Origin of the sequence: Providencia sp. 2024EL-00732, from assembly GCF_044006275.1 — a bacterium.
GTDB classification, from domain to species: Bacteria; Pseudomonadota; Gammaproteobacteria; order Enterobacterales; family Enterobacteriaceae; genus Providencia; species Providencia huashanensis.
Genome location: NZ_JBIPDG010000001.1, coordinates 865,071 through 922,741, shown reverse-complemented (window position 1 = coordinate 922,741; position 57,671 = coordinate 865,071). Strand labels below are relative to the sequence as shown.

Genomic DNA, 57,671 nt, shown 5'->3' with positions numbered 1-57,671 from the left:
GAGATAACGGCTGAGGAAGTTGAAGATATCAGTGGCGCACTTTTTACAGAGATGTCGATCCTGTGGGGCGCAACAAATAAACGTGTTTTAGTCGACTAGTTTTAATCTCGAAATATTCAACTTGAACCCGCGATTATCGCGGGTTTTTGCATATTAAATACGATTCCAGATAAAGTGCAATGTATTGTTATAAGTTTATAAAGTATAGGTCTATAAAGTGCTGTTTAGCTTAATTAGTATCGAAACCTTAACCTTGATATGTTAGCTTGAATAAGTCGTTATAAGTGATAAAGCAAATAGAAGAATTAGAAGGATATTATATTATGTATCAAGTTGATTTACATGCGCACACCATTGCCAGCACCCATGCATATAGTACGGTGAGTGAATATTTTACGGAAGCGGCAAGCCGTGGTGTAAAGCTATTTGCGATCACAGACCATGGACCTGAAATGCAAGATGCCCCTCATGAATGGCATTTTGGTAATATGCCTATCTTACCTCGGATTGTTGATGGTGTTGGTTTACTGTATGGTATTGAAGCTAATATAAAAAATAAGCTGGGTGAGACAGACTGTAATGAAAAAATAGCACGTCATCTGGATATTATATTAGCGGGTTTTCATGAGCCGGTATTAGAGCCCCAAAGTTTAGCTGATAATACAGAAGCCATGATTGCAACGATCCGCAGTGGTAAAGTGCAAATTATTACGCACCCTGGAAACCCTAAGTACCCCATCGATATTAAAGCGGTTGCTCAAGCGGCGAAAGAAAGTAATGTTGCTTTAGAAATGAATAACTCATCATTTCTCCATTCCCGAGCGGGTAGTCAAAAGAACTGTTTAGAAATTGCAAAAGCGGTTAAAGACAGTGGAGGTTGGGTTTCTCTGGGGTCTGACTCTCACTTTTCAGGTTACTTAGGTCGTTTTGACCGTGTCATTGAAATGCTGGACTCTATTGATTTCCCACAATCTCAGATCCTGAATGTAACACCACGTCGTGTGCTTGATTTTCTTGAATCTCATGGGCGTAAACCAATCCCTGAATTTGCTGATTTCTAAGTATATTACTTAGGATATTCTGCAATAAGAATGAAAGCCGCTTAGTCAGATATGAGTCCGGCTTTTATTTTTAGTTCTGCATTAGGTGAAGAATATAATATCAGTTTAATGATAATAAATTAAAAGCGGAGAAAAAAGAGAGCAAAGAAAAATCTGCGCAGGCGGGCAAGCCTGTAAAATAATTTAATGGAATGTCGTTAACGTCACGGTGTCATGGGAAATAATTCTATGGCGCTGCATGATGGCTGATATGGTATACTGCTCATTATTTTTAAATCAGTGATGTTTATGAACTATCAATGCCCCCTTTGTTTTAAACCCCTTCAAAAAGTACAAAATAGCTTTCGTTGTGAAGCTAACCACCAGTTTGATTGTGCAAAAGAAGGTTATGTTAATTTATTACCTGTGCAACATAAACGTTCAAAAGACCCCGGTGATAGCGCAGAGATGATGCAGGCTCGTAGGCAGTTTCTTGATGAGGGGCATTATCACCTGATGCGTGACAAAGTTTCAGAAAAAATAGCCCAATTTATTCCGTCATCAAATATGAGTTTGCTAGATATTGGTTGTGGGGAAGGGTATTACACTGATTATTTTGCACAAGAACTGAAAAAGCAAGACGAGCAAGCCACGGTCTTTGGGTTAGATGTGTCTAAAGCGGCAATCCGTTACGCGGCTAAGCGTTATAAATCAGTACATTTTTGTGTGGGGACTAGCCACCGATTACCTTTTGCGGATACAAGTTTCGGTAGTATTGTCCGAATTTATGCACCATGCAAAGGGGAAGAATTAAGCCGTATCTTAATATCTAAGGGGACTCTAATTACCGTCACTCCAGCAGCAGAACATCTGCAAGAATTAAAAGCATTGATTTATGATGAAGTGAAATTGCATCCTGTTAAAGAAGAAAATCTACCTAATTTTGTTCTATTAGACGAAACACGGTTAAATTATAAAATGTCACTGGCAGGCAGCGAAGCTTATGAATTGCTAGCAATGACGCCATTTGCTTGGCGTGCGTCTGAAGAAGTTAAGCAAGGTTTATTATTATCTGATGTGAAGAATTATACTGCTGATTTCTTGATCCGGGTTTACCAATATCAGGGTGAGTAGAACGCTTAAAATTGCCCCCTAAGATAATTAGGGGGCAACAAAATTATGAAGCGTACATAAATAATTCAAGGTGCTCGAATAAGATATTAAACCCGATACCAATTAATACTAACCCGCCCACAATTTCGGCTTTTTTCCCTAATAATGGGCCGACATAACGGCCGATCATCATCCCAACAGTCGCCATTATCATCGTCATTAAGCCAATAGTCATTGCAGTATGAACGATGTCTACTTGTAAAAAGGCTAAACCAAGACCGATTGCCATTGCATCAAGACTAGTGGCTATCGCTGAGAATATTAGGTTTGTTGAGCTATGACTTGACGGCTTTGAACAACATTCTTCATCTTTTGTTTTAATGCTCTGCCAAATCATACGAGCACCTAAAACAAATAATAAAGCAAATGCAATCCAATGATCCCAACGAATGACATATTGACTTGCAAGTATCCCAATACCCCAACCTATAATTGGGGTTATGGCTTCAATGAAGCCAAAAATAAATCCAGTGCGGAGAATTTCTCTGAAGCGAGGTTTATGCAAAACAGCACCTTTGCAAATGGCTACAGCAAAGGCATCCATGGATAGTGCAAGGGCTAAGATAAGGGTAGCGTAAAAGCTCATAACAAGAACCTCGGTTGGGTGTTTCCATATACACATAAATTACCCCCAACCAAAAGGCTTATTTATGTGTCTATGGTCTTGCCAACCGAATCTGGTGTCCGCACCACGTTTGAAACCAAACGAGTATGTTGATACGGACTTTCTGGTATATATATAATACCAGAACAGGCTACTCCCCAATGACGTTGAAAGAAAGATACCACATTTTATTTTAAAGGCAACAATTAATTAATTGTGGATATTAAACGTTAGTGAGAATTATTATCAACTAGGATATTAAGAAAAAAAAGGTTAATTATAAATTTAATTAACCTTAGTTTTATTATGAATATATATAATGATTATTTATGATTAATTAAAAACTCATAAATTCTTTGTAAATCATCAAGATGAGATGCTTTTATGTAAATTTTCTTTTGTTCTAACCCTATTATTAATATGCCATCTTCAGATAAATTCATTGTTTTTATTCTTTCGTATAAAATAAAAGTATTGGCAAAATAAAACCCAGTTTGTTTAAAAAATAGCTTAGGTGTTCTTATAAATGCCAAGTAAATAGACATGAATATAGTAACCAATAATAAGTAAGTGGTTAATAAATTACCATGGCGAACAATATTTGTGTAAATAACAATACATATTAATACAATAAAAATGATGGCATCAATACGATGTTTTCGTTTTAAGTTGATCTTTAATAACGTTTTGCCTTTCAGTAAATGCTGAATAAATTCGTCATAAATTGCATACACAAGCATGAGCAAAATGATAATAGCGAGAATGGCATCATTGAAAGTCATTGGAGCGCCCTTGGATAAGTAAACATGTGCAGAGCTTAAAATTAAAAAAGGGAGGCTGCAACCTCCCAATTCAAATAATTACAAGAGAATTATGGTGCTAAGAATTTCAGCCAAGCACCTAAGATACCAAGACCGAAGAAACCGATAATAATCCATAATGCATTAACTTTATGGCGTAAGAGCCACATACATCCGAAGGTTAATAACAATGGCACTAAACCAGGCATTAATTGGTCTAGGATCATCTGTACAGTCGTAATATCTTCTACACCTGTAGTTTGGTTTTTGATGCGCGAAACCTCAAGTGGAATATTGACGTGTGTCCACTTGTTTACTAAGGCCCCCATAACAAACAAACCAAGTATTGAAGCTCCCTCTGTTAATTTTTGTAGGAAGCCGCCTCCCATATCTTGAACAATATCGATCCCTTTCTTATAACCATATGAAATTCCATAGTATAAGGTGAGTAACCGTACTAGGTTGAATAAAAAGAAAAAGAGTAATGGGCCGAGTAAACTACCTGTCATCGCGATCCCAGCACCGAGTGCCGCAAAGACAGGGCGTACTGTTCCCCAGAAAATTGGGTCACCGACACCAGCAAGAGGCCCCATGAGACCGACCTTGATACCGTTGATTGCCCCGTCATCAATGTCTGCACCATTAGCGCGTTGTTCTTCCATTGCCATCGTCACGCCAAGGACCGGCGCTGCAACGTATGGGTGCGTATTGAAAAATTCTAAATGGCGTTTAATCGCTTGTTTACGGTCGTCATTATTTTCTGGATAAAGGCGGCGAATCACAGGGATCATTGAATAGCAGAAGCCGAGAGCTTGCATACGTTCAAAGTTCCAAGAGCCTTGGAATAAATTGGAACGCAAAAAAACACCGCGAATATCGCTCTGAGTCAGTTTTTTCTCTGTAGATTGAGTTGTGTCAACCATGATTGCGTTCCTCCTAGTCTAATTCATTATCAAGATTGTTGTTACTATTCCCTTGGCTCACAACAACTTGAGATTTGTTGTATTTAGGGCTGAGTTGGATGTAAAGTACGGCCATGACAACACCAATGACACCCAGAGCAACGAGGTTGAAATCTGTAAAGGCTGCAGTGACAAAGCCTAGGTAGAAGAACGGCATCAGATAGCCTGCACGCATCATATTAATGACCATTGCATAACCAACAACAACAATCATACCCCCAGCGATATTTAAGCCACTTGTGACAACTTCAGGGATTGAACTTAGCAGTTGCTGAACCTCGGATGTCCCTACAGAAACAGCAACAATAAGCGCAGGAATAGCAACGCGCATAGCTTGCAAGACCAGTGCTGAAACGTGAACTACGCTTAGATAAGTCAAGTTACCAGTCGTTGTAGCCCTATCAGCTGCGTGTTGGAACGCAACAGTAATGGTACGTACGATAATGGTTAATACTTGCCCAGCAGCTGCAAGAGGAATGGCTAATGCGATACCAGCACCAATGCTTTGCCCACCGGCGATGACCAAAATGGTTGAAATAATTGAGGCGAGTGCAGCATCAGGTGCGACCGCGGCACCGATATTCATCCACCCCAAAGCTATCATTTCCAAAGTACCACCGATGATGATACCTGTTTTCATGTCTCCCAAAACGATACCAATAAGCGTACAGGCAACGAGAGGGCGGTGAAACTGGAATTCATCGAGGATTGACCCCATCCCCGCGATACATGCAACGATGAAGACCAGTACTATTTGAACAACGGTAAGTTCCATTGTTTAATCTCCTGTAACCAACAAGTTTTAAAATCTGTTTGAGTAATGGATAAAGAACTAAAATAAAAAATTGTATTAAGCATTATTTTTTGAGCTTGCTAATTAAGTCCATCATGTAGACTTTGTTGTCAGATGAAACTTTTCTGACTTCAAGCTCAATATTTTTGTCATTCAAATAATTAAATGCATCGATGTCTTCTTGGTTGATTGAAACCGCATTGGTTACCATGGTTTTACCATCATGGTAAGCCATACCACCAATATTAACGGACTTGATTTCAACACCTTCTTCGACAATACGTTTAACGTCTGTTGGGTTAGTAAACAGCAACATAACACGCTCACCTGCATATTTCGGGTTGTTATAAACGCGAATGCATTTAGCGACATCAACAACATGAGCGGTTACCCCAGGTGGAGCGACTTGTTTGAGTAATGTTGAACGGACTTGGTCTTTTGCTACCTCATCACTGACAACAATAATTCGCTTAACTTGCGTTTCTTTGGTCCAGCGAGTTGCCACTTGGCCATGAATTAGACGGTCATCAATACGGGCAAGGGCTATTACCATGTGTTCACCCGGACCAGCTTTGATTGGCGCTGGAGCAGGAGTACTTGGTGCCGCTGCTGCGGGCGCTGTTTCAACTTCTTTGAACTTAAATGAACGAACGCCACCACGACCAGTTTCTAATGCTACAGTGATCAGTTCGCTCAAGGTGGGGTTATCATCACGACACATAAAGGTTTCAACTAGCATTGGAACATTTACGCCAGTGATGATGTCATAGTTTTCATGTTGATTAACGATACGACTTGCGGCATTAAATGGGCTACCTCCCCATGTATCAACTAAAAACAGTACGCCTTTTGAAGTATCTAAATCAGTTAGTTTTTGAGTGTATTTATCAAACAGGGTGTCTGCATTTTCCCCAGGGATAAAATCAATAAACGAAACATTGTCTTGTTCGCCTATTAACATCTCGGTTGTTCGAAGAAGCTGTTCTGCAGCGACTCCGTGTGTACCAATCATAATAGCTATACTCACTATTTTTCCCTCATAGATAGATAAAACGAAATATTATCTGTAGATAAAACGGATGCTAAAGTTAGACTCCTCTTTATCAATTTCCCCTGTATCATAATATTAGCTGAATAATTACAAATTACTCATGGTATCCATAAGCCAGCTACTTATCTTGTTAGTATCGAGTCCATATGTAGCATAACATTTTGTTTTAACCTAAAAACTTGTTTCGCGTCAGAAAAATAAGAATATACCTAAAATCACTTATTAATTTGCGATTATTATCTTTTTATTTGTTTTTTGTTGGGTTTTATTTTTATCAATTTTTAATTGAGTGGATTATTATTGTGTTACAGGTAACAAAAAATTAAGCAAAAATAGGCTGCCATTGATTTTTTGGTTAAAAAATGGGCGGGTTGGCGGGGGGGTTTGATTGTTGATAAATAATGTAAAGAAGCACTTTTAGCATAAAATAGCATAGCTTCCATTTTGATGCTGTTGATGAAATATATAATAAACAGTAAAAAACAAGGTTTTTTGTGGGGGAAATGATTAATTAAACTTGAAGGTTGTGGTGGGAAAAGACAGTGCTAACCAAATGAGCGCTTAATTGCAGATAAAAACGCCCTCAATGCTATCGACTTGATAATAGAATGAAGAGGGCGTTAACGTGTTTACCGTAGGTTAAAACTAATCACATTGCACCTTGATAGCTAAACCACCGCGGGAAGTTTCACGGTATTTGGCATTCATGTCCTTCCCTGTTTCGTACATAGTTTCAATCACTTTATCGAGAGAAACACGAGGTTCACTGGTTCTACGTAATGCCATTCTTGCTGCATTTATGGCTTTGACTGATGCGATTGCATTACGCTCAATGCAAGGCACTTGTACTTGCCCAGCAACAGGGTCACAGGTTAGTCCTAAGTTGTGTTCCATGCCAATTTCAGCGGCGATACAAACTTGCTCTGGGCTGCCTCCAAATAGCTCGGTAAGGCCTGCCGCAGCCATTGAACATGCGACACCGACCTCACCTTGACAGCCAACTTCAGCTCCTGAAATTGATGCGTTCATTTTATATAAAATGCCAATTGCGCCTGAAGCTAAGAAATAGCGCATATACAGCTCAGGGGTAACAGGCTCAATACAATGATTGTAATAAGCTAATACGGCGGGGACGATACCACATGCTCCATTGGTAGGGGCAGTGACAACGCGGCCTCCTGCGGCATTTTCCTCATTAACGGCTAAGGCATACATATTGATAAGGTCGATAACATTCATCGGGTCATTTGAAAGTTTACTTGATGATGTGACCAGTCGATTTAGTGCCGGTGCTCGACGAGGAACGCGTAGCGGGCCCGGTAAGACGCCTTCAGTATTTAAGCCACGCTCAATACAAGCTTGCATCGTGTGCCACACATCAGCGAAGTATTCTTCAATTTCTTGTTTAGTATGGAGATCTAGCTCATTTTTCATCATTAAACTAGAAATAGAAAGACCTGATTTTTTGCAATTCAATAATAATTCGTCAGCAGAATTGTATGGATACGACACAGGTTTGCTATCAAGGATGGATTGACCAAAATGTTCTTCATCGACGATAAAACCACCGCCGATAGAATAATAAGTTTTGGTATAAATTTCTTTATCACCATTAAATGCATGAATTATCATGCCATTCTCATGTAAAGGCAGGTTATCTTGACGAAAATTCATGCCGCCTTCATTTGGAAAGTCAACAACCTGAGTTCCATTAGCTAGCGGGAGTTTCTCTGACTCTTCCACATTTTTGATAAAAGTTGGAATAGATTCAATGTCAACGGTGGCAGGCATATTACCTGCTAGCCCCATAATAATGGCGATATCAGTATGGTGCCCTTTTCCAGTAAGCGATAATGACCCGTAAACATCCACAGAAATACGAGTAACGTTAGGCAATATGCCTTTGCTTACCAAATCATCGACAAATTCTTTCCCAGCTTTCATCGGACCGACGGTATGAGAGCTTGAAGGGCCAATGCCCACTTTAAACATGTCGAAAACGCTTATCACGCAGGACTCCTTAAAAAAAAGATGAAAATATAGTGCTTTATTTTAAAAGGCGCTACTTTACTGTTATTTAGTAGTGTTAACCAGTAAGTTTAAAGTATTTTTTGAAATAAGGTAGTTGAGGAGTGTGAATTGAAGGTAAATAGCACAAAATGTCTGTGAATTGTCTAAAAAATAGCCAGTATAAAGATGGATATTTTGTAAGATCTGACGCTATATAACGGCTATCTAAAAATATCACACTGTAATAAAGGCGCTATATGGTGAATAGTTATGAAAGGCTCAATCTAGTTGTAAAGCTAATTGGTGGATTATTGAGGCAGTCAAACCCCAAACTAACCGCCCGTTATACCAGTAAAAAAAGATGCGACTGTGCCGCCCTGAACGCTTTATATCCACGAATTTATGGCGTTGAAGTGAAAGTGCATCAAACAATGGAACTTCAAAGATAGAAGCCACTTCGCTGGGGTTCGCTTGATATCGAATATTATTAGGTAAAAGCCCAACTATAGGGGTGACCTCGTAGCCACCATAACTTTGGAGTGGGGCGAGTTGGCCAAGTACTTTAACTTTTTCCGGAGGGATCGCCACTTCTTCGTAAGCTTCACGTAAGGCGGTGTTGATGGGTGAGCCATCCTCGGGGTCACTTGCCCCCCCAGGAAAAGCCACTTCTCCTGCATGAGAACGTAAGAAAGGGGAGCGTTGCGTAAGAAGTAACGTTGGGTGCGGTTTATTGATTATTGGCAAAAGAACCGCAGCCGATTTACCCGCCTTGAATACAGGCTGGCGGGTTGTCGGCAAAGTAAACTGAAAACGATTGATAAAGTTATTCAGTTCAGTCATCTTTATTTAGTGCTCCTAATACAGGTAAAATCAGGCTTAATTTATCAAATGTCTCTTGATATTCTCTGTCAGCTTGGCTATCAGCAACAATACCACCACCAGCCCAACAGTAAATTTGTTTTTTATAGGTCAATAAAGTACGAATAGTAATATTGCTATCCATATTTCCACAAAAGCTAATATAGCCTATTGCACCACAATATCCATGTCGACGATGCGGTTCTAATTCTTCAATGATTTCCATTGCTCGTATTTTAGGTGCTCCGGTGATTGACCCTCCAGGGAAACACGCTCTTAATAAGTCAGCAGCACAATACTGTGCATCTAATTTTGCGCAGACCGTACTAACCAAATGGTGTACAGCAGGAAATGACTCCACTGCAAATAACTCAGGGACATTCACTGACCCTGGCTGGGCAACTCGGCCAATATCATTACGTAATAAATCGACAATCATGACGTTTTCTGCACGGTCTTTGGTTGAGTTTGCTAATTTTTCTACTTGAGCAAGGTCATCCTGTTCATTTTCTAGACGGGGAAGTGTTCCTTTAATTGGGCGTGTCTGAATATCGCCATCCTGTAAAAAAATAAACCGCTCAGGGGACATGCTAATGACTGCGTTTTCAGGTAAACGAATAAAGGAAGAGAAAGGGGCTTCATTACTTTCTAACAGAGCTAGAAATGCATTCCATTCGTCCCCTTTATACTTAGCTTTAAATCTTTGAGCTAAATTGATTTGATAGCAATCACCATTACGTAAATATTCATGAATATGCGCGATGTTTTGGTGATATGTCTCTTCTGACATGTTTGATTGCCAAGGGGACGTTAATTGGAATTTATTCTTACGTGGTTTTTTTTGTGCCTGTAACCAAGCTAACCTAGCTTCAATATCATCATAACTAATTAATGTAGTTGTTTTAGTGTGATGATCAATAATGAGTGCCCATAAATAGATCCCGATGGCCATATCAGGAAATTGTAATTCTGTTTTGGCGAGGTTAGGGAGTTTTTCAATGCGACGACCTAAATCGTAGCTCCAAAGGCCCAATGCACCACCATTAAAGGGTAAATCTATGCATTCATTATTGTTCGACCTGTATTTATTGAGCAATTGTTTTAGCAAATCAAAGGGGTCTGAACCCGAAGTCGTTGAAGGTTGACCTTGCTCTGTGATGGTTGTTTCGCTGTGGTAGGTAGTCAGTGTCGCAATAGGGTCAGCGACAATAATATCAAATCGATTATGTGAATGTTTTGCATTTCCTGAATGTAATAACATTGCCCATGGCAGATGTGCAATAGGCGCAAAATAGTCGATTGCCGCAGTTGGGCGATAAGGTAACTGTTTTTTATTGATAGTCATGTCGATAAATATAATATTCCGCAACAAGTGGATTTGAACAGGTTAACATATATTCTTATCTTAATAATCGAAGAGATGTTAAAATCTTAATTATTGATTTTAGTATTTTACTTATGAGGTTTAAACCATGCTTTCTGGAATACCAGCACTTAATCATGAAGAGCAACAAGAAGCGGTTGAAAGAATTCATCAGTTGATGGCGCAAGGGATGAGTAGTGGGGAGGCCATTGCAATAGTAGCTCAAGAAATTAGGGAAAGCCACCAAGGTAAAGAGCAAATTCACGTATTATTCGATGATGAAAATTAATAATTAGTAAACATACTATTAACATTTATGCACAGACCTGATAGATTAATATTAGTTAAGTCATTTTATTCATTGATACTAGTTAGAAAATGACCAGTAAGTAACTGGTAAATTTAACATATTCTAATAGGTTTAAATGGGCAGCTAAACTAATCAAAAATCTTTACCTTATATGGGTATCGGAGGGTGCTATGGAAGCAAATCATAAAATTGCTGTTGTTCTGGGGACATGTGCATTGGTTTTTAGTTCGTTTGCTTTAAGCGCAAACGATGAAGAAGGTAAAGCGGAACCCTTTGTCAGTTGTGGTACATTAACTGAACCACAGATTGCGGCTCAGGTTAAAAGTGATTTTATGCATAATCGGTTACCGCGTTGGGCAGAAGAGAAGGCCACGTTAGGTAAAAAGGCAGTTGCATGGGTCAATGATAGTGAAGTGACTAAAACTGAAACAGGCTATACTGTTCCATTGGTGGTGAGAGGGGCAAAATCTGACCTACGTTATTCTGTTTCGGTCGATTGCCAAAATAATACGGTTACCTATAACGCAACTAAATAGGCAGTTAATATTAGTTAACAAAGAAAAGACCCATTTTCTTTCGTATTAATGTAACTAAAGGGGAGCCGAAAAAGGCTCCCTTTTTTAGTGTATGGATAATAAATTTACTTCGTGACCAAATAAAAATATTGGGTAGTAAACCGAGTAATCAATTTAGCGATTTCTGGGTTCATAAGGCATACGCGCAAAATTTTGTGAAAGTTGGCGGTAATAAACCAACCTTTCTCTGAAATACTCCCTTAGGTGCTCGGGCTGTTCCCGTTCGACGGCTTCGGCGATGACGGCGACGTTATAGCGTTCTTTGAATGCAACACCGGAGGCTAAAAGGTCAACGTTGATCTTATCCATTTCATCTTTAGGTAATAAAGCAAGGTTGTAGTTCATTTTGGTTCTCAAAAGTTAATTCTCACTGATTTATTATAATGGGTTAATGAGAAAAAATCTCAATAGAATATTAAAAAATGATGTCGGAAAAATAAAGACGAATGATTGTTATCGTGATAATTAAAATATAAGCCAAGAAAAGATAATGAGATTGATTATTATTGTTTTTAACAAAAGTTATTAATAATCAGTAAATTGGATTTTTTTGTTTTAAGATTGTTTTAGGGTTTTAATTATTGTAATACTGTGCATAATATAAGAATGAACGATTAACTGATAAGGCATAAATATGTTAACTACAGACATGGTCAATAAACTAAATGAGCAATTAAATCTTGAATTTTATTCTGCTAATCTTTATTTGCAAATGAGTGCTTGGTGTAGCGATAAAGGCTACGAAGGTGCAGCTGCATTTCTAAAGTCGCACTCACAAGAAGAAATGGAGCACATGCAGCGTTTATTTGATTACCTTAGCGATACAGGTGCATTACCTTTATTAGGGCAAATTGCAGCGCCTCCTGTTGCTTTCAAATCGATTGCAGATGTTTTCACCCAAACATATGAGCACGAACAATTAATCACACGCGAAATTAACAAACTGGCTCATTTAGCCATGACAACCCAAGACTATTCAACATTTAACTTCTTACAATGGTATGTTGCTGAGCAACACGAAGAAGAAAAACTATTTAAATCAGTATTGGATAAACTTGATATGGTTGGTGAATCTGGCAAGGCGTTATTCTTGTTAGATAAAGACTTAAAAAGCTTATCTGCAGCAACACATATCTAATTTGAAGCACTATCGGTATTTATTAAGTTAATATATCTATTTGAAGTATAAAGACCTTATCAGGCTTGTGGCTATGAAAGTTTATTTCAATGACCACAAGCCTTTTTCTTTTCATTTTGTGTGAAAACTCACAGGATAGAGGGTCAAAACCTATTTTTAAGCGGTAAAACTGGTTTTTTTCCGTATAATGATTGGTAATAATTCTAAATTCACCTGCAAATTAAGGGGTTACTATGCCAATCCACCATATTAAATCTTCATGGCGTAAACTTAGCGCTATTGCCGTTTTGTTTTTAGGTATGTCCTTCCAACAAGCTTTTGCTCATGCTCATCTTAAAGACCAACTACCAGCTGAAGGTGCCGCGGTAGAGCAAGCACCTGAATCAATTACATTAAGCTTTTCTGAGGGGATTGAAGTTAATTTCACTAAAGTCAATATTGTTGGCCCTGAAAAAAATATTGTCAAAACAGGCAAGGCAGCATTAGACCCAAGTAATGACACTAAAGTTATTGTTCCTGTTGAGGATAAACTCGTTGCCGGTAAGTATGATGTTAATTGGAGTGTGGTCTCTGTGGATGGGCACAAAACAAAAGGGACTTATAGCTTTACAGTGAAATGATATGTCACTAGAAGCTTTTTATACGTTAATTCGTTTTATCCATTTTATCGCTGCAATATTGATGTGTGGTATGTCAATATTTGCAGTGCTTCTCAGTCGTGGGAAGTTTCGCTATTTATTAGTCCGTTACCTTAATAAAGGTATCTTCTTTTGCGCTATTATCACTTCATTAACAACCTTTGGTTGGTTGCTTGCTCAAGCTGGTTTGATGGGGGATGGTTGGGAAGATAGTATCGATTGGGCTATATGGCAGGGGGTGCTTGGCACGTCATTTGGTCAAATATGGCGCTGGCAACTGCTGTTTGCTGTTATCCTCTTGCTGGTTTTATGTATAAAATCCATAAAGCTACGTCTAAACCTAGTATTACTTCTTTCTATTGTCCTGCTTGGTCTCCATGCATTTATTGGGCATGCAGCCATGACCGATGGCGTTATTGGGGCTTTTCATCGTATTAATCAGTTCATTCATCTCATTAGTGCAGCCTATTGGTTTGGTGGTTTATGGCCATTCTTAATTTGTATTCAGTTTTTACGTCATAAACAAGAGCTGGCGCAGGGGATGGATAAACAAATAATCAGTACTATGCGGTTGTTTTCAAAAATTGGGCATGTTGCAGTTGTGCTTGTCATCTTAACCGGGGTTATTAGTGCAATAACGATTTTGCCAGAATGGCCTTTGGCATTTTCGGGCTCTGAGTACCAATCATTGCTTTGGTTTAAAATTATTTTAGTTCTAGGAATGGTAATGTTAGCTTTGATTAATCGCTACTATATCGTTCCAGGCCTAAAACACAGAGGGCGTTTGAACTATTTGATCATTAATAGTTGGGTTGAATTGTTATTGGGTACTATGGCAATTCTAGCCGTTGCTATTTTTGCTACTTATCAACCGATATAGCCAAATGTTCGTATTTATTTGATAATACAGTGAAGATATTTTTAATATTTAACAAGGTCATTTTAATGAAATATAAACTCATTATTTGCTCATTATTACTTGTTGGAACAATGAGTGCAGCATACTCCGCACCATTGGCAACAGTCAGTAAAAAACAATTTGGTCAGGACTGGCCGTTTATTCGTGAGGAGGTGATGCTTGAGTGCCGTAACAATGGTGCATTGGTCGTCATTAACCCTGCAACATTGATGCAATATCCATTAAATGAGATAGCGACGGAATTAATGGAGAAAAAAGAGATTAAGGCTCAGCCGATTGATGTTTTATTAGCACCTATTGAAACAACTAAAAGTGTTAAAGAAAGAATACAGCCATTAAAAGAGGCCGCTGAAAAATTATGCCCCAGTAAGTAAGGTTACTGGAAATAGGGTTGGTTACGCAGAGGGAATGGTGTTTTCTATTATTTATTTATATAAATCAGCGCGATACAATATTGAAAGGTTTTGTTGATTACTGATATAGGTATAACCTATTGAACAAATAGTTCAATATTAGAAAATCAAACAATAAATTGTGTTAATAATATGTGAAATAATTGATAATAAATGTGGTAAGAACGTGAGTTGAAAGCTAGTATTAGGGTGTACTTTGTTACGTCTCAATGGCAATTTTAGCGCACGGCTCTGCCAGAGCCATTTCCCAAGGCCCGGTAATCGGAATCTACCAGGCCTCTTTTTTTGCCTATCGGTTTGTTTGTTAACACACTAGTAATCACCTTTCTATTTGTTCTTACCCATTTATATACCCGAGCTAATAGGCTGTATAACATGATTAACCTACTATGCTAATTTCATGACCCAATGATGATTTTCTTTATCATAGTGATGACGATAGAGTAAAACAGGTTTTTCATCTAAGGTGGCAGGGATGCTGGTATGTTCGTCCCAACCATCTAATTGCATACAGAAATCGGTATCAGAATCACAAGGGATACTTACCGTATCACTTTTATGTGAAGCCATAACCGCATCATTAATTTCATAGGAAGATATTTTCAATTTCACAAAACACATAATAGCACCTCATTTATCGACGTTATCTATATATACTAAGCTCAACAGAATTAATCATAGTATAAATGGAATTGATTTCCAAAATAAATTTTCACCGATAAGCAAGAGAGGGTGCATTATGTTACTTATATGCACCCTTGTAGTGTTTATTTTTTAGGTATTGATGTGCCCCAGTTTAAGTAATCACTAGGGGCTTCTAATTTTAGAATGAAATGCTGTTCCGGCTTGGCTTTCGGCGCTAAAGGCACTGTTGGCGGGGTGGCGAGAGTGATACCACCTCGGACAAACTGCTTGAATGTACCGCTTTTCATAACTCCACCAGCCAAACCAAAGGAGAAATTAAAGCCGGATGATTGCCAAAATTCAGTGTTATCACGTACTAAGTATTGATACTCCTTGCCAATACGTGTGGCAACATAAACGCGGTCGGAAAGCTCTCCCAAATATAAGCCTGTCACCACACCAACTTCCAGCCCTCTAAATAAAATCGGCGTACCCACCTGAACAGAACCAACATCAGTGGCATCAAGGTAAATGGTTAAACCATCTAAATAACGAGAGTCAGTTATATTGGCAGCTTGTAGTTCAAATTGATAACGGTTTTTATTACTACGTCCAGGCTCTGCACTAATATAAGGTTGTAATATACTGTCAAGGTTATTTAAGCCCGCGGGTGATAACTCAGGGGTTACAACAGCAAAGCGGCTCCCTAGTTTTGTGAATGTGCTGACATACTCTGGATAGAGAATAGCTCTCGCTTGTACCTCTCTTTTATCAGAGGACAGTTTTAACGACTCTATCTGACCAATGTTTATGCCTAAATAACGGATAGGCATGCCTTCAGAAAGTTTGGAGGCATCAAATGTTGTTAAGGTAACTACACTACCAATAGCCTTAGCAGATGTTTCATTAGGGTAAAGCATGTGTTGGCGTGCAGTATTCGCTGTGCCATTACCTATGTTGTCAAAGCTTATTGCTCCACTGATCGCACGGCTCAATGGGGCAGCTTGGACTGTTAAACCATTACTATTTAACTGAACTTTTGCTCCACCTTCAGCCCAAAAAACACTGTTATCAGTCAGTAAATGCCGATATTCACTTGAAATATATACATCAATGGAAAAACCGGATGTAGTGGGTTTAATGGTGGTAATTTTGCCTACTGCAAATTGACGATAAAGTACAACCGACCCGGCTTGTATATCTGGTAATGTCGCTGTATTAAGAGTAATTGTAGTTGGTGGAGATGACCCTAAAATACCGGCTTTCGCATTGTCATCACTGCGGTATAAAGGGAATTTCTCTGGTAATTTCCCTTGGCTTTGCCCCGCAATTAAGTGTATGCCGCCATCTAACCATTCTTGCGGTGTCGCGCCTTGGAACTGTAGTCCACCAAGCCCCAATTGGACATCAACACGGCTATTGGCGACAAATTTACTGTCTTCACGAATGAGGTGCTTAAACTCATCATATATGGCTATTTTAAAATTGACATTACCGGCGGATAGGTGACGTTGTAACACTTCACCGATTTGAATACCTTTATAAACAACAGGTTGCCCTTTGCTTACGCCATAGGTGTCATTGGCCCATAAGGCAAGAGTTAAAGGGGATTTACCTTCTTGTTCAGCAGCTTTGACAACGGCACGGCTAGATTGTAACACAAAACGTTGGCCTTCTTCCGCTTGGGGGCTGCCTTGCGGTGAGTCAAAAGTAATAGCGCCATTTATGACAGCAGAAAGGCTTTCCATTTTGATATTAGCACCGGATTTAAGGTCAAAACTACCTTGTAAGCCAGATACATTCCAAAATTGGCTGTCTTTACGAACGAGTTTGGCATAGTGTTTTTTGACCACCGCAGATATAGATACCCCTTGGTTATCCGGTAAAATGGTATAATCCGAGATATAACCCACGGGGACTTTTCGGTAATAAATGGGTGAGTTTTCGTTTAATGAACCTAAATCAGGTGCGGTTAAGTGGATTAGAAGTTCACCTTCGTCAATATTTAGTTGTGGTGGCGTGTCTTGTGCCACAAACGAGAATTGCTCTGTCCCAGTGCTTGGCAGCATTCCAATATAGTTACCGCCAACCAATGCATCAAGGCCGGAAACGCCCGCCAATGAGGCTTTAGGTGTAACTAACCAAAATTTTGTGCCTGAAGTTAACGCAGAGCGCATGTCTTTGTTAACACTGGCAGTAACAATAATGGATTTCATATTTTTGCTAATAGCAATTGATTGAACTAATCCAACCTCAACGCCTTGGTAGCGAATAGGTGTTCGATTTGCGACGACACCTGGGGCAGAAGAGAACTCAATCGTAATATCAGTTCCACGCTCAACCCAATGTTGGAAAAGAAGCCAACCAGCTATAAAAATCGCTACCAGCGGTAATAACCAGAAAGGGGAGATACGCCCTCGTTTGCGTAGTGTGGCTTCTGTAGCTTCTTCAGAAGGCTCATTTTGCAGGTTTTGATTTTCCATATGAATCCCATATTAAGCGGCTATCTAACCATTCAACAGCCATGATTGTTAGAATAACTGCTGTACCAAAGTAAAATGCGGCAGGGCCCATAGTAAAAGACATTAATTGATCACGGTTAACTAATGTCATCATTAAGGCAATGACGAATAAATCTAACATTGACCAGCGGCCTATCCATGAAACAAATTTTAGTAGTTTCATACGAAGAACAGGGTCGGTATTGCTTTTTAACTGTATAGAAAATAGTAATAATATCATGATGATAATCTTGATGAAGGGCACTAATATGCTGGCAATGAAGACAATAATGGCAATAGGCCAGTTACCCGAGTCAATTAAGGCTACAACACCAGAATAAATTGTGTCCTCCAAACGCTGCCCATTCAGATAAAAAACTGAAATGGGTAGCAGGTTAGCGGGAAACAATAACACCATGGCGGCAATTAGCGCAGCCCATGTTTTTTGTAAACTATAGGGGTTGCGAGATTGTAATGGCCGATGACAGCGCTGACACTTCCCTTGGGCGTTAGAAGGCCCTGTAAAGTGGCAAGCGGTGCAGGCCAACGCATGTGGTTGTTCCCCTTGGTCATCAATAGGGTAAAACCGACGCCATAGTTCGTCTAAATTCATGTGGATGAGGATCAATAAACTTAAAATAGCCATCGTGATAAAAGCAACTAAACCATTACCGATAAACACGCTGGCGTAATCTTGCATTTTAATTGCCGCTATACCGAGAGCGATTAAGTAAACATCTAACATAACCCATTCTTTGATGTGTTTCAGAACCAGTAAAATAGGGCGAAGGTTTAAATTTATTCGCTGACCAATAAGTAACATTAATATTAATATTGGCAATAATAGTGGAGCAGCTATCGCACAAAAAGCCACAATACTTGCTGTGAGCGGGTCACCTTGATGATTAATTAAGCGAACACCTTCTATTACATTGGCATTAATTTGACTTCCCAGCAGATGAATAGAAATTAGTGGTTGTAAAAAAGCGATCGGTGCTAGCATCAATAATGTGATAGACAATATGGATAACCGCTTGATTGACCATGACCGGCCATCATTGAGTTGACTAGAACAACGAGGGCAAATAACGACTTGTCGTAAGCTAAATCGCGGAGCGAGGATTTTTTGGTTGCAATGGCTACAACGCTGTAAAATCAAGTCAGTGTGGTTAATGTTGTTCATATTTACTCATTTTAGGGTTTCACTTAGATGTAATCTAGTGTAAAAAAATTTACCTCAAAGTGACAAATTGGTAACCTTAGAGTTACTCTTACAGATGTTTCATTAATTACTTGATTATTACTAAAAATAATTATGGATAAAAAGAAGTATTATCTTGAACTTTCAGATAATCTCTCTGCATTATTAGCAGGAGAATATGATTTAATTGCCACCTTAGCAAATACTTGTGCATTACTGTATGAGCGCTTAGAGGGGGTTAATTGGGCTGGATTTTACCTGAGTAATGGGCAAGAATTAGTATTAGGTCCGTTTCAAGGTAAAGTTGCATGTGTTCGAATACCCTTTGGTAAAGGGGTCTGTGGTACGGCTTTTAGTCACAACCAAATTCAGCGTATAGAAGATGTTCATGCATTCCCAGGTCATATCGCTTGTGATGCGGCAAGTAACGCTGAAATTGTGTTTCCTTTGGTGGTAAATGGGCAAATTATTGGGGTTTTAGATATCGACAGCCCAAATATTAGCCAATTCGACCAAGAGGATGAAAAAGGCTTAAAGCACCTTGTAAACCAGTTGTGTCAACATCTGGCAATGTGTTCTATGCCAAAATATTACTAAATATTGGTCAGTTAAATTAATAGTAACGTGGCAATTGTCAGCAACACGATTATAATGTCGGCTTGTTCATGCCCGTGAGGTTGGCAAAATCGTTGTTATCAGGAAATTTCATGGAAAATCAACCTAAGTTGAATAGTAGTAAAGAAGTTATCGCATTTCTAGCAGAGCGTTTTCCTCGCTGTTTTATCGCTGAAGGCGAAGCACGTCCGTTAAAAGTCGGAATTTTTCAAGATATCGTAGGGTGTTTAACTGAAGAAGACGGTATTAGCAAAACGCAATTACGTTCTGCGTTGCGTATGTATACCTCTAGCTGGCGTTATCTCTACGGTGTTAAAGAAGGCGCAAAACGCGTTGACCTAAATGGTGAAGACTGTGGTGAATTAGACGCAGAGCATATTGCTCATGCGCGTCAACAATTAGCTGAAGCTAAAGCTCGTGTTCAAGCGCAACGTGCTGAACAAAAAGCGCAAAAGCGCCCAGCAGCGAAAAAGCCGAGTGAAAAAAACACCCGTAGTCAAGATACCACTAAAGAGAAAGCGCCTCGCCGTCGCCCATCAGACAATAAAGAACGCTCGCAAACTACATCAGCTAAACCCCCCCGTCGTAATAACCCAGCCCCAGAACAGAATCTGAAATCAGTCACTGATATCAACACACTTCAAATTGGTCAATCATTGAAAGTGAAAGTGGGTACTAGTGTGATGGACGCCTCTGTGCTGGAAATTGCAAAAGACGGTGTTAGGGTTCAATTGCCAACTGGACTGGCAATGATTGTACGCGCGGAACATTTAAAGTTCTGATACGGAGGTCAATCAGGTCATGAACAAACTTCTTAAAATTGCACTTGTTGTCAGTTTGGCTACTTTCGGTAGTGCAATTGCTAATACTCAAGCAGTGGCTCCGGTCACTGCGGCTCAGTTACCTGTCTTAAAACAGAGCGCTCAGCACGGCACTGTGAGTGAAAGGGTCACATCAAGGTTCACTCGTTCACATTATCGTCAATTTGATTTAGACAAAGCGTTTTCTGGGAAAATATTTGACCGCTATCTCAATATGTTAGATTTCGGTCACAATGTTTTACTTCAATCCGACGTTGATCAGTATACCAAAGATAAAGGTAAAGTAGGTCAATGGCTTGAGGACGGCAAATTAGATACGTTTTATGACCTGTATAACCTATCGCAGGAACGGCGTTTTGAGCGTTTTAAATATGCATTAGCTCGCTTAGAACAACCTATTGATTTGAACGCGACGGATTCTATTGAAGTTGACCGCTCTAAGTCCCCTTGGCCTAAAGATAAACAAGAACTTGATCGTCTCTGGGACCAAAAAGTACGTTATGACTGGTTGAATTTAAAGCTTTCAGGTAAAGACGATAAAGAAATCAAAGAAAAACTGACCAAGCGATATAACTTTGCTTTGAGACGTCTAACGCAAGCACAAAGTGAAGACGTTTTCCAACTGATTATTAATTCATTTGCACGCGAAATTGATCCACATACGAGTTATCTTTCACCTCGTAATACTGAACAATTCAATTCTGAAATGAGTTTGTCATTGGAAGGAATTGGCGCGGTTTTACAGCAAGATGATGAAAATACGGTGATTAACTCCCTCGTGGCAGGTGGGCCTGCGGCGAAGAGCAAAGAGTTAAAAGTCGGTGATAAAATCATTGGTGTAGGGCAAACGGGCAAACCGATTGTGGATGTAGTTGGTTGGCGCCTTGATGACGTGGTTGCGTTAATTAAAGGGCCAAAAGGAAGTAAAGTTCGGTTAGAAGTTATTTCTGATACCAAAGGGGCGAAGCCTCATATCATCACCATCGTTCGGGAGCAAATCCGCCTTGAAGACCGTGCTGTAAAACTGACTATCAAACAGCAAGGCAAAGATAAAGTTGCTGTGTTAGATATTCCTGGTTTCTATGTTGGTTTAACTAATGATGTAAAAACACAACTGCAAAATATCGCGAAAGATAATGTTTCTGCGTTGGTCATTGATTTACGCGGAAATGGTGGTGGGGCATTAACTGAAGCTGTTGCTTTATCTGGTTTATTTATTCCAAAAGGCCCAGTGGTTCAAATTCGTGATAACAATGGTCAAGTTCGTCAAGATGTCGATGATGACGACGTTATTTACTATAAAGGCCCACTGGTTGTTTTAGTTGATCGTTTTAGTGCATCTGCATCTGAAATTTTTGCAGCAGCGATGCAGGATTATGGGCGTGCGTTAATCGTGGGCGAACCAACTTTTGGTAAAGGCACGGTACAACAACATCGTAGTTTAAGTCGTGTGTACGACCAAATGTTAAAGCCAGAATGGCCTTCATTGGGTTCAGTACAATATACCATCCAGAAGTTTTACCGTGTTAATGGTGGGAGTACACAGCGTAAGGGTGTGACACCTGATGTCGTGATGCCAACAGGTCAAGACCCTGCTGAAACAGGTGAAAGTTTTGAAGACAATGCATTGCCATGGGATAGCATTCCTCCAGCAAACTATGCACGTGTCGGTGATATTTCATCAGACTTATCGCCAATCAAAACTCAGCATCTAGCGCGGATTAGCCAAGACCCTGAATTCAATTATATCGATGAAGATATTGCGCGCTATAAAGCGCATAAAGAGAGTAAGAATCTAATTTCGCTTAATTATGCTGAGCGTCAAAAAGAAGATAATGAAATCGAAGCAACTAAACTTAAACGTATAAATGAACGAAATGTACGTGAAGGTAAGCCATTACTAAAATCAATTGATGACTTACCAAAGGATTATGAAGGCCCTGATCCGTACTTAGATGAAACGGTTAAAATGGCGATTGACTTGGCAAGTCAAAATACCAAGATGCTATCAGGTAATAATCAATAACTAAGTAAAGTTAAAGCTCATTTTAAATAACAGACCCCATACTTATCTATGATTTGTATGGGGTTTTCTTTTATTTAAAGTCATCGATGATGACTTAATGTCTGAGAAAAAGTTAAAACAGGTATTAGATAGTTTTTATCTCCTAAAATAATCGTGTCATTCTAGATTTCTTTACCTTTAATTAATTTATTCTAAACTTTTGATAAGGGTTCTTAATCAAAGAGGCAATACCATGGGTAAATTAGTTATAGGTTTAATCGCGGTTAGTATCATGATGGCTTCATCAATAAACACAGCAACAGCAAGAAACTACCCTTGTTCAGGGAGCAAAGGTGGGGTCGATCGCTGTGAAAGCGGTAAGTTCATTTGTAATGATGGCTCCACTAGCCGCTCAGAACAAGTGTGCACCACATCATTGAAAAATGATATTAACAGTAAAGCGGGTATTGCAGGAGCAACCATTGGCTCTGGTGTTACCAAGCAATCAAGTAAGCCCTCTATTTCTGATCCAGTAAAGGCAACGGGAGATAGAGCAAATAAAACGGTAAATGAAAAGGTGGCTAAAAAGAGTGATAAGGCATCAGATCCAGCAAAAGCGATAAAAGAAAAAGCAACTAAAGCCACCGATAAAGATTCGGCAAAAGCGATAAAAGAAAAAGCAACTAAAGCCACCGATAAAGATTCGGCAAAAGCGGTAAAAGAAAAAGCAACTAAAGCCACCGATAAAGATTCGGCAAAAGCGGTAAAAGAAAAAGCAACCAAAGCCATCTTAAGGTGGCTTTGTTTTTCTGAAATAGGCTAATAAAGACTGATATTTATCGATTTAGCGAATAAAGTTGCTGGAAATATAATTAAATGCACGAATAAATTTCCATACGTATAATAACCAGCATTATCATTTTAATATTGGAACAATTTAATGTGAGCTGGTTATAAATTGAGCCTTTAAAAACAATTGGTTAAATTTAATCATTCTTTATTGTGATTGAATAGAGAAAATAGTAACCCGTTTTAGTGGTTTCAATGTAAAGTTATGTTGTTTTTTAATATTTTGATGTTAATTGACTTGAAATAGTGTGAAAAAACCTTATTTATAAAGTAAATTCTACGTGATATTAGTTTTTACCAAGGAATACAAAAAAATGATGAGAATTGCTTTATTCTTACTCACAAACTTAGCCGTTATGTTTGTGTTTGGAATAATCTTAAGCTTAACCGGTATTAGAGGTAGTAGTGTCCAAGGCTTGATGATCATGGCGGGGTTATTTGGTTTTGGTGGTGCATTTATCTCACTGCTGATGTCTAAATGGATGGCTTTGAAATCAGTTGGTGGTGAGGTAATTGAAACTCCTCGCAACCAAACAGAGCAATGGTTAATGTCAACGGTAGAGCGCCAAGCACAACAAGTTGGTATCCAAATGCCACAGGTGGCTATTTACCATGCGCCGGATATCAATGCGTTCGCTACGGGAGCCCGTCGTGATGCTTCGTTAGTCGCAGTAAGTACTGGTTTATTAGAAAATATGAGCCGTGACGAAGCGGAAGCGGTTATTGCTCACGAAATTAGCCATATTGCGAACGGTGACATGGTAACAATGACCTTATTACAAGGGGTTGTGAATACTTTTGTTATCTTTATTTCACGTATTATCGCACAACTCGCGGCAGGCTTTATGTCAAACAGCGATAATGAAAGTGAAAGTAGTAACGGTAACCCTATGGTGTATTTCGCCGTTTCCATGGTGTTGGAAATTGTTTTTGGTATTTTAGCCAGCATTATCACTATGTGGTTCTCTCGTTATCGTGAATTCCATGCAGATGCCGGGTCGGCAAAACTAGTCGGGCGCGAAAAAATGATCGCCGCATTACAACGACTGAAAACGAGTTATGAGCCGCAAGAAGAAGGGCGCTTAATGGCATTTTGTATCAATGGCCGAGGAAAAGCATTTAGTGAATTGTTTTTATCTCACCCACCATTAGATAAACGAATCGAAGCACTGCGTTCAGGTGAGTATTTAAAATAGTCTAACTTAACTGTTTAGTCGAAATCTAAAAACTAAGCCCAGTAATCATTTTATTACTGGGCTTTTTTTATGGACAAAAGTCCTCTCACTTGTACCAAGAAAGCTGTTAATCAGTAAGAAATTTTAAGCTTAAGATTTATTCACAATTTAACTGTATCGGTAATTAAAACATATTAATCACAAGTGAGCTTTCTCACAATCTTGCATCGTAAGTGGTAATTTTTTAAATTTTTGTTCGCTTTTATTTCATTTTTAATCTTTATTAAATTGATGGTAATTTGTTTAATAAATGTTAATTAAAAAATAAGAGTGATTAACTTGGGGGTAAGATGGAGCTAATAACTACGTGGTTAAGTGAACTCAACGGGATAGTATGGGGCGTACCTATGCTAGTTGGGATTTTAGGCGTTGGCATATACATGCAAATTAGGCTCGCGTTCTTGCCAATAAGGAAAATAGGAACAGGTTTTAGATTATTATTTCAAAAAAACGAGTCACGCGGTGAAGGGCAAATATCGCCATTTAATGCTTTGATGACAGCATTGTCTGCAACAATTGGGACTGGGAATATTGCAGGGGTGGCAACTGCTGTTGTGATGGGAGGGCCTGGAGCACTCTTTTGGATGTGGATGACAGCGTTGGTTGGAATGGCAACTAAATACTCTGAAGCTGTACTTGCAGTTCGTTTTCGTGAAGTGGATAAATATGGGCAATATATTGGTGGCCCAATGTATTACATCAAAAATGGATTGGGGCCTAAATGGATTTGGTTAGGTACTCTATTTGCTTTTTTTGGTGCATGTGCAAGTTTTGGCATCGGTAATACGGTACAAGCTAACTCAGTGGCGGATGTACTAGAAAGTAACTTTGGAGTGCATAAGTGGTTAACAGCAGGGGTATTGGTTTTACTTGTTGGTGCAGTGTTGATTGGTGGATTACGCCGTATCTCTGATGTCGCTGGTAAGTTAGTACCATTTATGACTGTCGCTTATTTTGGTGCAGGGTTAATTGTACTTGGTATTTATTTTACGCAAATCCCTGCTGCAATTTCCTTAGTAGTGACGTCTGCGTTTAACCCTGTGGCGGCACAAGGTGGCTTTGCCGGTGCTGCTGTTTGGGCTGCGATTCGCTTTGGGGTTGCGAGAGGGGTTTTTTCCAATGAAGCAGGCTTAGGAAGTGCTCCTATTGCCCATGCTGCGGCGAAAACACAGAACCCTATTCGCCAAGGGCTAATTGCAATGCTTGGTACGTTTATTGATACTATTATTGTGTGTTCAGTCACTGGTTTGACGATCATTATCACTGGAGGGTGGTTGACTAGCCAGACAGGCGCAACGCTGACCGCTTTTTCATTTCAATCAGCAATACCGGGTGGGAATTATATTGTCGCTATTGCGTTAGCTGTTTTTGCATTTACCACCATTTTGGGGTGGAGTTTTTATGGTGAAAAATGTGTGCAGTATCTATTTGGATTAAGGGCTATCAAACCGTTTAGAGTGCTTTGGTTAATCGCTTTACCAATCGGTGCAACCCAATCACTTGATTTTGTCTGGTTATTGGCTGATACGCTAAATGCGATGATGGCAATCCCTAACTTAATTGCATTGTTGTTATTGAGCCCTGTAGTGTATCGATTAACTCGAGACCATATAAAAGATGTTAATGCGGATAGTATTGATATGGCTAAACAGTTATACGATAACAAATCATAAATACCCCCCGTAAAAAGCTTCACTTCGGTGAAGCTTCTTCATTAAATTAGTGTGTATCCTTACCCCTTTTTGGTTAATCATCTCTAAGTGCTTTCAATGGGTTTTATGTAAACCAAACTACGCAATAGGTTTAAATGCGCTATGCTAAGAATAGTTAATCAATTTTCACTTATGAAATATTATCTATTAACTTTTGACTTATTCACAAGGAGACCAAATGGATATTCTGGAAAAAACGTTGGTGTTTGGTAATGATTTTATGACAACGACAAATCCCGCACGACTAGTTGCATTTAAATTTGAAATCTACCGTTCTGAACAAGGTTTTTATCATAGGATCTATAAAGAGGTTGGGATGTCAGGAGCCAATCTTGGTCAATTGTTCAAAGTATGGGCCTTTGAAGAACAAAAATGTTGGGAAAAACAAACTTCAACTACAACACTCGATGAGTACGTGCAGTACTGCCAAGATATTTATAAGCGGAATAATGTTTAATTAATAAACTGTGTTGGTAGATAAAAAAAGCCCCCTTCATAGGGTCTGAAGGGGGAGCTAAATGAATAAAGAATGGTTTAATTCGAGAACTAAGATAGTTGATTTAAAAATTCAAAACTTAGTTATTTGTGCAGTTTAAACCACTCAATAGAATATATATCCTTAAAATAGCATTTATCGCTAAATAATCTATTGGCGATAGGCCGTTTTTATTTGTTCTAACGTGTTTTTATAGGTTTCTGCTTGTTTTTCATCTTCTATGAGTGCGATTTCACGTTGCATTTTGATTAAAATTTTACCTGCATCAGCTTGACCAATAGCTTTAAGCATATGAGTGAGTAAATTTTTTAAACAAGTTATCTCATCAGCTAAAGTATTCACGTCAGGATCAGTAGGGAAATGGTTTTTCATTAACAAGGTCCTTTAAAAATAAAAAATAATCGTGAGATTGTAGCATAAAAAGGAATGATATGTGCTTTCAGATAAATGAGCGTAATAGTTATTTGCTAAACAAGGGGAACCTATATACGTTAAGGGGGGATATAACAGGGAAACCTTCCTGTTTTTGTGCTCGCTGGCGGAAGCCTGACCTTTAAGCCCCACTGAAAGTTGTGATATAATTCACAAAAATGGGTTTTAGCTTAAATAAGAGCTGAATGGTTAATCAAACCCATATCGAATACTAATATCCTTTCGCGGCAACCTTCACAAGCTGTTAATCAGTTAGTGCATTTTACTTGTGGGAAATGAAGGCTAAGATGAATATGACTCAGGTTTCTAGAAGAACAGCGTGGATCCGCGTAGTCGCTCTTGCGGTTGCAGCGTTTGTTTTTAATACAACAGAATTTGTCCCAGTTGCACTACTTAGTGATATTGCACAAAGTTTTGACATGTCAGTCGCTCATACAGGGTTAATGATTACGATTTATGCTTGGGTCGTAGCATTGATGTCGTTACCCTTAATGTTATTAACCAGTAAAATTGAGCGTCGTAAATTATTAGCTTTTTTATTTGTCATTTTTATTGTTAGCCATATTATTTCAGGGTTTGCATGGAGCTTTGAAATACTAATTGGTGGGCGAATTGGCGTTGCTTTATCGCATGCGGTATTTTGGTCGATAACGGCTTCTTTAGCTATTCGTGTTGCACCAGCAGGCAAGAAGGCGCAAGCGTTGGGCTTATTAGCAACAGGTACCGCATTAGCAACTGTTTTAGGGCTACCAATTGGGCGTGTAATAGGGCAATTTTTAGGGTGGAGGGTCACCTTTTTATGTATTGGTGTTATTGCCTTATTTACCATGATAGTGTTAATACGTTTCCTACCTCGTTTACCGAGTGAACACTCCGGTTCGTTAAAAAGTGTCCCCGTCTTATTTAAACGTCCCGCACTGGTGGGGATGTTTGCGTTAACTGTTCTAGCTGTGACTGCTCATTTTACTGCTTACAGTTACATTGAACCTTTTGTCCGTGAAATCGCATTGCAAAGCCAAAATTTTGCGACATTATTGTTACTGATTTTTGGTGGGGCTGGCATTATCGGGAGTGTTATATTTAGTCGTTATAGTAGCAAGTTTTCGTTGTTTTTCTTACCAACAGCAATTGCCCTAATGACGGTGTGTTTATTATTGCTAATGCCTTTAGGCTCAGATGTCTGGTCGTTGATTATGCTATCCGTTTTCTGGGGTATCGCCATGATGTGTATCGGCTTAGGTCTACAGGTTAAAGTGATTGATTTATCTCCTGATGCAACTGACTTGGCAATGTCAATTTTCTCAGGGATTTTTAATATAGGTATTGGTGGCGGTGCGCTACTGGGGAACCTAGTTATTGTTCATATGGGGATGACTAATATTGGTTATATTGGCGGGTGTATTGGTATAATTACATTGATTTTGTGTATTTACTTATTTAAACGTTATAGTCAATCGCTGGAAGATAAAACTGCAGTTGCAACAAGCCATTAGTCAGTTTTGTAAGAAAATTTATAAAAATAACGCTCTGTCTTTCGTAAAGAAAGATGGGGCTTTTTATTGTTCATTATTTGTATGAATAAAAGGTATAGGGTAAATTTTACCGTTAATAATTTTAATAATAAGGAAAATGTATGAAAGGGCTGAGCTTTTTATTTATTTCTATTATCGCTGAGGTTATTGCTACGACAACGCTTAAGGCTTCAGATGGTTTTAGTCGTTTTTGGCCTTCTTTAGTGGTGGTGATTGGTTATGCGGTGTCTTTTTGGGGACTTTCGCAAGTAGTCAAAGTAATGCCATTAGGGATAGCTTATGCGATCTGGTCAGGGTTAGGGATTGTGTTAGTTTCTATTGCTGCAATTTATATTTACAACCAAAAGCTCGATTTACCTGCAATTATTGGTATGCTGTTTATTATAGTTGGTGTTTTAATCATCAATCTACTCTCAAAGAGTGGTACGCATTAATAAGTGCTACAAAATCATTATGTAGAGCGAGTGTTAGCGGAGAAAGAAATGAGACTTAGAATCAATTTGCGGTTACAAACGATAATGTCAATGGTTGCTGCTGGGGCATTCGTTTTCACTTTATCCGCCTGTAGCAGTTCTGGTGGAAATAAAACCGACCAAGCAGATACCGTAGCTGCAAATTATGCTCAACAAATTGTTAATTTGGGCCCAGGTGTACAAGAAGCTTGTGTTTCGGCTGGCGGTTTACCTGCACTTACTCTAGAGTTAAATGGAACTCAAACTGCGGTTTGTCAATTCGCCAATGGTAAACGTTGCGCTGCTGATATTATTCAATCCGGTGCTTGCATATAACTCATCTTTTTATGAAATGTATTAACCTCTTATTAATCGTTAATATGAGGTTGATTACTTATTAAATATTAAACATTAAATTCATAAAATAATTTTAATAATTATTTATTAGGTTTTATTTTTATTTTAAAACATTCATTTGTCCATCATCTAATTGCGAGCATCTATTTAAGTCCTTAATTTAATTATTGATATTTAATTTTTTAATTACTAGTATTAAATTGTAAAAGCAATTTAGATAATTATAAAAACGCAGATAAATACATGTTCTATTTATTAAAGAGTAATGACAAATGAAAAAGAAAATTGAAGAATACACTGGACCTGCCGCCGGTTGGGGGGCAGTTAAAGCTGTTGCAGAAGCATTGCGTGAACAAATGAAAGTGGGTCATGATATTATTGCAATGTTTGATATGAATAAGGTCGACGGCTTTGACTGTCCGGGGTGTGCGTGGCCAGATCCAGTACATACCGCTTCTTTCGATATCTGCGAAAATGGAGCCAAAGCCATTGCTTGGGAGGCCACATCAAAACGTACTACCCCCCATTTTTTTGAAAAACATACAGTAACTGAATTACTTGATTGGGATGATTTTCATTTAGAGAATGAAGGACGTTTAACGCACCCAATGAAATATAATTCATTAACAGATAAATATGAACCGGTCGAATGGGATGATGCATTTCAACAAATAGGAGAGCGTCTGCGGAGTTATTCTGATCCAAATACTGTTGAATTTTATACGTCAGGTAGAACTTCGAATGAAGCGGCATTTTTATATCAATTACTGGCCAGAGAATACGGAACAAATAATTTTCCTGACTGTTCAAATATGTGTCATGAGCCCACAAGTGTTGGGCTAGCTGCTTCGATAGGGGTTGGTAAAGCAACGGTATTATTAGAGGATTTTGATAAAGCGGATTTAATTATTTGTATCGGCCATAACCCTGGGACTAACCATCCACGAATGCTTAGTTCGTTACGTGAAGTTTCTAAACGGGGAGCTAAAATTATAGCGATTAATCCGTTAAGAGAACGTGGTCTTGAACGTTTTACATATCCGCAAGACGTAATAGAAATGCTGACATTAGAATCAACCCCACTTGCTGGTCATTATTATAAAGTGCGGATTGGGGGAGATACAGCTTTAATCAAAGGGGTCATGAAGCGGCTGATTGAGCGACATCAGGCGGCCATTGACTCAGGCGAAAAAGCGCTCCTAGATACCGAGTTTATATCAGCCCATACCGATGGGTATGAAACATTAAAAAATGATTTACTGACGACCAGTTGGGACGATATTTTAAGGGTATCAGGCTTATCGCATGAGTCTATTGATGAAATCGCAGACCTTTATATTGAAGCGAAAAGCACCATAATTTGCTATGGCATGGGGATAACTCAGCATCAGCATGGAACTAAAAACGTACAGCAATTAGTCAACTTATTGTTGCTGAAAGGTAATATTGGGCGAGAAGGCGCAGGGATTTGCCCACTAAGGGGGCACTCTAACGTACAGGGCGACCGTACGGTCGGGATCACAGAAAAACCATCTAAAAGTTTTCTTGATAAAATTGAACAGCGTTTTGGTTTTCGTCCTCCGAGTGAGTTCGGTCATGCTGCAGTTGCCAGTATGCAAGCGATTTATAATGGGAGTGCAAATGCATTAATCTGTATGGGGGGCAACTTGGCGGTTGCCATGCCTGATAAAGATGCCTGCTTTGAAGGCATGAAAAAGCTTGATTTGGCTGTGCATACTGCGACTAAACTTAACCGTTCTCATTTATTAACAGCCAAAAATACATTCATACTACCAGTGCTGGGGCGAAGTGAAATCGACAGGCAAAGTAGTGGAGTGCAATGCGTGACAGTGGAAGACTCAATGTCAATGGTACATGCCTCAAAGGGGTTATTAAAACCTTGTAGCCCTTATTTGAAATCTGAATGTGCCATTGTTGCAGGGATTGCCAAAGCGACAATACCGAATAGTAAAGTTGAATGGGATGCTTTCATTGGTAATTACGACCTGATCCGTGATGCAATGGAAGCAGTATTACCCGGTTTTGATAACTTTAACGCCCGCATCAAAATACCGGGAGGCTTTCACCTTACAAATGCGGCTTCTGAGCGGCGTTGGTTAACTAAATCAGGTAAAGCTAATTTCATTCCAACTGTTGGGGTGATTGAAGACCCTAATTCAGCGGTAAATAGTGAGCTAGTTCTTGCGACATTGCGCAGCCATGACCAGTATAATACGACCATATACGGGTTAAATGACCGCTATCGTGGGGTATTTGGGCAAAGGGATGTCGTTTTTATTAGCGGTGCTGAGGCGCAAAAACAGAAATTAAAAGCGGGGGATAAAGTTAACTTAATTGCGTTAGATAGCAACCAAAAACCGACTAAGCGCCGTTTAGATAATTTAACGGTGGTTATCTATGATATGGCTGACCGTTGCGTTGCGACTTATTTCCCTGAAGCCAATAATTTAATTTCATTGGATAGTTATGACCCGGAATGTGGGATACCTGCCTATAAAAATATCCCAATCAAATTAGAACACGTAATACAGTAATTATGTGTATTTATATTTATCAATCAGATTAAATGTAAGATATCCCCCCAGTTTGAAATTAAAGCTAGGGGGATACAATAAGAAGGTTTAAATCATTTTTTAGCAGGGAAGAATTGGCTAATGGCAACAATAATGGCGATAACAAAATAAACAGCAAAAATACCAATCAACCATTGAGGCATATCGAGCCCTAAAAATGCCCACTGCCTAACCGCGCAGTCACCCGTCGCTTCAAATACTGCTGGAACCCAAGTTTGCAATGGTAGCCAATCAGGGAAGTTCACAAAGAAATCACAAGATGCGAATGGAGAAGGATAGAGCTGGAGCATGGTATGTTCCCAAGAAAGCTCTAAGCCACGCCAAGCAGAATAAACCCAAATAATGATAGCAACCCAACGAATGATAATATTACGTGGTGCAATTGCGCCTATTAAGCCGGCAGCCATAACACCAAGTAATGCAACGCGTTCATAGATACACATTACACAGGGTTGTAGTTTCATCACATGTTGAAAATATAGAGCAGCACACTCGAGCATGAAGGCAGTAAAGGCCATCAATAGCCATGCACCTCTTCCTTGTGAGCAGTAGTTAAAAAATCTGAACATACTTAATATCCTAATTGAGTGATGCGCACATTTTGCCCTTATCAGACGGATAAAAAAAGCACTTAAAGTGAAATAATGCAATTTTAGATAGGGTTTTACGCAAAATTACAAATGAGCCGTATTTGCATACGGCTCATAGTTTATCAGTATAGTTATTGTGCAAATGTAATCAAACCAATACTTTCCATCCAATAGGTTATTGGTACTAGCCATAACTCAACGCCTAATAAGCCGACAATTGTCATGACAATGGTATAAGGCAAAGCCATCCATACCATCCGGCCATATGATAAACGGATCAAAGGTGATAGCGCTGAAGTCAGCAAAAATAAGAAAGCAGCTTGACCATTAGGGGTGGCAACAGAAGGTAAGTTTGTCCCTGTATTAATTGCAACCGCTAGAAATTGGTATTGTTCCATTGATACTAAGCCGTCATTTGCTGCTTTTAGGGCTTCGGTAATATACACAGTCCCAACAAATACATTGTCTGAAACGGCAGATAATAGGCCATTGAACAGATAGAACAATGACAACTGCGACGATTCAGATGACTGTAATACAAATTGAATAAACGGAGTAAATAGCTGTTGGTCAATGATAACCGCTACAATACTAAAAAACACCGTAAGTAATGCGGTAAATGGTAGCGCCTCCTCGAAAGCTTTACCTAGAGCGTGTTCTTCTGTGATGCCGCAAAAAGCGGTTGCCATCACAATGACCGATAACCCAATTAAGCCAACTTCTGCTAAATGGAAAGCAAGAGCCACAATTAACCAGATACCGATTAAACCTTGAACAATCAGTTGTGCCAGCTCTTTTTTGGTGCGTTTTTCAGTTAGTTTTTTATCGTGCTCGGTTAATATTTGGCGCACGGAAGCAGGGAGTTCAGCTCCATAACCAAATAACTTAAACTTCTCGACAAGAAAGCACACTAATAACCCACAAATAAAGACAGGAATAGTGACGGGCGCCATACGGATATAAAAAGTGATAAAGTCCCAGTTAACATGTTTAGCGATGATCAGATTTTGTGGTTCCCCCACCATTGTCATCACCCCACCAAGGGCAGTACCAATACCCGCATGCATCATTATGCTGCGCAAAAAAGAACGGAACTGTTCAAGTGTTTGTTTTTTTTCTGTGCTATCAATAAAACCATCATTTTGTAAGTCGGTATCGCTGTGTTGGTTAGAAGCATATTGATGGTAAATAGAATAAAAACCAATTGAGACGCTAATGACTACGGCTATAACCGTTAAGGCATCTAAAAATGCAGATAAAAATGCACTCGCCATACAAAATGCAAGGGAAAGGATGCGTTTAGAACGCACGTTTATCAACAGTTTGGTAAAAACGAACAAAAGCAATTGCTTCATGAAGTAGATACCGGCGACCATAAAGATCAACAGTAAAATAACCTCAAGGTTATTGCTTATTTCATGTGAAATTTGTTTTGGTGTCGTCATGCCGATGATCACGGCTTCGATTGCTAATAACCCCCCAGGTTGCAATGGATAACACTTAAGTGCCATTGCTAAGGTGAATATAAATTCAATTACCAATAACCAGCCTGCCACAAAAGGGCTGATAAAATAGAAAACAACAGGGTTTATTATTAGAAATATGATAATTGCTAATTTGTACCAATCTGGTGAATTTCCAAGAAAATTTTTCAAAAAAGCACTTTTTAAACTAAAATCCATTATGGTTCGTTATCCTCTTTATACGGATGTCGTGTAACGTTCTATTACATACTACTCTGATCTTTTATCGATTATAAGCCCATTTGCTAATTGATAATGTATGAATTATATGGGAATTCTATGATTCGTCTCACTCTTTATTTTGAGTCTAACTATATCAGGAGACGACAATCTGGTATGATTTCCCCAATATCCGTCTAAATGTTTGGAATAATAAAAATATGGTTATTAAAGCTCAAAGTCCGGCAGGTTTCGCGGAAGAGTACATTATTGAGAGCATATGGAACAACCGTTTTCCACCAGGTTCAATACTACCCGCTGAGCGTGAACTCTCCGAGTTAATCGGTGTAACACGCACAACTCTTCGCGAGGTGTTGCAACGTCTAGCGCGTGACGGTTGGTTAACTATTCAACATGGTAAACCAACAAAAGTGAATAATTATTGGGAAACATCAGGCCTCAATATTTTGGAAACACTGGCCAGATTGGATCACGATAGAGTGCCTCAGCTAATTGATAATTTATTAGCTGTGCGGACTAATATTGCTGCAATTTTTATTCGTACTGCATTTCGTAATAACCCTGAAAAGTCGTTAGAAGTGTTAGCTGGCCGAGAAAAAGTTGATGATAATTCAGATGCATTTAGTGATTTGGATTATAACGTCTTCCGTGGGCTTGCATTCGCATCAGGTAACCCTATCTACGGTTTGATTATTAATGGCTTAAGAGGGCTATATACGCGTGTTGGGCGTTATTATTTCTCTAATCCTGAAGCAAGACGCCTTGCATTAAGTTTTTACCAACAATTGAGTAATCTTTGCCGTGAGCAAGCATACGATCGCATTATGGATTGTGTCCGAAATTACGGGAAGGAAAGTGGCTTAATTTGGCATAGTATGCAGGGTAATATGCCTTCAGATTTAGCACACACTCGCTAAATTAGGTAATCGATAAGGCATAAAAGCCAGCCCGCATCTTATGTCGGCTGGCTTTTTTACAAGTGAATGATTGACTAGATTAGTAAATACAATATGTATTAACTAGAGTTTGCTAGGACATGTACAGTAGCGAGGGATAGCAATATCTTCGGAATAATCTACATCTTTATTTTCTAACCGAGTAATTATTTTGTTTAATTGCTCACTTTCGCTTAAAACCAAATGTTCACCCTTAGTTACACAATTGAATTGAACTGTAGTTTTAACATAAGAAACTGCCGTTGCTGGGGGGGTACATATAGGAAGGGGTCTTATAGAAAAGCATATATTTTTCCCTTTATCTTTTATCAAATTTCTTTTCATGGTGGGTTCGCAATACTCTTCTGCAATACTTGGGGCTATAGATAGAAAAATTACATTCAGGGCACAAATAATAGGGATGATCTTTTTAGTCATATACTTTCCTTTAACATTTTTAATCGTTTTTTTCATAATGGATTATTATTTGGATAAATAAACTAGGAAAGAATATATTTTTAGTATAAAAATTTAAGTCTCGTAATTTGTAAACCCACCCATAAAAGACAGTATTCATTAAATTAAAGTATAAAATATCGAACTTGGTTTTTTTGAGATTAATTATTTTTATTTAAAATCAATTTGATATGTTCTTTTTTTGTTTTTGGGCTCTAATTTCACTAGAACAATTAACTTTTTTGTAAATAAAAATCATCAAGTGTTGGTTTTATTATCTATTTTGTTAAAAGTGTTAATTCACCACATTGGCAAATAATTTCTAGAATATTATCCTAAATAATAATTGAATACTTTGCATCTGGGGTGCTTATGAAAGTTCTAGTGTTAGGGGCAGGAGTGATTGGTGTTACAACAGCATGGTATTTAGCTCAAGAAGGCCATGAAGTACTGGTTGTTGATAGGCAGCATGATGTAGCAGAAGAAACCAGCGCAGCTAATGCAGGGCAAATATCCCCTGGTTACGCAACGCCATGGGGGGCACCAGGCATACCACTAAAAGCAGTGAAGTGGATGTTTGAAAAACATGCTCCATTAGCTATTCGGCCTGATGGTACGTTATTTCAGTTGCGCTGGATGTGGCAGATGCTGAAAAACTGTGATATTCAACATTATGCGATGAATAAAAGTCGCATGGTAAGGATTGCGGAGTATAGCCGCGACTGTATTCGGCAACTTAGGGCTGATACGGGGATTGGCTATGAAGCCCGTCAAGGGGGCACATTACAGCTGTTCCGCACAGCTAAACAGTTTGATAATGCTGCTAATGATATTGCAGTGTTACAACAGGAAGGCGTGCCTTATGAGCTTTTAACATCCGACCAACTCATTAAAGCTGAACCTGCATTAGAATTTGTTAAACATAAGCTAACTGGTGGGTTGAGGTTGCCGAATGATGAAACCGGTGATTGCCAGCAATTTACTAAAAAACTCGCTAAAATGGCACAACTAGCTGGGGTTAAATTCCAATTTGGTCAACAGGTTGAACAAATTTTAACGGATGGTAAACGTATTAGTGGTATCCGTATTGATGGCCAAATCGTGCAAGCGGATCAGTATGTTGTTGCTATGGGGTCTTATTCAACATCAATACTACAGGGTCTTGTGCAAATTCCGGTTTATCCATTAAAAGGGTATTCATTAACAATGCCGATTATTGATGAGCAGCGTTCACCCGCTTCTACCATACTTGATGAAACTTATAAAATCGCGGTAACGCGTTTTGATGATCGCATTCGTGTCGGTGGAATGGCCGAAGTTGTCGGTTTTAATCTTGATGTCCTTAAAAAACGCTGCGAAACCTTAAAAATGGTGGTACAAGATTTATATCAAGGTGGTGGTGATATCGAAAAGGCTCAGTTTTGGACTGGGCTTCGGCCTATGACGCCAGATGGCACACCAATAGTCGGGCCAACGGCATACAATAATCTATATCTAAACACGGGGCATGGCACTTTAGGTTGGACAATGGCATGTGGTTCTGGAAAACTGCTGGCGGATTTAATTTCAGGTAACACGCCTGATATTGCTTCGGATGATTTGTCTGTATTTAGGTATCTTGATGGTTTTAATACCAAGCTTGTAAGCAGCGGTCATTTGACGCCAGTGCGTTAAATGGGAGTACATGAAGTTGCAATTACAGTCTATCGCTGATTAAAAAATAATGTATTTAAGGAATTAAGATGCCACGCCCAATTAGTGCGGTTATTCATCTACAAAATTTGCAACATAACTTATCTATAGTACGGCAGCACACAGAAAAGTGTAAAATTTGGTCAGTCATGAAGGCGGACGGTTATGGTCATGGTATAAAGCATATTTGGCCAGCATTAAAAGAAACCGATGGTTTTGCTGTGTTAGATCTTCATGAGGCAATTTTATTGCGTGATGAGGGGTGGAAAGGACCAATTTTGTTATTAGAGGGCTTTTTTCAACCACAAGACTTACAGCTGATTGACCAATACAATTTGACGACCAGTGTCCATAGTGACTGGCAATTAGCGGCTATTGAAAATGCACAGTTTTCTGCGCCAATTTCAGTATATATCAAGTTGAATAGTGGTATGAACCGGCTAGGTTTTTCTCATACTGACTATGAAACTGTAGTCGAACGGTTAGCAGCTATCCCCCATGTAAAAAGCTTAACCTTAATGAGTCATTTCGCAAATTCAGATACAAAAACAGGTGTAACAGTACCTTTTCAACTTATTCAACAGTTTCAACATTTATCATTAGAAACCTGCATTGCTAACTCAGGGGCTGCATTATGGCACCAATACACGCAGTATGATTGGATCCGAACGGGTATTTTATTGTATGGCGCTTCACCTAGTGGCAAATCGGCAGATATTATAGGGTTAGGCCTGAAAGCTGCGATGAGTTTACAATCAGAAGTGATTGCAATCCATGAAATTGAAGCCGGGCAGTCGATTGGTTATGGAAGCAGGTTTACCTCGACTAAACCAATGCGTATTGCAACCGTTGCATGTGGTTATGCCGATGGCTATCCCCGCCATGCGCCTAATGGAACGCCAGTATGGTGCCAAGGAATGCGTTGTGCACTGCTTGGGGCTGTTTCTATGGACATGCTAACAATTGACGTGAGTGATTGCCGCAATTTGCAATTAGGGGATAAGGTTGAACTGTGGGGGCAAAATTTACCTGTTGATGATGTTGCTCATGCAGCGGGGACTATTGGGTATGAATTATTGTGTGCATTAGCAAAAAGAGTTCCTGTATCTTACCAAAACAGCGTAGAATGAATGTTAACCAATTTTGCTGTTTAATTCACATATTTAGCTTTAAATGTGATTTAGGTTATGAGTATTGGGAATAGTTTCGGATTGATATAATATATCAGTGATCCATTTCTCATTTTTTTAGGTTTTTATATGTCTAAAACGATTAAGTTAACCACACTTGCAGTTGCATTGAGTGTGTTATCAAGTACTGCACTTGCCGGTACATGGTCAGTAGGTGCCTCAGTATTGGCGCAATCGACACCTTATAAAGGGATTAAATCCCGTGATTATCTAACTCCAGTTCCTATCGTGAATTATGATAGTGAAAATTTTTACTTTCATACATTAGCTGCAGGTTACTATTTGTGGAATGATCAGCAAGACCAATTATCATTGGATGCATATTATTACCCACAATTTTTCAAGCCTAAAGAAAATGATAACGATGCCATGCGTGAGCTAAACCGCCGTCGTGATACTGTCATGGCGGGTTTAACCTATCGACATAAAGCGGATTGGGGGACATTAAGGTTTAATGGCTCCGGTGATATCTTAGGGATCAGTAATGGCTTACGCGCTGAAGCAGCTTATTTATATGGCTTTGAAGGTGACAAATGGTCTCTGACTCCAGGTGTAGGTATTAAGTGGGATAGTAAAAATCAAACACGTTATGAGTATGGGGTTTCTTCCAAAGAGTCTCGTAATAGTGGGCTAAAACGTTATAAACCAAGTGACAGCTGGTCACCGTACTTAGAGTTGTCAGGTAATTACCGTTTTGATGAAAATTGGACGGCTTTCGCTATGGGACGTGTAGACTTCATGTCGAGTGAAGTTAAAGACAGCCCAATGGTAAATAAAGATGTTTCTGCGATCTTATGGACAGGGGTAACTTATACTTTCTAATTTTACCTTATAAGATTGCTATGAATAAAAAATACCCTCTGAAATGTAATTTCTATCAGGGGGTATTTTTTTGAAATTAGATTATTAATCTTGTGGTTTATTCTCACGAGTAATCATCACAAGGGATAAACGGGCAGGGTGTTGTGCATCACTTTTCATTGGCACATTGATACAGGCAGTTTCAACGCATACCATTTGTTTATACCCATTATTTGGCATGTCTTGCATGCTACATGATAATTCAGCCCAAGGATTCCAGCAGACAACATCACTGTTATGATAATGGTGAATCTCAATAGTACGAGCCCAGCCGTCATCACGTAATAAACTGTACTCTTCGGGTTCAGAGTAAATGCGGTCAATATGCTTATTGAATTTAAGCGCTTCATTTTCATATACTTCTTTATCCGCGACTTTATCAAAATAGTGACCACCTAACCCATAGACGGTAGCCTTTTGAATATCGCTAATATTGAAGTAGGTGTGAAGTGCCGCTGTAGTTTCGAAGTCCCCATAACTTTCTAATTCGAGCTCACAGGTTTCACCAAGCTTCATTCTCAGGATTAAGGTAAATTCATGAGGCCATAATTTACGGGTATAATCGGTATCTGTGAGTGTAAAGGTTAAAATTACACCATCTTCATGTTCATTATGTGCGGTGAACTGCCAAGGTAAGAGACGAGCAAAGCCGTGGCTAGGTGGGGAAACCGGACCAAACCATGGCCAACAAATGGGGATACCACCACGGATCGCGACACCTTCTTTGAAGGCACTTTCGGAACTTAACCAAAGGCATGGTTTTTGCCCAGCAGGTTGCCAATCAATGAGCTGAGCACCTTGTAAACTGACAGCGCCACAAACTTTAGGATGTGAAACGACAATTAGGGGGAGATCGCCAAGTTGGCGTTGTGTGATATAAGCAGACAGCTGCTTAATAACAGGTAGAGCAAAAATTTTGTCGTGCATGGTATTAGACCTGTGTTAGTGGAACAGAGTTAATACTCGCCATACTTCAAACTGCGGTATTGTTGACTACGCTCATTCACATCTAGTCATAAACGTGTGTATGCGCTTAGCGACTTATTTGTTGCTTTGCTGCAATTTAGATTATTTAGAGTATCTATTCGCATACTTCAAGCGTAGTGAATAACATTCATTTTAAAACAAGTCATATTGATAGCGTATCGAATAATGGTATTAACGATAAGCGAAGAAGGCAAAATTATGAAGCGTTAATTTTATATTCAATACAGATACAAAAGAGCCGCCATATTGGCGGCTCAATCAGACTTGTTGCTTAACAGTGCTTATTTAGAGATATGAGCAATTAAGTCTAATACTTTGTTAGAGTAACCAGTTTCGTTGTCATACCAAGAAACTAACTTAACAAAGTTATCATTCAGAGCGATACCTGCTTTAGCATCGAATACTGAAGTCAGTTTTTCACCGTTGAAGTCAGTTGATACAACATCGTCTTCAGTATAACCCAGAACGCCTTTTAACTCACCTGCTGCTGCTTCTTTGATAGCATCACAGATTTGAGTATAAGTTGCTGGTTTTTCTAAGCGTACAGTTAAATCAACAACAGATACGTTAGGAGTAGGGACACGGAAAGACATACCAGTCAGTTTGCCATTCAGTTCAGGGATAACTTTACCTACTGCTTTAGCAGCACCAGTTGAAGATGGGATGATGTTTTGAGCAGCACCACGACCACCACGCCAGTCTTTATGTGAAGGGCCATCAACGGTTTTTTGAGTTGCAGTTGTTGCGTGAACAGTTGTCATTAGACCTTCAACGATACCAAATTTATCGTTGATAACTTTAGCCAGTGGAGCCAAGCAGTTAGTTGTACAAGAAGCGTTAGAAACGATTTCTTGACCTGCGTATGCTTTGTGGTTAACGCCCATAACAAACATTGGGGTGTCATCTTTAGAAGGACCAGTTAGAACAACTTTTTTAGCGCCTGCTTGGATGTGTTTACGCGCTGTTTCGTCAGTCAGGAAGATACCTGTTGCTTCAGCGACTACATCAACACCGACTTCGTTCCATTTCAGATTTGCAGGATCTTTTTCTGCAGTCACACGGATTTTTTTGCCGTTTACAACTAGGTGACCATCTTTAACTTCAACAGTACCGTTGAAACGACCATGAGTTGAGTCGTATTTCAGCATGTAAGCCATGTATTCTGCATCAAGCAAGTCGTTGATAGCAACGATTTCAATGTCAGAACGCTCTTGTGCAGCACGGAAAACGATACGGCCAATACGACCAAAACCATTAATACCTACTTTGATAGTCATAGTATTTCCACCAGCTATTTATTCGTGAATTAAGTTGTAGTTAAAGTTACCAAAACCTTGCCAGCCGTCAAGCGGAATCGTGTCAATTATTGAAAAAAATCAATTCTGATACCACTAACTGCTTATTTGTCAGCCACTTTAGTGACAAATACAGCCGCACGTATTATCGGGATTGTGCAGCATAATGAAACCATCTATCAGTGATATATGTGATAGGGTTCACAAATCAAAACGGAAAGTAAGATGCTTCTTAGTTTAGAATAGTTTTACAGAAAATGTTGTTAATTTTTTGTTGATTGAAATTGATGTATGATAGTAATTAAACTCTCTATTTATTTAAATACATGGGTAAATTATGTCAAGTAAAGAAAGACAAGGCATTGATATTTCAGAGCTAAATGAAATGCAGCGTTATGTCACGCAACAGGCGGGTACCGAGCCCCCATTTAGTGGGCAATTATTGCATAACCGTAAAGATGGTGTGTATGAATGTCTGTGCTGTGGTTCACCTTTATTTATGTCTGAGACTAAATTTGACGCGGGCTGCGGGTGGCCAAGTTTCTACCAACCCATCAATGATGACGCCATTAAATACATTGAGGATTTTTCTCACGGGATGCACCGTATTGAGGTACGTTGTCAGAACTGTAATGCGCATTTGGGGCATGTATTTCCTGATGGTCCAGAGCCGACGGGCCAACGCTATTGTATTAATTCAGCATCATTAAGCTTTTTGGATGATGAGGGAGGCGAAAAGGTACGTGGTTAGTGAGCTGAAGCAAGCTGAAGTTGAAAAAAATACCATAGCAATAACGATTCAGCTATATGGGCAAAAATAATAATAACCAAATACGAATACATTATCTTTTTAAGGAGCATTACGGTGAGTGTTGAAGTAAACCCAGAACAACTTGAGCAACTACTAGCGGCGATGACCCCAGAGATTTATGAGCGTCTAGTGACAGCGGTTGAGTTAGGTAAATGGCCTGATGGCGTTGCATTGACTCGCGAGCAAAAAGAGCACAGTTTGCAAATGGTATTGTTGTGGCAATCACGGAACAACCATAACCCAGAGCATATGACTGTTGGGACTGATGGTGAAATTACGATGAAAAGCAAACAAGAACTGAAAGCCTTATTCCAAGGTGAAATGTTAGCAACATTGAAGCCACAAAATAATGATGAATAGGGTAGGTAAGAATTAGTCATCGAAAGAATAATAAAAATACCATTGCGCGAGTGACAGGGTCACAACAAGTTTTCTCAGCATTATCATTGTGATAAGTATTTGAGAAAACTTGTATATACACAAATATTGTCTTAATTTAGGTCGGCAAGGGTGATTAACTTCGCACCTTCCTTTTCCATACTTTGCAGTGCTTTTAAGCTATCATCAGCAGCTAAATTAACGCCTCGGCACCCATCGGTGAGGACATCAACCGTATAGCCTAATTTTAATGCATCTAATACTGTGAACTTCACACAATAGTCAGTGGCAATCCCCATGACTATTAGATGGGAAATATTCTGAGCCTGTAGCCACCCATGTAACTGGGTTTGGCTGACTCTATCGTTATCAAAAAAAGCACTGTAACTATCGACTTGCGGGTTTTCACCTTTGGTAAACACCTGTTCAATGGCTTGCTGGTTCAATCGTGGGTGAAAATTAGCGCCAAGCTCACCTTGCACACAATGTACTGGCCACCAAACTTGGTCAAGGCCATTGAGTTTGCCTATCTCACCGACTTTTGTTCCTGAATTAACAGCAAAGCTCAAGTGTGTGGCGGGGTGCCAATCTTGGCTGGCAATAATGGTGATGCGTTGTTGTGTACAGTGTGCAATGGCTTTATTAGCGACCTCAATGACATGTTCGCTTTCATTAACGGCTAATGCCCCGCCAGTACAAAAATCATTTTGTAAATCGACTAACAATAAAGCTGTTTTCATTGTGCCCCCAGTATTTAGTCATCAGCGTAACTCAGTTCACCGCGTAAGTTATTTTGCATTAATTCACGAATTAATGCAGGTGTGTAATTTTGGCTGAGTAAGTAATGCAATTTACTTAATGCTGCCTCAAATGTCATATCATAACCACTGATTACCCCGGCGTCTGCTAGTGCGTGACCTGTCGCATACCCTTCCATATTGACTCGGCCAGAAATACATTGTGTCAGGTTGACCACAATAATTCCTCTATTAGTTGCTTCGCGTAGTATTCGCAAGAGTTCGGGCTGTTGAGGGGCATTACCCACGCCATAAGAACGTAAAATAAGTGCTTTGACGGGTTGTTGAAGAATATTACGCACAATCTCAATGGATAAGCCAGGATAGAGAGTAACAACACCAATAGGTTGAGGGGTAATCCGGTGAGCTTTAAATTCGCCTATGCCAATGGGAGCTGGACATGTATTAAATGAGCGAATATTTATCCCTGCCTCCATTAAAGGGGAACAGTTTGGGGAACTAAAGGCATCAAAACCATCCGCATGTGCTTTGACGGTACGGTTACCACGATACAACTTATTATTAAAAAATAACCCAACTTCATTTATTGGATAATTTGCGGCGAGATATAGGGCGTTTAATAAGTTAGTTTGCCCATCTGAACGCAGTGCCTCTAAGGGTATTTGTGACCCTGTCACTATCACCGGTTTTTTCAAGTTTTCAAACATAAATGATAATGCAGAAGCCGTAAATGCCATGGTATCCGTACCATGCAAAATCACAAAGCCATCATATAGGGAGTAATTCTCGGAAATATCATCGGCGATAAGTTGCCAGTCCTCTGGTGTAATATCCGAGGAGTCTATCAGAGGTTGATGTTCGCGAATGGTAAATTCAGGCATCTCAAGGCGGTGAAACTCGGGCATTTGTGCCAATTGCGCTTGTAGGTGACCAGAAACAGGAATATAGCCTTGTGGCGAATGGCGCATGCCAATGGTTCCACCTGTGTAGACGACATAAATTGATTTTTTTTGCATCTTATTACCTAAATTATCACTGCGCAGTGAAGAAAAATGATTATTAGGATTTTGACGTATTTATTGGTGTATTACTATCGTTAAGTTGCTAATTGCTAGGTTTAAATTAGGTAGTTAACTAGATTGTGAGATAAATCCCCTTCAAACAAGTTGAAGGGGAAAAGGGGCGATTAGTTGATTTCAGCACAGTTAAGGCAAAATGCATAGCGATTTTGCGGGTCATTCATTTTTAGGAAAAATTGTGCTTGCTGGCGAATATCCGTAGCGACTGCGGGAGGTAGGAATACTTGTAGTACATCCGGCATTGCGGCTTGAACATTGGTGGTTAATTCAAGTAGCAGTTGATCCATAAAAGTCAGCTCAGGTTTCATCCAATCTAGCTTAACATCAGTGAGTTTAGCTAGTTCTGCGGCTTTATCAACGGCATTATCAAAATCACCGAGTTGGTCAACTAGGCCATTTTTGAGCGCATCCTGACCTATCCATACACGGCCTTGAGCAATCTTGTCTATTTCAGCAGGGGTTTTGTGACGTGATTTAGCGACCAAACCGATAAATGTATCATAACCATTTTCAATAGTAATTTGCATCATATCGGCAAATTGTGGGCTAATCCCTTTGGTTAGTGAAATATCTGCAAGGGGAGATGTGGATACCCCATCGGTATAGACGCCAATAGAATCTAATGATTTTTCAAACGTATTGATAACACCGAAAATACCAATTGAACCCGTTAAAGTACTAGGGCTCGCAATAATATAATCAGCAGGCGTCGATACCCAATAGCCCCCAGATGCGGCCATGCCCCCCATTGAGACTACAACAGGTTTCCCTGCCGCATGAGCAGAAGCGAGTTCGCTACGGATCAGGTCAGATGCACTAACACTACCACCAGGACTATTAACGCGTAATACAATGGCTTTAATATTATCATCTAGACGAGCATCACGAATTTGAGCTGCAATGGTGTCTCCACCTGCAATACCCGCAGTTTGAGGGCCGTCCATAATCGCACCTTGAACAACGATTACAGCAATATTCCCCCCTTGGCTTGCAGTTGTATCGGCTATTTTCGCTGAGTAATCGTAAATACTGATATTATTAAACTGCTTATCTTCTTTATTCCAACCGAAATGCTTAGAGAGCAAATCTTCAACTTGTTCATTTGTATATAGTTTATCCACTAACCGTTGTTTTAACGCATACTGAGCGTTATCGCCCTTAACAGCACGTAATTGCGATAATATCGCATCTGCACCCGGGAAAATTTGAGCACTGGTCATTTTGCGATTTGTGGCAAGTTCAGATAAATAGTTGTTCCATAAGGCATCTAACCACTGTTGATTGGCTAAGCGTGCCTCTGGTGACATATCGTCACGCATGAGTGGCTCAACAGCAGATTTGTAAGTCCCCACACGGAATATATGACTACTAACCTTAAGCCTTTCTAACAGCGACTTATAGTACATGCTGTTAGTCGCAAAGCCATAAAGCCCTACAGTGCCTTGTGGTGTTAAATAAATATCATCAGCAAAACTTGCGAGATAGTATTGTGACTGGTTATAACTGTTACCAACAGCATAGACAGATTTCCCAGCAGCTTTGAATTCGTTAATGGCTTTACCGATGTAAGCCAAAGAAGGCTGGTCAGCCCCCGTTAAGTTATCTAAACGTAATACCATCCCTGTAATGCGGTCATCGCTAGCTGCGGTACGAATGGTATCGACAATATCAAACAAGGAGTTTTCTTGCATACGGCTATTTGAGGTGCCTAATAACTCACGACTCATACGGCCGAATGGATCAGGAGCGGAGACTTGGTCAACAATCACACCCTGCAAATCGACATACAATGCCCCGAAATAGTTTTTCTCGGGTTGAGAATCTGATTGATAAAGGGCAATTGAGCCAATCACAACAAAAAACAACACTAGGAAAATAGCATTGAAAACAAATTCTCGGATAAAATTTAACGCTCGCCAGCTAATTTTAAAAATGGTAGCGATGATGTCCCATAATTGACGCATTTTCTCTCCTATCCTGCCTATTTTGCTCCCCAAGGTGACATTAATTCACTGACTGCCAGTTTGGAGGACAAACTATTTGGATACTATTAAAAATTGTATTTAGTATAAATAAGGTGTAAGCCCTTTGTTAGATGAACGAAAAGCTATGGCCTTAAAGCCAATCCGCAACCCGATCATCATTTCTCACTTTCAGTCGGTTAGTATTAATCAATACAATTACTTGGCACTGAAAGCGGTTTTTATGCATAACAAAATTGTGTTACACAAGGTACAATATCTCAATTATATTTTTCACCAGTGACAAATGATACAATTCAATGAATTTATAACGTAATTTACTCAATAATTAATGGTTATATAGTGTAGGCGATTTTCTCTTAGGCTTAAACTAAATATAGTATTGGTATAATTATCTAATTGAATGATTATCATATCAGTTTACTCTTAATCGGAGACAACCATGGATGCTTTAACCCTTTTGTTGAACCGCCGTTCAGCTTCTAGACTCAAAACGCCAGCCCCACAAGGTGAACAGCTTGATAATATACTTGCAGCAGGGATGAGAGCACCTGATCACGGCGCATTGAAACCATGGCATTTTGTGATCATGAAAGATGATGGCATTAAACGCTTCAGTGAACTGCTTGAGAAAGCGGCAATTGAAGGGCAGTTAGGCGAGGATGTTGAAGAAAAAGCTCGCAATGCACCTTTTAGAGCGCCATTAATTATTACTGTGATTGCAAAGCTAAAACAGCATCCTAAAATTCCTGAGTGGGAACAATTGGTTGCAGCAAGTTGCACAGTACAAGCTATGCAAATGGCTGCAGTTGCACAGGGTTTTGGTGGAATTTGGCGTTCTGGTTCATGGACTGAAGATGCGGTCGTTCGTGCAGGTTTAGGCTGTGGCGAAAACGACCGAATTGTTGGTTTTCTTTATTTGGGGACACCTGAACTTAAAGCACCTGCAAAAGTACAAGCCCCTGATATGACAGGATTTGTAACTTATTTTTAAAGAGAACAATAATGACTGAGAAAATTAGACTAACACAATATAGCCATGGTGCAGGTTGCGGCTGCAAAATCGCACCAAAGGTTTTAGAACAAATTTTACATACAGAACAAGCTAAATTTCACGACCCCCATTTGTTAGTTGGTAATGAAACTAAAGATGACGCTGCGGTTTATGATTTAGGCAATGGCATTGGCATCATTAGTACCACTGACTTTTTTATGCCAATTGTTGATTCCCCGTTTGAATTTGGCCGTATTGCGGCGACTAATGCGATAAGTGATATTTTCGCTATGGGTGGTAAACCGATTATGGCGATTGCAATCTTAGGTTGGCCAATCGCTAAATTACCACCGGAAGTTGCACGTGAAGTTATCGAGGGGGGACGTGCCGCTTGTGCGGATGCTGGGATATCCCTGGCTGGAGGGCATTCAATTGATGCACCTGAACCTATCTTTGGTCTCGCAGTTACTGGCGTCGTTAATACCGAGTACGTGAAGAAAAATAGCGCAGCAATAGCAGGCTGTGAGCTATTTTTAACGAAACCTTTGGGGATTGGCGTATTAACTACTGCGGAGAAAAAAGGGGTTCTTGCTGAGGAGCACCAACATTTGGCAGCTGAAACTATGTGCCAGATGAATAAACTGGGTGCTGAGATTGCTCCTCTTGATGGAGTAACCGCGATGACTGATGTGACGGGTTTTGGCTTGTTGGGGCATTTAAGTGAAATCTGTGAAGGTTCTGGTGTCCGCGCTGAGATTGCTTTTAGCAAAGTACCTAAATTAACGGATGTTGAGAAATATATCGAGGCAGGTTGTGTTCCTGGTGGGACATCACGGAATTTTGATAGTTATGGGCATCTTATTGGCCCAATGAGTGATATGCAACGTAACTTACTGTGTGATCCTCAAACATCTGGCGGTTTACTTATTGCCGTCAAACCTTCAGAAGTCTCTAAAATTAAAGAGATTGCACAGCAACAAGGTGTTTTGTTACAGTCTATCGGGAAATTATTACCCCATCAGGACAATGTTCCTTTAGTTGAAGTGATAGATTAATTCATGCGTTTGTTTATTGCGGAAAAACCGAGCCTTGCAAGGGCTATTGCTGATGTACTGCCGAAACCACATAAGCGTGGTGATGGTTTTATTCAATGTGGTGATGGTCAAACTGTTACTTGGTGCATAGGGCACCTTTTGGAGCAGGCAGAACCCGATGCCTATGAACCTAGGTATGCGCGTTGGAATTTGCAAGATTTGCCGATTATCCCCGATAAGTGGCAATTAAAGCCGCGCTCCGCGGTAACCAAACAATTAAAAACGATTGAAGCGCTGCTTAAACAAGCAACTGTCGTTGTCCATGCAGGAGACCCCGATAGAGAAGGACAGTTGCTGGTTGATGAGGTACTCGACTTTTTAAAGCTTGATTCAGAAAAACGCAAAAGCGTAAAACGTTGCTTGATTAATGACCTTAATCCACAGGCTGTTGAGCGGGCCATTGACCGCTTAAGAGAAAATCGTGAGTTTATCCCTCTGTGTGTGTCAGCATTGGCACGAGCACGAGCTGATTGGCTCTACGGCATCAATATGACTCGAGCGTATACCTTATTGGGGCAACGGGGGGGCTATCAAGGTGTTCTCTCTGTTGGTCGGGTGCAAACACCAGTTTTAGGGCTGGTGGTCAGGCGCGATGAAGAAATAGAAAACTTTGTTCCGAAAGACTACTTTGAAGTTAAAGCACACATTGTGACTCCGCAAGATGAGCGTTTTGTTGCTGTATGGCAACCTAGTGAGTCGTGTGTCGATTTTCAGGATGAAGAAGGGCGCTTATTTCATCGGCCTTTAGCGGAGCATGTCGTTTCGCGTATTGAAGGTAAGCCGGCGATAGTCACACAGTACCAAGATAAACGTGAAACTGAGATTGCTCCTTTACCTTTCTCTTTGTCAGCTCTGCAAATTGAAGCAGCCAAAAAATATGCACTCAGTGCACAGGAAGTCTTGGATATTTGCCAACGTTTATATGAAACGCATAAATTAATTACCTACCCGCGTTCAGATAGTCGTTATCTACCTGATGAACATTTCGCTGGTCGCCATAGTGTATTAAATGCAATAGCAGTGCATCAGCCGTTACTCACTGAATTTGAACTCCCAGAGTTAGATAAAAAAAACCGTTGTTGGGATGATAAAAAAGTCGATGCTCACCATGCGATTATTCCTACAGCAAAAGCCACTGCGGTAAAACTTACAGAGAATGAAAGTAATATTTATCAACTGATTGCGCGGCAGTATATTATTCAATTTATGGCTGATGCGGTTTATCGTAAATGTACAATTGATTTAGAAATTGAAAAGGGTAAGTTTATCGCTAAAGCGCGTTTTTTAGCTGAAGCAGGCTGGCGAGTTGTCTTAGGAAATAAAGAGCGGGACGCTGAAAATGATGGTATGCCTTTACCCATCGTGAGTAAAAATGACGAACTTCTGTGTGAAAAAGGGGAGGTTGTCGAAAGGCAAACACAACCACCAAGGCCTTTTACTGATGCTACTTTATTGTCTGCTATGACAGGAATTGCTCGTTTTGTACAAGATAAAGCATTAAAAAAAGTATTGCGAGAAACTGATGGCCTTGGTACTGAAGCGACGCGTGCTGGAATTATTGACCTATTATTTAAACGGCAATTTTTATATAAAAAAGGGCGTTATATTCATTCATCGCCTGCTGGGAGAGCATTAATTCATGTGTTGCCAGATATGGCGACTTTACCGGATATGACCGCACATTGGGAGTCTGTTCTGACTCAAATCAGTGAAAAACAATCACGTTATGATGATTTCATGCAGCCACTAAGCCAAACGCTGGTGCAATTAATTCATCATGCTCGCCAATTTACGAATTTGCGTACATTTAGAGAGTTACCTCCACCGCCTTCAAAAAGCGGGAAGAAAGCAACGAAAACAAGCAAGAAAACTAAAAAGAAAGTCGAGTAACTAATACAGTAAAAGGTGCTATATAGCACCTTTTACTTGCCGTGTACGGTGTTAAAGAATTATTTGGTTAAGTTAAACTCAGACCATACAGGGGCGTGATCTGACGGTTTTTCCATTCCACGAATGTCATAATCAATCCCTGTTGCAATACAACGCTCAGCTAACTTGTTAGAGGCGAGTAATAAGTCTATCCGCAAGCCACGGTTATCATCGAAACCTTTTGAGCGGTAATCAAACCAGGAGTAGCAGTCATTGACATCCGGGTTCTTCGCGCGGTAAGTATCGACTAACCCCCAGCCCAGTAGGTTATCTAGCCATTCACGTTCTTCTGGTAAAAATGAACACTTACCTGTTTTTAACCAGCGCTTGCGATTAACATCTCCAATACCAATATCTAAATCGGTTGGACTGATGTTCATATCCCCCATAATTAATAATTGGGAGTCAGCTGTTTGTGTCGACGTTACATAGTGCTGTAAGTCTTGATAGAATTTTTCTTTGGCTGGGAATTTCGTTGGGTGGTCACGGCTCTCCCCTTGAGGGAAATAACCGTTAATTACCGTTAATGGCCCCCGCTCTGTGTGAATATCAGCCATAATAATACGGCGTTGGGCATCTTCATCATCAGTTGGAAAACCTTTTCGTACATCGATAGGTTCATTTTTAGTGAGTAGCGCAACACCGTAATGTGCTTTTTGACCGTGATAAAAAACATGATAGCCCAGTTGGCTCACTTCCTCATAAGGGAACATATCATCATGGACCTTGGTTTCTTGTAAACCAATGACTTCTGGTTGATGTTTTTCTATAATAGCGGCAAGTTGGTGAGGGCGAGCTCGCAGGCCATTAATGTTGAATGATATGAATTTCATGGTTTTTTTATCACCTATGCTTTAATGATTATTGCCTCAGATTCTAACAGATGATGACCACACTGTATAACCCTACATAGCGTACTTTAATTCAAAAATAAATTATGTAGACTACTGTAATAATAGCAGTAGGTAATACATTTGACTGATACTGTATATTATATAAATTAATATCAACAATTTTAATTATCTATTATTGTTAATTGGGTGAATTATGACTAATTTATTTTTTATTGAAAATTAAGGTATGTTAAATAATATCTTAATTAAGTATATTTAATTTCATTTAAAGTCAGTTGGTTATTTGTATTTTAATGTGATTTAATAGTCTAGCCATAAAAAATAATTAAGCTAAACAGTATAATATATTGCTTTGCTATGTTGGAAATTATAAAAATACCTTTATGAAATATTGTTACTCATTCAATAAAAAAATTAAGATTGTCTTTTTATTTGGTGAGTTGAATTATGGGCTAATCAACATTTTTTGACTTATATAATTACTCTTGTTGATTAACATTTTAATAATAGAATGGGGTCATAGATATGTTCTTTTCAAGAAAATTAGAGGCGTTTATGGCGGTTGTGGAAAATGGCTCGTTAAGCAAGGCTGCTAGGGTGATGAACCGTACGACACCTCCCATAGCGAAGTCAATCAAGGATTTCGAAACCAGTTTAGGTAAACGGCTTTTTAAGAGAGAAAAATTTGGAATGACATTAACTAAGGATGGCCAGGAACTTTATAATGATCTTAGGGATCTTTATTTACAGGAGAAAGAAATTACTAAAAAACATTTTTCAGGCTACATTGTTAATGAGGCTAATATTTATTATGACTGGGGAAAAGAAGGGCACTTAATCAATTTATATCAAGCAGCTCACCTCAATAATGTACAAGTTAATATATTGAGGTTTAATTATGATGAAGTGGATGAGATTGTTGATTATGATGGTAATACACTTATTCTTAGTTCTGAGGAAGTTGTTAGTGAGCGTTTCTCATTACAAAAAAAAATAGAGAACTCACCATTGGGTATATATTGTCGTAAAGAACTATATGAAAAATACCATTATAACCTTATTGAGCTATTACAAAAAAACACTTGGTTATGTGACCCTGCATTTTATAAAAGTTCGCTAATGAGTGGGTTATTAAAAAAAATTGAGACCACCGATAACAAGATTAGCGTAAGACAAATGGACAATATCGGTTGTTGTCAAAGTTTTATTCAAGATGGTGACTTTATTGGCATTACTGACCATTATCCTGAAGAAGAGTTAATTGATAAGTCATTGATATACGTATCAATAAATAATTTTCTAGGGCAAAGTGAATGTTATGTCTATAAGTCAAAATCACATTCTAGTGTGTTAAATCGCTTTATGGGCGTTGTTGATAAACTGGGAGGTGAATATAACTGAATGGTGGTGGGAGAAGGATTCGAACCTTCGAAGTCTGTGACGGCAGATTTACAGTCTGCTCCCTTTGGCCGCTTGGGTATCCCACCTAATTTTGTATTGCTGTAATCGTTCACAGCGGGCGGCATCATATCAAATGACGCGCCGCTGTAAAGCATTAATTTACAATAAAATACTCGTTTGCTGTTTTTTTGTTCTTAACGCTTGTAATATCAACAATTTATTGTTGTTTAAGCCAGTTTTTGACTTATAAAATAATCGTTCGGTTACCATATACAAATACACGCTGAGCTAATACCCAATATAATGCATGGCTAAGTACATTTTTTTCAACATCTCGGCCAGCACGCATCATGTCATCAGCAGTGAATGTATGGTCTATATTAATCACGTTTTGTGTAATGATTGGTCCCTCATCAAGGTTATCATTTACAAAATGCGCTGTTGCCCCAATAATTTTTACCCCGCGCTCATAGGCTTGGTGGTAAGGTCTAGCACCAATAAACGCAGGTAAGAATGAGTGGTGAATATTGATAATTTGGTTTGGATAATGCTGAACAAATTCTGGTGTTAAAACACGCATATATTTGGCCAGAACCACATAATCAGGCTGATACTGGTCAATTTGAGCTGTCATTTTTTCATCATGTTGTTCACGGGTTAAACCTTCGTGACTAATATGGTGGAATGGAATGCCAAATTGCTCGACCAAGTTCTTCAAGGTGTCATGGTTACCTATAACAGCGGCAATCTCAACATCTAAGCCATCATAAGCACTCTTCATGAGTAAATCACCAAGGCAATGAGCTTCTTTGGTGACCATGATAACAATGCGACGACGTCCAGCTGCGTTTAATTCGCGTTTAGAACCCACAGGCAATGCATCGTCAAGGTCTGCTAATAGAGTTTCATCGTTAAAAATCCCTTCCAGTTCGGTCCTCATAAAGAAACGGCCTGTGCGGTGATCGACAAACTCATTATTCTGTACAATGTTGAGCTGGTGTTTATAGCAAATATTGGTGATTTTCGCGATAAGTCCTTTCGCGTCAGGGCAAATTGTCCTGAGAATTTTCTTTTGTACATTTTTGTGTTGCATGAAACTGTCTAATCCTTAACTAGCAAAGCTTATATAATAAAGCTAATGACAAACTGAGTGTTAAATTTGCGTTGATACAAGTAAATAAACGAGCGATAGCTAACTTGGATTACAGCACTTTTTATATTTTTTGCTAGAACCACAAGGGCATAAGTCATTACGACCCACTTTTGGTGTTATGCCATCTATATAATACCAACGCGAATTTATCCGAATAAAACGGGAACGTTCATGAATAAGTTGTTTATGATCAGCTTTTTCATCAATAAAGCAAGCCGAAAATTCGACATAGCCTTCATCAGGATTTTTAGCATAAGAAGAACTAATAACACAAAGTCCTAGCCATTGTGTCTGTATAAAACTATTGATTAGCTCTTCACGGTATTCCTCGGCATGGCAATCGGGGTGCCATGTCTCAATAAGGTAATCAACATTGTGATGTACATAGGCGCTGTAACGTGAGCGCATGAGTTGCTCAGGTGTCTGAGGAATTGACAAGCCTCGCAAAAAAGGTGAGCAACAATGTTCAAATTGTGCTTCATTACCGCAGCAACATCTATCTTTTGCTTGTGATGGCATAACACTCTCGATAAAAATAAGTATAAGATTGAAAAATCACTATACTTAAATTGTGGGTGAAAAATAATTTTATAGTATGAATAATAGTATTGTTAATTAAACCAGGTCATTGCAGTAGGTATCTTATGAAAAATAGAAAAATACTGATAGTAGAAGACGAAATCACCTTCTGTACAATCTTAAAAAACTACCTTGAGACATTAGGGATAGAGATCTATACCGCAAAAAATGGTCAATTAGCAATAGAAATGATCACAATAAGCCATATAGAACCTGATATCATTCTTTGTGATTTAAATATGCCAGTTATGGATGGCGAAGCATTTATGCGGGAGTTAGTTGCTAGAAATATTAACATTCCGGTGATAGTCATTACAGCAACCACTGATTTTACGCAATTAGACAGAATGTTCCGTTTAGGGGCGACAGATGCGTTATTAAAACCGATAAAAAATTTAGATGAAGTTAAAGTTACCATCCTTTCAGCGTTGTATCCTGAGCAAGACGACTTATCCGAACAAATCGGCGATAATATTTCTGCATTGATGGAAAACAATCCGCAAGACATGCTTACCGTCTTGAAGCAATTGCAGCCGCCAGTACACCAAATAATTAATGGTTATAGAATTAATTATCGCCAACTTAATGAAGCTAATCGGTTTGGTCTGTTGTTAGACTTAGCCGCTATTTCAGATAGCCAAATTGGTTTTTACTGTATAGATACGGAGCGGTCCCATCAAGAAGGCGTCATGGCTGCTTTTTTAATCCGGGTTGTATTTAATGATTTATTGAAAAGCGCCGTTAGCTATCCAGATAAAAAACTACCAAATATTGATAGGATTATTAATCAGATAAATCATTTATTGGAAGATTCCGGTTTTAATGGGCAATTCCCTTTACTGTTGGGGTATTTTAACACGCAAAATAATTCGATCATTATGGCTAGTGCTGGGTTAGAAGCCGATATAACGACAGAAAACTCTCATTTTAAATTGGCAAGAAACCTGCCACTTGGGACACTCAAGTTTTATCAATCGAATCATTTGGAGATAAAAGGGGCTGTCTGGCAGTGTTTAATACGCAATAATAGCCAAAAAATAAAACTAATGTTTAATCCTGAAAATTAATTCATTCTTAAAAAGTGTTGATAACGCGTTTTAAATAGCCGCATTCGGACTCGTCACTATTTATTTGGGATAATTTCCTGATATACTTCCGCGCACTTGAAATGCATCGCTAACATATTTGAACTATGGGGCTAAGATGCGTAGATATTATCTGGAGTTATGACTAATGACACAACGCAAGGTGCGTAAAGCTGTAATACCTGTTGCGGGCTTAGGGACGCGGATGCTACCGGCAACAAAAGCTATTCCAAAAGAGATGCTACCGATTGTTGATAAGCCGCTCATTCAATATGTAGTCAATGAGTGTATTGCTGCTGGGATCAATGAGATAGTTTTGGTTACCCATTCATCAAAAAACTCAATTGAGAACCACTTTGATACTAGCTTCGAGTTAGAGGCCATATTGGAAGCGCGTGTTAAGCGCCAGTTATTGGATGAGGTGCAATCTATTTGCCCAAGTCATGTTACTATCATGCAAACACGTCAAGGGATTGCGAAAGGGTTAGGGCATGCTATTTTATGTGCAAAACCATTAGTGGGTGAAGAGCCATTTGCTGTCATTTTACCTGATGTGATTTTAGACCGTTATAGCACGGATTTAACAAAATTTAATCTACGTGAAATGCTAGAACAGTACGAATCTACGGGGGCTAGCCAAATTCTGGTTGAACCTGTGCCCGAGCAAGAAGTTTCCAATTACGGTATTGTTGATTGTAATGGCGCAGTTCTGCAACCGGGGGACAGCAAAAAAATTATTCGCATGGTAGAAAAACCAAGTCGTGAAGAAGCCCCCTCCAATTTGTCTATTGTTGGTCGTTACGTTTTATCTGAAAAAATATGGGACGCATTAGCAAAAACAGTCCCAGGTGCTGGTGATGAAATACAGCTAACTGATGCAATCGCATTAATGATGGAAAATAATGAACCTGTAGAGGCTTACCACTTATGTGGTAAAAGTCATGACTGTGGAAATAAACTAGGTTACATGAAAGCATTTGTTGAATATGGAATGCAACATGACACTTTAGGAGATGACTTTACCCAGTGGTTGACAGAATTGTCGGCTTCATTGAACGCGCCGAAATAGAAAACTTATTTCAGTAAATTAATTCAAGGCTAACTAGACAAGTTAGCCTTTTTTATAGATAGAGATGAACTATTAACTATAAAGATTAAGTATTAAGGAGTAGAAGCGGCTTTTCTACTCGTTGTTAATTTTACCTCCATGCAGTGCGATAAAAATAGCACTCAGTCACATTAAACAATTGCTTTTGAATTTAATAATGTCTAATTAAAATTACAAATCTTTACCTTGGCGTTTTTATTTAATTGTAAATATTTGATGATTAGTGCAATACCTATTAGAGGCTATAAATTAAGCAAGAATTGTAGGGGGAGGTAGTGGTTATAATGGTTAAGAGACTTTGTAGCTAGAGGCTAATATAAAATAATATATAAAGGTACAAACAAAAACACCCTTTTAAAAAGGGTGTTTGGAATAAAAGATTAGGCGATTAGATCAAGAAATCATCTAATGATTTGCCTTGTTCTTCAATGGCAACTTTGATTACAGCTGGAGTACGGCCTTGGCCTGTCCACGTTTTAGTTTCACCATTTTCATCAACATATTTATATTTAGCTGGACGAGCTGCACGTTTAGCACGAGTGCTTGTGCCTTTACCTGAATCCATTGTTTGCAGAAGGTCATTTAAATCTACGCCTTGCTCAAGAATCATTTCACGAACTTTTTCCAGTTTACGGTTACGTTCTTCTAATTCTGCACGAGCTTGGTTTTCTTCATCACGACGTT

57 protein-coding genes, 1 tRNA gene and 1 riboswitch (2 of these 59 cut by a window edge) are annotated in these 57,671 nt (G+C 39.2%); of the genes, 32 read left to right on the top strand and 26 right to left on the bottom strand.

Features of this window, described 5'->3' with window-relative positions:
* The 3 genes from alr (ACHB7C_RS04260) to rlmA form a co-directional block, all read left to right on the top strand.
* Positions 1-99, top strand: the final stretch of a protein-coding gene (alr, locus tag ACHB7C_RS04260) for an alanine racemase (protein WP_395346476.1). Its footprint begins 1,134 nt before the window's first position; the window shows 99 of its 1,233 coding nt (coding positions 1,135-1,233); its start codon lies beyond the left edge, outside the window; it ends in the stop codon at positions 97-99.
* Positions 100-323: 224 nt separating this feature from the next.
* Positions 324-1,061 carry a phosphatase gene (locus tag ACHB7C_RS04255; RefSeq protein ID WP_042843578.1) on the top strand — a complete coding sequence of 246 codons (738 nt, stop codon included), beginning with the start codon at positions 324-326 and terminating at the stop codon, positions 1,059-1,061.
* Between the two features lie 288 nt (positions 1,062-1,349).
* Positions 1,350-2,174, top strand: a complete 825-nt coding sequence (rlmA, locus tag ACHB7C_RS04250) for a 23S rRNA (guanine(745)-N(1))-methyltransferase (protein WP_048607338.1) — start codon at positions 1,350-1,352, stop codon at positions 2,172-2,174.
* Between the two features lie 43 nt (positions 2,175-2,217).
* On the opposite strand, the gene mntP is transcribed toward rlmA, so the two are convergent.
* The 8 genes from mntP to pabB form a co-directional block, all read right to left on the bottom strand.
* A complete protein-coding gene (gene mntP, locus ACHB7C_RS04245) occupies positions 2,218-2,799 on the bottom strand; it encodes a manganese efflux pump MntP (RefSeq protein ID WP_129466346.1) in 582 nt (193 codons plus the stop codon).
* A gap of 48 nt (positions 2,800-2,847) precedes the next feature.
* Positions 2,848-2,989, bottom strand: a riboswitch (yybP-ykoY riboswitch).
* Positions 2,990-3,140: 151 nt separating this feature from the next.
* Positions 3,141-3,599, bottom strand: coding sequence for a DUF986 family protein (locus tag ACHB7C_RS04240; RefSeq protein ID WP_395346474.1), 459 nt, complete (start codon positions 3,597-3,599; stop codon positions 3,141-3,143).
* 89 nt (positions 3,600-3,688) lie between these two features.
* Complete coding sequence (locus tag ACHB7C_RS04235) at positions 3,689-4,540, bottom strand: PTS mannose transporter subunit IID (protein WP_042843581.1); 852 nt, start codon at positions 4,538-4,540, stop codon at positions 3,689-3,691.
* A 13-nt stretch (positions 4,541-4,553) separates the two neighbouring features.
* A complete protein-coding gene (locus ACHB7C_RS04230) occupies positions 4,554-5,354 on the bottom strand; it encodes a PTS mannose/fructose/sorbose transporter subunit IIC (RefSeq protein WP_042843583.1) in 801 nt (266 codons plus the stop codon).
* 82 nt (positions 5,355-5,436) lie between these two features.
* Positions 5,437-6,399, bottom strand: coding sequence for a PTS mannose transporter subunit IIAB (manX, locus tag ACHB7C_RS04225; RefSeq protein ID WP_206074965.1), 963 nt, complete (start codon positions 6,397-6,399; stop codon positions 5,437-5,439).
* Between the two features lie 669 nt (positions 6,400-7,068).
* Entirely contained in the window at positions 7,069-8,433 is a 1,365-nt protein-coding gene (locus ACHB7C_RS04220; protein ID WP_395346471.1) for an L-serine ammonia-lyase, read from the bottom strand.
* Between the two features lie 279 nt (positions 8,434-8,712).
* On the bottom strand, positions 8,713-9,273 hold the full coding sequence (locus tag ACHB7C_RS04215; protein ID WP_042843585.1) for a CoA pyrophosphatase: 561 nt from the start codon (positions 9,271-9,273) through the stop codon (positions 8,713-8,715).
* Positions 9,266-10,636 (bottom strand): aminodeoxychorismate synthase component 1, encoded by a 1,371-nt coding sequence (gene pabB / locus ACHB7C_RS04210; RefSeq protein WP_042843586.1) that lies wholly within the window; start codon positions 10,634-10,636, stop codon positions 9,266-9,268. Before pabB ends, ACHB7C_RS04215 begins: the two co-directional genes overlap by 8 nt.
* 127 nt (positions 10,637-10,763) lie before the next feature.
* Here pabB and ACHB7C_RS04205 point away from each other — a divergent pair, with 127 nt between their 5' ends.
* Together ACHB7C_RS04205 and yebF are read left to right on the top strand one after the other, a co-directional pair.
* Positions 10,764-10,943, top strand: a complete 180-nt coding sequence (locus ACHB7C_RS04205) for a YoaH family protein (protein ID WP_042843587.1) — start codon at positions 10,764-10,766, stop codon at positions 10,941-10,943.
* A gap of 191 nt (positions 10,944-11,134) precedes the next feature.
* A complete protein-coding gene (yebF, locus tag ACHB7C_RS04200; protein WP_048607312.1) occupies positions 11,135-11,500 on the top strand; it encodes a protein YebF in 366 nt (121 codons plus the stop codon).
* A gap of 153 nt (positions 11,501-11,653) precedes the next feature.
* Here the strand turns inward: yebF and ACHB7C_RS04195 are convergent, their stop codons facing one another.
* On the bottom strand, positions 11,654-11,884 hold the full coding sequence (locus tag ACHB7C_RS04195; protein ID WP_042843589.1) for a DNA polymerase III subunit theta: 231 nt from the start codon (positions 11,882-11,884) through the stop codon (positions 11,654-11,656).
* A 289-nt stretch (positions 11,885-12,173) separates the two neighbouring features.
* On the opposite strand from ACHB7C_RS04195, the gene ftnA reads away from it, so the two are divergent.
* The 4 genes from ftnA to ACHB7C_RS04175 all read left to right on the top strand — a co-directional run bounded on the left by ftnA (position 12,174) and on the right by ACHB7C_RS04175 (position 14,608).
* Complete coding sequence (ftnA, locus tag ACHB7C_RS04190; protein WP_042843590.1) at positions 12,174-12,677, top strand: non-heme ferritin; 504 nt, start codon at positions 12,174-12,176, stop codon at positions 12,675-12,677.
* A 233-nt stretch (positions 12,678-12,910) separates the two neighbouring features.
* A complete protein-coding gene (copC, locus tag ACHB7C_RS04185) occupies positions 12,911-13,297 on the top strand; it encodes a copper homeostasis periplasmic binding protein CopC (protein WP_131680769.1) in 387 nt (128 codons plus the stop codon).
* A 1-nt stretch (position 13,298) separates the two neighbouring features.
* On the top strand, positions 13,299-14,195 hold the full coding sequence (gene copD / locus ACHB7C_RS04180; RefSeq protein WP_395346467.1) for a copper homeostasis membrane protein CopD: 897 nt from the start codon (positions 13,299-13,301) through the stop codon (positions 14,193-14,195).
* A 65-nt stretch (positions 14,196-14,260) separates the two neighbouring features.
* On the top strand, positions 14,261-14,608 hold the full coding sequence (locus tag ACHB7C_RS04175) for a YebY family protein (RefSeq protein WP_042843595.1): 348 nt from the start codon (positions 14,261-14,263) through the stop codon (positions 14,606-14,608).
* A 426-nt stretch (positions 14,609-15,034) separates the two neighbouring features.
* Here ACHB7C_RS04175 and ACHB7C_RS04170 read toward each other — a convergent pair whose 3' ends face one another.
* The 3 genes from ACHB7C_RS04170 to yebS all read right to left on the bottom strand — a co-directional run bounded on the left by ACHB7C_RS04170 (position 15,035) and on the right by yebS (position 18,955).
* On the bottom strand, positions 15,035-15,268 hold the full coding sequence (locus tag ACHB7C_RS04170; protein ID WP_042843596.1) for a DUF1480 family protein: 234 nt from the start codon (positions 15,266-15,268) through the stop codon (positions 15,035-15,037).
* Between the two features lie 146 nt (positions 15,269-15,414).
* The gene (locus tag ACHB7C_RS04165; protein WP_395346604.1) at positions 15,415-17,739 is read right to left on the bottom strand and encodes an MlaD family protein; all 2,325 of its coding nucleotides are present in this window, start codon (positions 17,737-17,739) and stop codon (positions 15,415-15,417) included.
* On the bottom strand, positions 17,729-18,955 hold the full coding sequence (gene yebS / locus ACHB7C_RS04160) for a membrane integrity lipid transport subunit YebS (RefSeq protein WP_042843598.1): 1,227 nt from the start codon (positions 18,953-18,955) through the stop codon (positions 17,729-17,731). The genes ACHB7C_RS04165 and yebS overlap by 11 nt, the downstream gene beginning before the upstream one ends.
* Positions 18,956-19,087: 132 nt before the next feature.
* On the opposite strand from yebS, the gene ACHB7C_RS04155 reads away from it, so the two are divergent.
* The 7 genes from ACHB7C_RS04155 (at position 19,088) to ACHB7C_RS04125 (ending at position 26,667) form a co-directional block, all read left to right on the top strand.
* Positions 19,088-19,570, top strand: coding sequence for a GAF domain-containing protein (locus ACHB7C_RS04155; protein ID WP_042843599.1), 483 nt, complete (start codon positions 19,088-19,090; stop codon positions 19,568-19,570).
* Positions 19,571-19,680: 110 nt separating this feature from the next.
* Complete coding sequence (gene proQ / locus ACHB7C_RS04150; protein WP_042843600.1) at positions 19,681-20,370, top strand: RNA chaperone ProQ; 690 nt, start codon at positions 19,681-19,683, stop codon at positions 20,368-20,370.
* Positions 20,371-20,389: 19 nt separating this feature from the next.
* Positions 20,390-22,435 carry a carboxy terminal-processing peptidase gene (prc, locus tag ACHB7C_RS04145; protein WP_129465964.1) on the top strand — a complete coding sequence of 682 codons (2,046 nt, stop codon included), beginning with the start codon at positions 20,390-20,392 and terminating at the stop codon, positions 22,433-22,435.
* Positions 22,436-22,667: 232 nt separating this feature from the next.
* A complete protein-coding gene (locus ACHB7C_RS04140) occupies positions 22,668-23,237 on the top strand; it encodes a cell envelope biogenesis protein TolA (RefSeq protein WP_395346464.1) in 570 nt (189 codons plus the stop codon).
* A 340-nt stretch (positions 23,238-23,577) separates the two neighbouring features.
* The gene (htpX, locus tag ACHB7C_RS04135; protein WP_042843603.1) at positions 23,578-24,459 is read left to right on the top strand and encodes a protease HtpX; all 882 of its coding nucleotides are present in this window, start codon (positions 23,578-23,580) and stop codon (positions 24,457-24,459) included.
* Between the two features lie 329 nt (positions 24,460-24,788).
* Positions 24,789-26,171: a sodium:alanine symporter family protein gene (locus ACHB7C_RS04130; RefSeq protein ID WP_042843604.1), complete on the top strand. Its 1,383-nt coding sequence runs from the start codon at positions 24,789-24,791 to the stop codon at positions 26,169-26,171.
* A gap of 217 nt (positions 26,172-26,388) precedes the next feature.
* Positions 26,389-26,667, top strand: a complete 279-nt coding sequence (locus tag ACHB7C_RS04125) for a hypothetical protein (RefSeq protein ID WP_042843605.1) — start codon at positions 26,389-26,391, stop codon at positions 26,665-26,667.
* Positions 26,668-26,856: 189 nt separating this feature from the next.
* Here ACHB7C_RS04125 and ACHB7C_RS04120 read toward each other — a convergent pair whose 3' ends face one another.
* Positions 26,857-27,078, bottom strand: a complete 222-nt coding sequence (locus tag ACHB7C_RS04120) for a DUF2594 family protein (protein WP_042843606.1) — start codon at positions 27,076-27,078, stop codon at positions 26,857-26,859.
* A gap of 353 nt (positions 27,079-27,431) precedes the next feature.
* Here ACHB7C_RS04120 and ACHB7C_RS04115 point away from each other — a divergent pair, with 353 nt between their 5' ends.
* The 4 genes from ACHB7C_RS04115 (at position 27,432) to ACHB7C_RS04100 (ending at position 32,034) form a co-directional block, all read left to right on the top strand.
* Entirely contained in the window at positions 27,432-28,631 is a 1,200-nt protein-coding gene (locus tag ACHB7C_RS04115; protein ID WP_370661192.1) for a sugar transporter, read from the top strand.
* Between the two features lie 140 nt (positions 28,632-28,771).
* Positions 28,772-29,104: a multidrug efflux SMR transporter gene (locus ACHB7C_RS04110; RefSeq protein ID WP_042843608.1), complete on the top strand. Its 333-nt coding sequence runs from the start codon at positions 28,772-28,774 to the stop codon at positions 29,102-29,104.
* 48 nt (positions 29,105-29,152) lie between these two features.
* Positions 29,153-29,458, top strand: a complete 306-nt coding sequence (locus ACHB7C_RS04105) for a DUF333 domain-containing protein (protein WP_042843609.1) — start codon at positions 29,153-29,155, stop codon at positions 29,456-29,458.
* A gap of 293 nt (positions 29,459-29,751) precedes the next feature.
* Positions 29,752-32,034 (top strand): FdhF/YdeP family oxidoreductase, encoded by a 2,283-nt coding sequence (locus tag ACHB7C_RS04100; RefSeq protein WP_042843610.1) that lies wholly within the window; start codon positions 29,752-29,754, stop codon positions 32,032-32,034.
* Between the two features lie 92 nt (positions 32,035-32,126).
* Here ACHB7C_RS04100 and dsbB read toward each other — a convergent pair whose 3' ends face one another.
* Both dsbB and nhaB read right to left on the bottom strand, forming a co-directional pair.
* Positions 32,127-32,642, bottom strand: a complete 516-nt coding sequence (gene dsbB, locus ACHB7C_RS04095) for a disulfide bond formation protein DsbB (RefSeq protein WP_048607298.1) — start codon at positions 32,640-32,642, stop codon at positions 32,127-32,129.
* Between the two features lie 152 nt (positions 32,643-32,794).
* The gene (gene nhaB, locus ACHB7C_RS04090) at positions 32,795-34,345 is read right to left on the bottom strand and encodes a sodium/proton antiporter NhaB (protein ID WP_042843612.1); all 1,551 of its coding nucleotides are present in this window, start codon (positions 34,343-34,345) and stop codon (positions 32,795-32,797) included.
* Between the two features lie 221 nt (positions 34,346-34,566).
* Here nhaB and fadR point away from each other — a divergent pair, with 221 nt between their 5' ends.
* Positions 34,567-35,283, top strand: coding sequence for a fatty acid metabolism transcriptional regulator FadR (fadR, locus tag ACHB7C_RS04085; RefSeq protein ID WP_042843613.1), 717 nt, complete (start codon positions 34,567-34,569; stop codon positions 35,281-35,283).
* 102 nt (positions 35,284-35,385) lie between these two features.
* Here fadR and ACHB7C_RS04080 read toward each other — a convergent pair whose 3' ends face one another.
* Positions 35,386-35,739: a hypothetical protein gene (locus ACHB7C_RS04080; RefSeq protein WP_048607296.1), complete on the bottom strand. Its 354-nt coding sequence runs from the start codon at positions 35,737-35,739 to the stop codon at positions 35,386-35,388.
* Positions 35,740-36,129: 390 nt separating this feature from the next.
* Between ACHB7C_RS04080 and ACHB7C_RS04075 the strand changes: the two genes are divergently transcribed.
* From ACHB7C_RS04075 to ACHB7C_RS04065, 3 genes are all read left to right on the top strand, one after another.
* Positions 36,130-37,431 carry a D-amino acid dehydrogenase gene (locus tag ACHB7C_RS04075; RefSeq protein WP_048607295.1) on the top strand — a complete coding sequence of 434 codons (1,302 nt, stop codon included), beginning with the start codon at positions 36,130-36,132 and terminating at the stop codon, positions 37,429-37,431.
* A 68-nt stretch (positions 37,432-37,499) separates the two neighbouring features.
* Complete coding sequence (gene alr, locus ACHB7C_RS04070; protein WP_042843617.1) at positions 37,500-38,579, top strand: alanine racemase; 1,080 nt, start codon at positions 37,500-37,502, stop codon at positions 38,577-38,579.
* 129 nt (positions 38,580-38,708) lie between these two features.
* Positions 38,709-39,461 (top strand): MipA/OmpV family protein, encoded by a 753-nt coding sequence (locus tag ACHB7C_RS04065; protein WP_129465961.1) that lies wholly within the window; start codon positions 38,709-38,711, stop codon positions 39,459-39,461.
* Positions 39,462-39,545: 84 nt separating this feature from the next.
* On the opposite strand, the gene ACHB7C_RS04060 is transcribed toward ACHB7C_RS04065, so the two are convergent.
* Both ACHB7C_RS04060 and gapA read right to left on the bottom strand, forming a co-directional pair.
* Complete coding sequence (locus ACHB7C_RS04060; protein WP_042843620.1) at positions 39,546-40,427, bottom strand: D-hexose-6-phosphate mutarotase; 882 nt, start codon at positions 40,425-40,427, stop codon at positions 39,546-39,548.
* 341 nt (positions 40,428-40,768) lie between these two features.
* A complete protein-coding gene (gene gapA / locus ACHB7C_RS04055; protein WP_004911198.1) occupies positions 40,769-41,764 on the bottom strand; it encodes a glyceraldehyde-3-phosphate dehydrogenase in 996 nt (331 codons plus the stop codon).
* A 355-nt stretch (positions 41,765-42,119) separates the two neighbouring features.
* Here gapA and msrB point away from each other — a divergent pair, with 355 nt between their 5' ends.
* Both msrB and ACHB7C_RS04045 read left to right on the top strand, forming a co-directional pair.
* Positions 42,120-42,533 (top strand): peptide-methionine (R)-S-oxide reductase MsrB, encoded by a 414-nt coding sequence (gene msrB, locus ACHB7C_RS04050; RefSeq protein ID WP_042843621.1) that lies wholly within the window; start codon positions 42,120-42,122, stop codon positions 42,531-42,533.
* Between the two features lie 114 nt (positions 42,534-42,647).
* Positions 42,648-42,953: a YeaC family protein gene (locus ACHB7C_RS04045; protein WP_042843623.1), complete on the top strand. Its 306-nt coding sequence runs from the start codon at positions 42,648-42,650 to the stop codon at positions 42,951-42,953.
* Positions 42,954-43,084: 131 nt separating this feature from the next.
* Here ACHB7C_RS04045 and pncA read toward each other — a convergent pair whose 3' ends face one another.
* From pncA to sppA, 3 genes are all read right to left on the bottom strand, one after another.
* Complete coding sequence (gene pncA / locus ACHB7C_RS04040) at positions 43,085-43,711, bottom strand: bifunctional nicotinamidase/pyrazinamidase (RefSeq protein ID WP_042843624.1); 627 nt, start codon at positions 43,709-43,711, stop codon at positions 43,085-43,087.
* A gap of 14 nt (positions 43,712-43,725) precedes the next feature.
* A complete protein-coding gene (gene ansA, locus ACHB7C_RS04035) occupies positions 43,726-44,745 on the bottom strand; it encodes an asparaginase (protein ID WP_395346455.1) in 1,020 nt (339 codons plus the stop codon).
* Between the two features lie 170 nt (positions 44,746-44,915).
* A complete protein-coding gene (sppA, locus tag ACHB7C_RS04030; protein ID WP_042843626.1) occupies positions 44,916-46,772 on the bottom strand; it encodes a signal peptide peptidase SppA in 1,857 nt (618 codons plus the stop codon).
* Positions 46,773-47,232: 460 nt separating this feature from the next.
* Here sppA and ACHB7C_RS04025 point away from each other — a divergent pair, with 460 nt between their 5' ends.
* From ACHB7C_RS04025 to ACHB7C_RS04015, 3 genes are read left to right on the top strand one after another with little or no spacing between them, the layout of a single operon-like run.
* On the top strand, positions 47,233-47,784 hold the full coding sequence (locus ACHB7C_RS04025) for an NAD(P)H nitroreductase (protein WP_042843627.1): 552 nt from the start codon (positions 47,233-47,235) through the stop codon (positions 47,782-47,784).
* A gap of 11 nt (positions 47,785-47,795) precedes the next feature.
* On the top strand, positions 47,796-48,839 hold the full coding sequence (gene selD, locus ACHB7C_RS04020; protein WP_042843629.1) for a selenide, water dikinase SelD: 1,044 nt from the start codon (positions 47,796-47,798) through the stop codon (positions 48,837-48,839).
* Between the two features lie 3 nt (positions 48,840-48,842).
* On the top strand, positions 48,843-50,768 hold the full coding sequence (locus ACHB7C_RS04015) for a DNA topoisomerase III (RefSeq protein ID WP_042843630.1): 1,926 nt from the start codon (positions 48,843-48,845) through the stop codon (positions 50,766-50,768).
* A 59-nt stretch (positions 50,769-50,827) separates the two neighbouring features.
* Here ACHB7C_RS04015 and xthA read toward each other — a convergent pair whose 3' ends face one another.
* Positions 50,828-51,640, bottom strand: a complete 813-nt coding sequence (gene xthA, locus ACHB7C_RS04010) for an exodeoxyribonuclease III (RefSeq protein ID WP_042843631.1) — start codon at positions 51,638-51,640, stop codon at positions 50,828-50,830.
* Between the two features lie 546 nt (positions 51,641-52,186).
* Between xthA and ACHB7C_RS04005 the strand changes: the two genes are divergently transcribed.
* On the top strand, positions 52,187-53,062 hold the full coding sequence (locus ACHB7C_RS04005) for a LysR family transcriptional regulator (RefSeq protein WP_042843632.1): 876 nt from the start codon (positions 52,187-52,189) through the stop codon (positions 53,060-53,062).
* Position 53,063: 1 nt separating this feature from the next.
* Here the strand turns inward: ACHB7C_RS04005 and ACHB7C_RS04000 are convergent.
* From ACHB7C_RS04000 to ACHB7C_RS03990, 3 genes are all read right to left on the bottom strand, one after another.
* Positions 53,064-53,148 (bottom strand) — tRNA-Tyr (locus tag ACHB7C_RS04000).
* Between the two features lie 158 nt (positions 53,149-53,306).
* Positions 53,307-54,155: a formyltetrahydrofolate deformylase gene (gene purU, locus ACHB7C_RS03995; RefSeq protein WP_042843633.1), complete on the bottom strand. Its 849-nt coding sequence runs from the start codon at positions 54,153-54,155 to the stop codon at positions 53,307-53,309.
* Positions 54,156-54,254: 99 nt separating this feature from the next.
* A complete protein-coding gene (locus tag ACHB7C_RS03990; RefSeq protein WP_129465960.1) occupies positions 54,255-54,734 on the bottom strand; it encodes a YchJ family protein in 480 nt (159 codons plus the stop codon).
* Between the two features lie 125 nt (positions 54,735-54,859).
* On the opposite strand from ACHB7C_RS03990, the gene rssB reads away from it, so the two are divergent.
* Positions 54,860-55,861, top strand: a complete 1,002-nt coding sequence (gene rssB, locus ACHB7C_RS03985) for a two-component system response regulator RssB (RefSeq protein ID WP_042843635.1) — start codon at positions 54,860-54,862, stop codon at positions 55,859-55,861.
* A 166-nt stretch (positions 55,862-56,027) separates the two neighbouring features.
* Positions 56,028-56,948, top strand: a complete 921-nt coding sequence (gene galU / locus ACHB7C_RS03980; RefSeq protein ID WP_042843637.1) for a UTP--glucose-1-phosphate uridylyltransferase GalU — start codon at positions 56,028-56,030, stop codon at positions 56,946-56,948.
* 427 nt (positions 56,949-57,375) lie between these two features.
* Here the strand turns inward: galU and hns are convergent, their stop codons facing one another.
* Positions 57,376-57,671: the 3' portion of a histone-like nucleoid-structuring protein H-NS gene (gene hns, locus ACHB7C_RS03975; protein ID WP_042843638.1), read on the bottom strand. The gene runs 115 nt beyond the window's last position; only the last 296 of its 411 coding nucleotides appear in the window; its start codon lies off the right edge, out of view; the stop codon is at positions 57,376-57,378.

Coding starts and splice junctions, on each gene's coding strand:
- ACHB7C_RS04255 (WP_042843578.1), top strand. CDS start 324: ATGTATCAAGTTGATTTACATGCGCACACCATTGCCAGCACCCATGCA.
- rlmA (WP_048607338.1), top strand. CDS start 1,350: ATGAACTATCAATGCCCCCTTTGTTTTAAACCCCTTCAAAAAGTACAA.
- mntP (WP_129466346.1), bottom strand. CDS start 2,799: ATGAGCTTTTACGCTACCCTTATCTTAGCCCTTGCACTATCCATGGAT.
- ACHB7C_RS04240 (WP_395346474.1), bottom strand. CDS start 3,599: ATGACTTTCAATGATGCCATTCTCGCTATTATCATTTTGCTCATGCTT.
- ACHB7C_RS04235 (WP_042843581.1), bottom strand. CDS start 4,540: ATGGTTGACACAACTCAATCTACAGAGAAAAAACTGACTCAGAGCGAT.
- ACHB7C_RS04230 (WP_042843583.1), bottom strand. CDS start 5,354: ATGGAACTTACCGTTGTTCAAATAGTACTGGTCTTCATCGTTGCATGT.
- ACHB7C_RS04215 (WP_042843585.1), bottom strand. CDS start 9,273: ATGACTGAACTGAATAACTTTATCAATCGTTTTCAGTTTACTTTGCCG.
- pabB (WP_042843586.1), bottom strand. CDS start 10,636: ATGACTATCAATAAAAAACAGTTACCTTATCGCCCAACTGCGGCAATC.
- ACHB7C_RS04205 (WP_042843587.1), top strand. CDS start 10,764: ATGCTTTCTGGAATACCAGCACTTAATCATGAAGAGCAACAAGAAGCG.
- yebF (WP_048607312.1), top strand. CDS start 11,135: ATGGAAGCAAATCATAAAATTGCTGTTGTTCTGGGGACATGTGCATTG.
- ACHB7C_RS04195 (WP_042843589.1), bottom strand. CDS start 11,884: ATGAACTACAACCTTGCTTTATTACCTAAAGATGAAATGGATAAGATC.
- ftnA (WP_042843590.1), top strand. CDS start 12,174: ATGTTAACTACAGACATGGTCAATAAACTAAATGAGCAATTAAATCTT.
- copC (WP_131680769.1), top strand. CDS start 12,911: ATGCCAATCCACCATATTAAATCTTCATGGCGTAAACTTAGCGCTATT.
- copD (WP_395346467.1), top strand. CDS start 13,299: ATGTCACTAGAAGCTTTTTATACGTTAATTCGTTTTATCCATTTTATC.
- ACHB7C_RS04175 (WP_042843595.1), top strand. CDS start 14,261: ATGAAATATAAACTCATTATTTGCTCATTATTACTTGTTGGAACAATG.
- ACHB7C_RS04170 (WP_042843596.1), bottom strand. CDS start 15,268: ATGTGTTTTGTGAAATTGAAAATATCTTCCTATGAAATTAATGATGCG.
- yebS (WP_042843598.1), bottom strand. CDS start 18,955: ATGAACAACATTAACCACACTGACTTGATTTTACAGCGTTGTAGCCAT.
- ACHB7C_RS04155 (WP_042843599.1), top strand. CDS start 19,088: ATGGATAAAAAGAAGTATTATCTTGAACTTTCAGATAATCTCTCTGCA.
- proQ (WP_042843600.1), top strand. CDS start 19,681: ATGGAAAATCAACCTAAGTTGAATAGTAGTAAAGAAGTTATCGCATTT.
- prc (WP_129465964.1), top strand. CDS start 20,390: ATGAACAAACTTCTTAAAATTGCACTTGTTGTCAGTTTGGCTACTTTC.
- ACHB7C_RS04140 (WP_395346464.1), top strand. CDS start 22,668: ATGGGTAAATTAGTTATAGGTTTAATCGCGGTTAGTATCATGATGGCT.
- htpX (WP_042843603.1), top strand. CDS start 23,578: ATGATGAGAATTGCTTTATTCTTACTCACAAACTTAGCCGTTATGTTT.
- ACHB7C_RS04130 (WP_042843604.1), top strand. CDS start 24,789: ATGGAGCTAATAACTACGTGGTTAAGTGAACTCAACGGGATAGTATGG.
- ACHB7C_RS04125 (WP_042843605.1), top strand. CDS start 26,389: ATGGATATTCTGGAAAAAACGTTGGTGTTTGGTAATGATTTTATGACA.
- ACHB7C_RS04120 (WP_042843606.1), bottom strand. CDS start 27,078: ATGAAAAACCATTTCCCTACTGATCCTGACGTGAATACTTTAGCTGAT.
- ACHB7C_RS04115 (WP_370661192.1), top strand. CDS start 27,432: ATGACTCAGGTTTCTAGAAGAACAGCGTGGATCCGCGTAGTCGCTCTT.
- ACHB7C_RS04110 (WP_042843608.1), top strand. CDS start 28,772: ATGAAAGGGCTGAGCTTTTTATTTATTTCTATTATCGCTGAGGTTATT.
- ACHB7C_RS04105 (WP_042843609.1), top strand. CDS start 29,153: ATGAGACTTAGAATCAATTTGCGGTTACAAACGATAATGTCAATGGTT.
- ACHB7C_RS04100 (WP_042843610.1), top strand. CDS start 29,752: ATGAAAAAGAAAATTGAAGAATACACTGGACCTGCCGCCGGTTGGGGG.
- dsbB (WP_048607298.1), bottom strand. CDS start 32,642: ATGTTCAGATTTTTTAACTACTGCTCACAAGGAAGAGGTGCATGGCTA.
- nhaB (WP_042843612.1), bottom strand. CDS start 34,345: ATGGATTTTAGTTTAAAAAGTGCTTTTTTGAAAAATTTTCTTGGAAAT.
- fadR (WP_042843613.1), top strand. CDS start 34,567: ATGGTTATTAAAGCTCAAAGTCCGGCAGGTTTCGCGGAAGAGTACATT.
- ACHB7C_RS04080 (WP_048607296.1), bottom strand. CDS start 35,739: ATGACTAAAAAGATCATCCCTATTATTTGTGCCCTGAATGTAATTTTT.
- ACHB7C_RS04075 (WP_048607295.1), top strand. CDS start 36,130: ATGAAAGTTCTAGTGTTAGGGGCAGGAGTGATTGGTGTTACAACAGCA.
- alr (WP_042843617.1), top strand. CDS start 37,500: ATGCCACGCCCAATTAGTGCGGTTATTCATCTACAAAATTTGCAACAT.
- ACHB7C_RS04065 (WP_129465961.1), top strand. CDS start 38,709: ATGTCTAAAACGATTAAGTTAACCACACTTGCAGTTGCATTGAGTGTG.
- ACHB7C_RS04060 (WP_042843620.1), bottom strand. CDS start 40,427: ATGCACGACAAAATTTTTGCTCTACCTGTTATTAAGCAGCTGTCTGCT.
- gapA (WP_004911198.1), bottom strand. CDS start 41,764: ATGACTATCAAAGTAGGTATTAATGGTTTTGGTCGTATTGGCCGTATC.
- msrB (WP_042843621.1), top strand. CDS start 42,120: ATGTCAAGTAAAGAAAGACAAGGCATTGATATTTCAGAGCTAAATGAA.
- pncA (WP_042843624.1), bottom strand. CDS start 43,711: ATGAAAACAGCTTTATTGTTAGTCGATTTACAAAATGATTTTTGTACT.
- ansA (WP_395346455.1), bottom strand. CDS start 44,745: ATGCAAAAAAAATCAATTTATGTCGTCTACACAGGTGGAACCATTGGC.
- sppA (WP_042843626.1), bottom strand. CDS start 46,772: ATGCGTCAATTATGGGACATCATCGCTACCATTTTTAAAATTAGCTGG.
- ACHB7C_RS04025 (WP_042843627.1), top strand. CDS start 47,233: ATGGATGCTTTAACCCTTTTGTTGAACCGCCGTTCAGCTTCTAGACTC.
- selD (WP_042843629.1), top strand. CDS start 47,796: ATGACTGAGAAAATTAGACTAACACAATATAGCCATGGTGCAGGTTGC.
- ACHB7C_RS04015 (WP_042843630.1), top strand. CDS start 48,843: ATGCGTTTGTTTATTGCGGAAAAACCGAGCCTTGCAAGGGCTATTGCT.
- xthA (WP_042843631.1), bottom strand. CDS start 51,640: ATGAAATTCATATCATTCAACATTAATGGCCTGCGAGCTCGCCCTCAC.
- ACHB7C_RS04005 (WP_042843632.1), top strand. CDS start 52,187: ATGTTCTTTTCAAGAAAATTAGAGGCGTTTATGGCGGTTGTGGAAAAT.
- purU (WP_042843633.1), bottom strand. CDS start 54,155: ATGCAACACAAAAATGTACAAAAGAAAATTCTCAGGACAATTTGCCCT.
- ACHB7C_RS03990 (WP_129465960.1), bottom strand. CDS start 54,734: ATGCCATCACAAGCAAAAGATAGATGTTGCTGCGGTAATGAAGCACAA.
- rssB (WP_042843635.1), top strand. CDS start 54,860: ATGAAAAATAGAAAAATACTGATAGTAGAAGACGAAATCACCTTCTGT.
- galU (WP_042843637.1), top strand. CDS start 56,028: ATGACACAACGCAAGGTGCGTAAAGCTGTAATACCTGTTGCGGGCTTA.